Source organism: Pseudomonas sp. P135, from assembly GCF_020312125.1.
Classification (GTDB): domain Bacteria; phylum Pseudomonadota; class Gammaproteobacteria; order Pseudomonadales; family Pseudomonadaceae; genus Aquipseudomonas; species Aquipseudomonas fragariae.
On record NZ_JAGPYR010000008.1, the window covers coordinates 169,380 to 226,629 of the forward strand.

The 57,250-nt window shown below is 60.1% G+C and carries 47 protein-coding genes, 1 tRNA gene and 1 pseudogene (1 of these 49 running past the window's edge); 30 read left to right on the forward strand and 19 right to left on the reverse strand.

What is annotated here, in order from left to right; genetic code table 11:
• Positions 1-14: 14 nt before the first annotated feature.
• Positions 15-929, reverse strand: coding sequence for a LysR substrate-binding domain-containing protein (locus KBY08_RS14840; protein ID WP_003347707.1), 915 nt, complete (start codon positions 927-929; stop codon positions 15-17).
• A gap of 310 nt (positions 930-1,239) precedes the next feature.
• Between KBY08_RS14840 and KBY08_RS14845 the strand changes: the two genes are divergently transcribed.
• From KBY08_RS14845 to pgm, 5 genes are all read left to right on the forward strand, one after another.
• On the forward strand, positions 1,240-2,262 hold the full coding sequence (locus KBY08_RS14845) for a zinc-dependent alcohol dehydrogenase family protein (RefSeq protein WP_111522291.1): 1,023 nt from the start codon (positions 1,240-1,242) through the stop codon (positions 2,260-2,262).
• A 592-nt stretch (positions 2,263-2,854) separates the two neighbouring features.
• Complete coding sequence (locus KBY08_RS14850; RefSeq protein WP_024641466.1) at positions 2,855-4,357, forward strand: hypothetical protein; 1,503 nt, start codon at positions 2,855-2,857, stop codon at positions 4,355-4,357.
• A gap of 91 nt (positions 4,358-4,448) precedes the next feature.
• Positions 4,449-5,855: a PLP-dependent aminotransferase family protein gene (locus tag KBY08_RS14855; RefSeq protein ID WP_111522289.1), complete on the forward strand. Its 1,407-nt coding sequence runs from the start codon at positions 4,449-4,451 to the stop codon at positions 5,853-5,855.
• Positions 5,856-5,960: 105 nt separating this feature from the next.
• Entirely contained in the window at positions 5,961-8,288 is a 2,328-nt protein-coding gene (locus tag KBY08_RS14860) for an ATP-dependent DNA helicase (RefSeq protein WP_111522288.1), read from the forward strand.
• Between the two features lie 163 nt (positions 8,289-8,451).
• Positions 8,452-10,098 (forward strand): phosphoglucomutase (alpha-D-glucose-1,6-bisphosphate-dependent), encoded by a 1,647-nt coding sequence (gene pgm, locus KBY08_RS14865; protein ID WP_011268077.1) that lies wholly within the window; start codon positions 8,452-8,454, stop codon positions 10,096-10,098.
• A 74-nt stretch (positions 10,099-10,172) separates the two neighbouring features.
• Here the strand turns inward: pgm and KBY08_RS14870 are convergent, their stop codons facing one another.
• Positions 10,173-10,448: a peptidylprolyl isomerase gene (locus KBY08_RS14870; protein ID WP_002553334.1), complete on the reverse strand. Its 276-nt coding sequence runs from the start codon at positions 10,446-10,448 to the stop codon at positions 10,173-10,175.
• Between the two features lie 123 nt (positions 10,449-10,571).
• Between KBY08_RS14870 and KBY08_RS14875 the strand changes: the two genes are divergently transcribed.
• Entirely contained in the window at positions 10,572-11,741 is a 1,170-nt protein-coding gene (locus KBY08_RS14875; RefSeq protein WP_003400837.1) for a PilT/PilU family type 4a pilus ATPase, read from the forward strand.
• A 50-nt stretch (positions 11,742-11,791) separates the two neighbouring features.
• Here KBY08_RS14875 and KBY08_RS14880 read toward each other — a convergent pair whose 3' ends face one another.
• From KBY08_RS14880 to KBY08_RS14910, 7 genes are all read right to left on the reverse strand, one after another.
• Positions 11,792-13,369, reverse strand: a complete 1,578-nt coding sequence (locus KBY08_RS14880; protein ID WP_058822110.1) for an ABC transporter ATP-binding protein — start codon at positions 13,367-13,369, stop codon at positions 11,792-11,794.
• A 1-nt stretch (position 13,370) separates the two neighbouring features.
• Complete coding sequence (locus tag KBY08_RS14885; protein ID WP_003400841.1) at positions 13,371-14,393, reverse strand: ABC transporter permease; 1,023 nt, start codon at positions 14,391-14,393, stop codon at positions 13,371-13,373.
• Positions 14,393-15,457, reverse strand: coding sequence for a microcin C ABC transporter permease YejB (locus KBY08_RS14890; RefSeq protein ID WP_003400842.1), 1,065 nt, complete (start codon positions 15,455-15,457; stop codon positions 14,393-14,395). The genes KBY08_RS14885 and KBY08_RS14890 overlap by 1 nt, the downstream gene beginning before the upstream one ends.
• On the reverse strand, positions 15,458-17,326 hold the full coding sequence (locus KBY08_RS14895; protein ID WP_111522287.1) for an extracellular solute-binding protein: 1,869 nt from the start codon (positions 17,324-17,326) through the stop codon (positions 15,458-15,460).
• A 234-nt stretch (positions 17,327-17,560) separates the two neighbouring features.
• Complete coding sequence (locus KBY08_RS14900; protein WP_002553340.1) at positions 17,561-17,842, reverse strand: peptidylprolyl isomerase; 282 nt, start codon at positions 17,840-17,842, stop codon at positions 17,561-17,563.
• An 81-nt stretch (positions 17,843-17,923) separates the two neighbouring features.
• The gene (locus KBY08_RS14905; RefSeq protein WP_111522286.1) at positions 17,924-19,006 is read right to left on the reverse strand and encodes a 3-deoxy-7-phosphoheptulonate synthase; all 1,083 of its coding nucleotides are present in this window, start codon (positions 19,004-19,006) and stop codon (positions 17,924-17,926) included.
• Positions 19,007-19,766: 760 nt separating this feature from the next.
• A complete protein-coding gene (locus KBY08_RS14910; RefSeq protein ID WP_003400846.1) occupies positions 19,767-20,000 on the reverse strand; it encodes a DNA-binding protein in 234 nt (77 codons plus the stop codon).
• Positions 20,001-20,129: 129 nt separating this feature from the next.
• Between KBY08_RS14910 and KBY08_RS14915 the strand changes: the two genes are divergently transcribed.
• The 5 genes from KBY08_RS14915 (at position 20,130) to KBY08_RS14935 (ending at position 23,819) form a co-directional block, all read left to right on the forward strand.
• Positions 20,130-20,444, forward strand: a complete 315-nt coding sequence (locus KBY08_RS14915) for a helix-turn-helix domain-containing protein (RefSeq protein ID WP_003400847.1) — start codon at positions 20,130-20,132, stop codon at positions 20,442-20,444.
• Positions 20,445-20,613: 169 nt separating this feature from the next.
• Positions 20,614-21,258: a UvrY/SirA/GacA family response regulator transcription factor gene (gene uvrY, locus KBY08_RS14920; protein WP_002553344.1), complete on the forward strand. Its 645-nt coding sequence runs from the start codon at positions 20,614-20,616 to the stop codon at positions 21,256-21,258.
• Between the two features lie 2 nt (positions 21,259-21,260).
• Complete coding sequence (uvrC, locus tag KBY08_RS14925) at positions 21,261-23,084, forward strand: excinuclease ABC subunit UvrC (RefSeq protein WP_003400849.1); 1,824 nt, start codon at positions 21,261-21,263, stop codon at positions 23,082-23,084.
• Positions 23,085-23,116: 32 nt separating this feature from the next.
• On the forward strand, positions 23,117-23,677 hold the full coding sequence (gene pgsA / locus KBY08_RS14930; RefSeq protein WP_003400851.1) for a CDP-diacylglycerol--glycerol-3-phosphate 3-phosphatidyltransferase: 561 nt from the start codon (positions 23,117-23,119) through the stop codon (positions 23,675-23,677).
• Between the two features lie 66 nt (positions 23,678-23,743).
• A tRNA-Gly gene (locus KBY08_RS14935) sits at positions 23,744-23,819 on the forward strand.
• A gap of 92 nt (positions 23,820-23,911) precedes the next feature.
• On the opposite strand, the gene KBY08_RS14940 is transcribed toward KBY08_RS14935, so the two are convergent.
• The gene (locus KBY08_RS14940) at positions 23,912-24,370 is read right to left on the reverse strand and encodes a thiol-disulfide oxidoreductase DCC family protein (protein ID WP_058398267.1); all 459 of its coding nucleotides are present in this window, start codon (positions 24,368-24,370) and stop codon (positions 23,912-23,914) included.
• 496 nt (positions 24,371-24,866) lie between these two features.
• Between KBY08_RS14940 and KBY08_RS14945 the strand changes: the two genes are divergently transcribed.
• From KBY08_RS14945 to KBY08_RS14975, 7 genes are all read left to right on the forward strand, one after another.
• A complete protein-coding gene (locus tag KBY08_RS14945; RefSeq protein WP_011268068.1) occupies positions 24,867-25,535 on the forward strand; it encodes a DUF3313 domain-containing protein in 669 nt (222 codons plus the stop codon).
• A 571-nt stretch (positions 25,536-26,106) separates the two neighbouring features.
• Entirely contained in the window at positions 26,107-28,554 is a 2,448-nt protein-coding gene (locus KBY08_RS14950; RefSeq protein WP_111522284.1) for a TonB-dependent receptor plug domain-containing protein, read from the forward strand.
• A gap of 42 nt (positions 28,555-28,596) precedes the next feature.
• Complete coding sequence (locus KBY08_RS14955; protein WP_011268066.1) at positions 28,597-29,586, forward strand: amino acid ABC transporter permease; 990 nt, start codon at positions 28,597-28,599, stop codon at positions 29,584-29,586.
• Positions 29,579-30,364, forward strand: a complete 786-nt coding sequence (locus KBY08_RS14960; protein WP_011268065.1) for an amino acid ABC transporter ATP-binding protein — start codon at positions 29,579-29,581, stop codon at positions 30,362-30,364. Before KBY08_RS14955 ends, KBY08_RS14960 begins: the two co-directional genes overlap by 8 nt.
• Before the next feature lie 28 nt (positions 30,365-30,392).
• On the forward strand, positions 30,393-31,322 hold the full coding sequence (locus KBY08_RS14965; protein WP_011268064.1) for an ABC transporter substrate-binding protein: 930 nt from the start codon (positions 30,393-30,395) through the stop codon (positions 31,320-31,322).
• Between the two features lie 22 nt (positions 31,323-31,344).
• Positions 31,345-32,928 carry a flavin monoamine oxidase family protein gene (locus tag KBY08_RS14970; RefSeq protein WP_024638592.1) on the forward strand — a complete coding sequence of 528 codons (1,584 nt, stop codon included), beginning with the start codon at positions 31,345-31,347 and terminating at the stop codon, positions 32,926-32,928.
• 69 nt (positions 32,929-32,997) lie between these two features.
• Complete coding sequence (locus KBY08_RS14975) at positions 32,998-33,432, forward strand: RidA family protein (RefSeq protein ID WP_024638593.1); 435 nt, start codon at positions 32,998-33,000, stop codon at positions 33,430-33,432.
• Positions 33,433-33,465: 33 nt separating this feature from the next.
• Here KBY08_RS14975 and KBY08_RS14980 read toward each other — a convergent pair whose 3' ends face one another.
• From KBY08_RS14980 to xylA, 4 genes are all read right to left on the reverse strand, one after another.
• On the reverse strand, positions 33,466-34,602 hold the full coding sequence (locus tag KBY08_RS14980; protein ID WP_003400873.1) for a sugar ABC transporter permease: 1,137 nt from the start codon (positions 34,600-34,602) through the stop codon (positions 33,466-33,468).
• A complete protein-coding gene (gene xylG / locus KBY08_RS14985; protein ID WP_058822102.1) occupies positions 34,603-36,159 on the reverse strand; it encodes a D-xylose ABC transporter ATP-binding protein in 1,557 nt (518 codons plus the stop codon).
• A gap of 102 nt (positions 36,160-36,261) precedes the next feature.
• Positions 36,262-37,263, reverse strand: a complete 1,002-nt coding sequence (gene xylF, locus KBY08_RS14990; protein WP_024643204.1) for a D-xylose ABC transporter substrate-binding protein — start codon at positions 37,261-37,263, stop codon at positions 36,262-36,264.
• Positions 37,264-37,398: 135 nt separating this feature from the next.
• Positions 37,399-38,715, reverse strand: coding sequence for a xylose isomerase (gene xylA / locus KBY08_RS14995; RefSeq protein ID WP_003400879.1), 1,317 nt, complete (start codon positions 38,713-38,715; stop codon positions 37,399-37,401).
• 169 nt (positions 38,716-38,884) lie between these two features.
• Here xylA and KBY08_RS15000 point away from each other — a divergent pair, with 169 nt between their 5' ends.
• Complete coding sequence (locus tag KBY08_RS15000) at positions 38,885-40,084, forward strand: XylR family transcriptional regulator (protein WP_024638598.1); 1,200 nt, start codon at positions 38,885-38,887, stop codon at positions 40,082-40,084.
• Positions 40,085-40,089: 5 nt separating this feature from the next.
• On the opposite strand, the gene KBY08_RS15005 is transcribed toward KBY08_RS15000, so the two are convergent.
• Entirely contained in the window at positions 40,090-40,857 is a 768-nt protein-coding gene (locus KBY08_RS15005) for a C1 family peptidase (RefSeq protein WP_003400883.1), read from the reverse strand.
• Positions 40,858-41,260: 403 nt separating this feature from the next.
• On the opposite strand from KBY08_RS15005, the gene KBY08_RS15010 reads away from it, so the two are divergent.
• Entirely contained in the window at positions 41,261-41,713 is a 453-nt protein-coding gene (locus KBY08_RS15010; RefSeq protein ID WP_111522283.1) for a DUF3237 family protein, read from the forward strand.
• 433 nt (positions 41,714-42,146) lie between these two features.
• Here the strand turns inward: KBY08_RS15010 and KBY08_RS15015 are convergent, their stop codons facing one another.
• A complete protein-coding gene (locus KBY08_RS15015) occupies positions 42,147-42,578 on the reverse strand; it encodes a VirK family protein (protein ID WP_011268056.1) in 432 nt (143 codons plus the stop codon).
• 260 nt (positions 42,579-42,838) lie between these two features.
• Here KBY08_RS15015 and KBY08_RS26805 point away from each other — a divergent pair.
• From KBY08_RS26805 to KBY08_RS15040, 6 genes and pseudogenes are all read left to right on the forward strand, one after another.
• A pseudogene (locus tag KBY08_RS26805) lies at positions 42,839-43,267 on the forward strand (MCP four helix bundle domain-containing protein); the annotation flags it as partial.
• A complete protein-coding gene (locus KBY08_RS15020; RefSeq protein ID WP_374935900.1) occupies positions 43,259-44,416 on the forward strand; it encodes a methyl-accepting chemotaxis protein in 1,158 nt (385 codons plus the stop codon). The pseudogene KBY08_RS26805 and the gene KBY08_RS15020, both read left to right, overlap by 9 nt.
• Positions 44,417-44,660: 244 nt before the next feature.
• A complete protein-coding gene (locus tag KBY08_RS15025) occupies positions 44,661-45,665 on the forward strand; it encodes a sugar ABC transporter substrate-binding protein (protein WP_011268054.1) in 1,005 nt (334 codons plus the stop codon).
• Between the two features lie 15 nt (positions 45,666-45,680).
• Complete coding sequence (locus KBY08_RS15030; protein ID WP_111522282.1) at positions 45,681-47,258, forward strand: sugar ABC transporter ATP-binding protein; 1,578 nt, start codon at positions 45,681-45,683, stop codon at positions 47,256-47,258.
• A complete protein-coding gene (locus KBY08_RS15035; protein WP_011268052.1) occupies positions 47,245-48,249 on the forward strand; it encodes an ABC transporter permease in 1,005 nt (334 codons plus the stop codon). Before KBY08_RS15030 ends, KBY08_RS15035 begins: the two co-directional genes overlap by 14 nt.
• Positions 48,246-49,232: an ABC transporter permease gene (locus KBY08_RS15040; protein ID WP_011268051.1), complete on the forward strand. Its 987-nt coding sequence runs from the start codon at positions 48,246-48,248 to the stop codon at positions 49,230-49,232. The genes KBY08_RS15035 and KBY08_RS15040 overlap by 4 nt, the downstream gene beginning before the upstream one ends.
• A 7-nt stretch (positions 49,233-49,239) precedes the next feature.
• On the opposite strand, the gene KBY08_RS15045 is transcribed toward KBY08_RS15040, so the two are convergent.
• Positions 49,240-50,478, reverse strand: coding sequence for an acyl-CoA dehydrogenase family protein (locus KBY08_RS15045; RefSeq protein WP_103377754.1), 1,239 nt, complete (start codon positions 50,476-50,478; stop codon positions 49,240-49,242).
• Between the two features lie 426 nt (positions 50,479-50,904).
• On the opposite strand from KBY08_RS15045, the gene KBY08_RS15050 reads away from it, so the two are divergent.
• From KBY08_RS15050 to KBY08_RS15060, 3 genes are read left to right on the forward strand one after another with little or no spacing between them, the layout of a single operon-like run.
• Positions 50,905-52,119, forward strand: a complete 1,215-nt coding sequence (locus tag KBY08_RS15050; protein ID WP_177410935.1) for an SfnB family sulfur acquisition oxidoreductase — start codon at positions 50,905-50,907, stop codon at positions 52,117-52,119.
• Positions 52,120-52,134: 15 nt separating this feature from the next.
• Complete coding sequence (locus tag KBY08_RS15055; protein WP_003400904.1) at positions 52,135-52,575, forward strand: hypothetical protein; 441 nt, start codon at positions 52,135-52,137, stop codon at positions 52,573-52,575.
• A gap of 4 nt (positions 52,576-52,579) precedes the next feature.
• Complete coding sequence (locus KBY08_RS15060; protein ID WP_104684274.1) at positions 52,580-53,980, forward strand: LLM class flavin-dependent oxidoreductase; 1,401 nt, start codon at positions 52,580-52,582, stop codon at positions 53,978-53,980.
• A gap of 134 nt (positions 53,981-54,114) precedes the next feature.
• On the opposite strand, the gene KBY08_RS15065 is transcribed toward KBY08_RS15060, so the two are convergent.
• Together KBY08_RS15065 and baeS are read right to left on the reverse strand one after the other, a co-directional pair.
• On the reverse strand, positions 54,115-54,798 hold the full coding sequence (locus tag KBY08_RS15065) for a response regulator (protein WP_024651082.1): 684 nt from the start codon (positions 54,796-54,798) through the stop codon (positions 54,115-54,117).
• Entirely contained in the window at positions 54,795-56,186 is a 1,392-nt protein-coding gene (gene baeS / locus KBY08_RS15070; RefSeq protein ID WP_003400907.1) for a sensor histidine kinase efflux regulator BaeS, read from the reverse strand. Before baeS ends, KBY08_RS15065 begins: the two co-directional genes overlap by 4 nt.
• Positions 56,187-56,330: 144 nt before the next feature.
• Between baeS and KBY08_RS15075 the strand changes: the two genes are divergently transcribed.
• A protein-coding gene (locus tag KBY08_RS15075) for an efflux RND transporter periplasmic adaptor subunit (protein ID WP_103377755.1) crosses the window boundary here: on the forward strand, positions 56,331-57,250 show its 5' portion. 283 nt of this gene lie beyond the right edge of the window; only the first 920 of its 1,203 coding nucleotides appear in the window; its start codon is at positions 56,331-56,333; the stop codon falls past the right edge of the window.

The window sequence follows — 57,250 nt, forward strand, 5'->3', positions numbered from 1 at the left end:
CTGCCCAACGCCCCCTAAAGACTATCCGGATCCCCAAAAAACATCTGAATCCGCGACCTCAACCAACGCTCCCCGGGGTCATTATCCTGCGCGCCGCGCCAGGCCATGTGCAGTTCGAACGTTCGGGTTTCAATCGGCAGGTCTTCAGAGCGAACGCCTCCCGCGGCAGTCAGGACCTGCGCCGCATAGTCGGGCACGGTGGCGATGATGTCGGTGCCGGTGAGCAGTGTGGCCAGGCCGTTGAACTGGGGCACGGCGAGGACGACGTGGCGTTTGCGGTCGAGTTTCTCGAGGTGTTCGTCGATGAAGCCGCTCAGGTCGCCGGCGAAGGAGACCAGTGCGTGGGGGCGGGCGCAGAAGTCGTCGAGGCTCAACGGGCCGGGTATCGAGTCGGCGCGCAGCAGTTGCGGCTTGCTCCTGCGCAAGACCTTGCGCTTGGCGTTGGCGGGCAGGTCCTGGGTGTAGCTGACGCCGACGGAAATCTCCCCGGAGGCGAGCAGGGGCGGCATGAGGATGTAATTGACTCGTCTGACCACCAGCACAATGCCCGGCGCTTCGGAGCGTAAGCGCTTAAGCAGGGTAGGCAACAGTGCGAACTCGACGTCATCGGACAGGCCGATGCGGAAGACCGAGGTGCTGGTCGCCGGGTCGAACTCCGAGGCACGGCTGACCGCTGTCGAGATGGAGTCGAGTGCCGGGGAGAGCAGAGCGAAGATTTCCGTCGCTCGGGCGGTGGGCTCCATGCTGCGCCCGGTGCGCACGAACAGTGGATCATCGAACAGGCCGCGTAGCCGCGATAGCGCAGCGCTGATTGCCGGCTGACCGAGAAACAGCTTTTCCGCCGCACGCGTGACGCTGCGCTCATGCATCAGGGTCTCGAAAACGATGAGCAGATTGAGGTCGACGCGACGCAGGTCGTTGCGATTCATGCGGAATATCTCGGGCCATTTGTCGGTTGAGGACGTGAGCAGGGTGCGATAGTACGAGCAAATGCGGGTCGGGGGCAGCGAAAATTACTGTGGGGGTTACTGAATGTCCACACGGCTTGCAATGTTTCGTCGACATGCGAACAATGGCGGCCATTACGCGCATCGACGCCCAGACGCTGTCTGGCTGCGCCGTGCAGCGCACAGGACACAATCGATGACAGGCATGTCGACTATTAATAGCCACCGATGGTGTTGCCGGCAATGCCCGGATAAAGTTTGTGGCATCAAGGTTCACCAGGCGAGGTTCTAAATGTCCCGCACGATCCGTTTTCACCAGTTTGGCCCGGCCGAGGTGCTCAAAGTCGAAGAGCATCCTGTCGCGTCGCCTGTCACCGGCGAGGTACAGGTGCGTGTTCAGGCCATCGGTGTCAGCTGGTACGACGTTCTTTGGCGGCAAAATCTCGCGTCTACCCAAGCCCGGCTGCCTGCCGGTCTGGGTTATGAGATGGCTGGCGTGGTTACCGCGCTGGGTGACGGTGTGGATGATCTGCAAGTGGGCGACAAGGTCGCCAGTTTTCCTGCGGCCGACGCCAATCAGCACCCGGTCTATGGCGAATCCATCGTCATGCCGCGTCGGGCGCTGACCCGCTATCCGGATGCGCTGACGCCGGTCCAGGCCAGCGTGCATTACACGCCGTATCTGGTGGCTTACTTTGCATACGTTGATCTGGCGCGTATCAAGTCCGGGCAGACCGTACTGGTCACCGACGCCAGCCACTGCTCCGGCCCTGCATTCGTACAGTTGGGCAAGGCGCTGGGGGCTCGGGTCATCGCCGCGACCAAGACCGAAGACGCCCGCGAGTACCTGCTGTCCCTGGGGGCCGACAAGGTGGTGGTCACCGAAGAACAGGACTTGTTGATGGCGATCAACAAGTACACCGACAACCGTGGTGTCGATGCCGTCTTCGATGGTCTTGGCGGTCCGCAGATGTCGATCATGGGCGATGTGCTTGCGCCGCGTGGCAGTCTGGTGCTGTATGGCCTGCAAGGCGGTAATCAGACACCGTTCCCGGCCTGTGCCGCATTTCAGAAGAACATCCAGTTCTACGTGCATTGCCTGGGCAATTTCACCGGCAAGCCCGAGCTGGGCATTACCCAGGATCAAGAAGCGCTGCAGCGTGCCTTGCAGGACATCAACCAGATGACTCGCGACAAGGTGCTTATGCCATTGCAGACGCGCAGCTTTCCGTTCGACCAGGTAGTGCAGGCGCACCGTTACATGGATGTCTGCCCGATTGGCGGGCGTGCGGTGCTGGAAGTCGAGGCGGTCTGATTCATCACCTCCTTGTCAGCGCGGGTTATTGAAAAGCCTTCCGAACGGAAGGCTTTTTGCATTCCATATTGCAAAAGAGCCGCCAGGCATTAAACGACGTCGAATGATGCACCTGTCAGTTTGCCGAGACGTGCAGAACTGTGAATGAACAGTGACAATAAAAACCCGCAACAGGGTCGACGTGATTGTTTATTTGAGTGTATGAGTTCTGTCAGTGAAAGCGATATTATAAATATCATGTCCTACGCGTCAGAATGAAATATTAACAGCGGCGGGTGCCCGGCAGCCTGTGGTGACGCCTGAGCGGCCTGGCTGCTGGGGTTGCAGGCTGTTAAGTTCAAAGGGAATCGCTTGTCGCCGGCGTTCGGTGACACCTTTAAACAGCGTGTTTAATCAGTTGAAAGTTCGCCCTGAACTGCACTGTTTTTCAATGCAAACTGTCTATTGTAATTGTTTTAAAGATACTGATAATGCGTCGGTAATTACCACTCAGGGAATGAGTCATGCTCGACTATAAATTGGGTTGTCAGCTTGATGTTCAATGTGCTGTCTGCACCGTGTCATGTCTTGAGCGACAGGCAGGTGACACACAATGAGTTCTATCCACGAACAGGCAATGAATTATGTCTACCAGCAAGTGTTGCAACGCTTGTTGGGATACTTCTCGCGAGCAGAGCGCACTGCGCTGCAGTTGTTGATCCAGCGCCTGATTGTGGCGGCTGGCGGCATTGAGCGAATTTCCGGCTTCAAGGTGCTGGTGGCGTTCGGTGGTGGCAAGGACAGTGCCTACACACTGGCCTTTTTGCGCGCTGCCCAGTTGAGTATTGCCTGCCGCTCGCCCGGTACATTCAGCCTGCGGGTTGCCAATCGGCGTCACGCGGGCATGACTCCTGCGGTGATGGATAACATCAACCGCACCTATTCTGCGTTGTTTCTCTACGACGACCCGCGTGTCGAGATGTTGGTGATCGACAATCAGTACACCCAGGCCTTCGAGCCGGACCTGCCTTTTTCCAGCGCGGGGCGTGAGCAGAATCGTCTGGACATGCTGCTGGGTGGGCACCTGTCTGCTGGCGACGCCCGCACCACGTTTTGCAATACCTGTTACCTCGGGCTGGCGGAGTTTCTGGGGCGCGCCCTGAGCTGGGGCAGTGGGGTTGATGCGGTGGTCAGTGGCGATTCGCTCAGAGAGCAGCGTCAGTACGCGACCTGGATCATGCGTCTGGCCCAGCGTACCGGGCAATACTCGGGCAGTTGGGGCAAGCAGACGCTGGCCAGCGTGCTCAATGTCATCGATACGATTGGCCAGGCCTACTACCACGAGCTGTACGGTGAGGGCGATGACAGCACGCCCGCAAGCCGAGCCATGGCGCTGCCTGAAAAAAGCAGCTCGCCGGCGTTCATCACCATTGCCGATCTGGTCAGTTGCAAGGCGGACGAACACTGGAACCTGCTGACCGAATTCCTCGATTTCCGCTTCGATGATCTGTCGTTCAGCTTCAGTGAATCCGATTGCGCCAACCCTTTGTTGATGGCCCACATGCGCGGCCTGACGGCGCAGTACCTGCAAGCGCGTACTTATGCCGACGGGATCGCCGAATACCTTGAACTGGCGACGTCACTGATGCGCAGAAAGCAGATGCCGCCACGATTGATCGACCAGACGCTGAGCGCTTATGCCGGTCGGGCGCGCATCGAGGCGCGCCGCGAGCTGGCATCGAGCTTCGCTCAGGAGGGCTTCGGCCTGAACGAGACTCAACTGGTGTGCATGCTGTTTTCGCCGTTCGTGGATCATGGCCATGGGCTGGAGTCGTTTCTGCGCAGTTGCCACCCTGGGATGCTGGTAGCGCTGCCGGATCTGCACAAGGCGCTGTCGGGTTCGACGGCGCCGGATCAGGTCATGCAGTGGCTGGTGGATATCAGCGGTTTGAGCCTCAAGTCGTTGCACAACCTCTACGGCAAGCAGCGGGTGAACTTCGACGACCCGCAGTCAATCATCGCCAGAATCCGCGCTGCCGACCCCGACAAGCGCCGGATCATGACCGTTGATCCGGCGACGGGGCAGGCAGTGGCCGAGATGCTCTCGGGACGCTGATCCGGTCGCCAAACATGACTGCTGTCGGTAAACGGCGTTGGTCATGCAGCGATGTTCTGAAGCCTGTTCTGGTTGAGCGGCGGGTACCTGCATGAAAAACAACACGGATTTCGCCTATCAGGCGGTCTACCGCTACCTGGTGCGTCTGGTTGACCAGCAGCAGGGCGAGCCGGCGCTGAAAATGCCGTCACTGCGACAGCTGGCGCAGCGCCTGAACGTATCGATATCGACGGTGCAAAGCGCCTATTCATTGCTGGAAAAGGAAGGGCGCGTCTATTCGCTGCCCAAATCGGGTTATTACTCGGTACCGCGCAGCTTGAATGCGCACGGTCACGTAGTGCCTGACGCAGACGGCGATCTTTTGCAGGCCCTGTACGCCAACGCCCGGCGTCCCGGCATGGCGTTGCTGGGTTGCGATGAGCCGGCGCTTTTGCTCGCCCAGGACAGTCCGCTGCCGGCGATGGAGCGCGAGCTGGGCAGGCATTACCCGCACCCGCGGGACCCGGTTTTTCAGCCATTCGGCGAGCCGGAACTTCGCACGGCGCTGGCCGCCCGGTACACCCGCGATGCAGCGCATTGCTGGCACGCTGACAATGTCTATGTTGCCGCTGACTTTCATGGCGCATTCAAGGCGGTGCTTGGCACGCTGCGGCTGCGCGGCGGCACGGTACTGGTGGAATCGCCCTGTGCCTGGGCGTTGCTGCGCCTGCTGCAATCGTTCGACATCCGGGTTATCGAGCTGCCGCTGGATGAGACCGGCAGCCTTGATGCGGTCCGGCTTGACGGCGTATTGCGCGGCCATGACATCGGCCTTGCCGTGTTGCCCGCGTTGCTGAACCCGGTGCGAGGCAGTGTGCGTCCGCAAGACAACAGCCAGGCTGTCGCCGAAGTGCTCAATCGTCATCAGGTCTGGGTGTTGGAAAACGACAGTCACGCCGGGCTGCAATTTGCTGCCGGGCAGGCCCCCTTGCGCGACTGGATCGACCCGCAGCGGCTGGTGATCATCGGCGGATTCGAGAAGAGCCTCGGGCCTGAAGCGCCCTATGCTTACCTGCTGTGCAAAAGCCTGGATGCGCATTGGCAGCAGTATTTCTGCCTGCGAGCATTCGAACTGCCGCCGCTTCGGCAAAGGGCCATCGCCAGGTTATGCAGCAGCGGGCGTCTGGACAGGCATCTGCTGGCGTTGCGAGAGACGCTGAGCAGACGCATGCAGGCGATAACGCAGCAACTGGATGAACAGACCGGCGGGACACTGCGCTATCAGCTGCCCGAGGGCGGCTGCGGCGTGTGGGCCGAGAGCGCTTACCGGGTGGACATGCGTCAGGTCTTCGTTGCGTTGCTGGCCCAGTCGATCGTCGTCAGTCCTGGCGAGCTGTTCACTTTGCAGAGCCGCTACTCGCAACATCTGTGGGTCAGCTATGCGACTGACTGGACCCGTGAACCTGGCAGGCTGCTGGGCGCGCTGGCAGAGGCATTAAGTCACGCTCGTCTGCCATAGGCGTTGACCTGGCAGGCCGTCGATCCATTTGTGTTTGCCAGACGTGGTGCAAGGTTGTTAACTGGACGCCTGTCCAGTATTCACAACCAACGGCTCCCCAGCGCAGTGACCCCGAACGCCCCCGTAAACCCTGATCCCGAGCCTGTCCTCGCCAGCGACCTGCCTGCACGTTATGTCGTGGCCGTGCGCGCGTTGTGCGAGTTTACCGCCAAGGTGGGCGACCTCGACCTGCGCTTCACGCCGTCACCCACGGCGCAGGAAGGTATTGCCGGGCACCGCACGGTCGCCGCGCGGCGCGGTGCCGATTACCAGGCCGAGCTGTCGTTGAGTGGTGATTATCGCGAGCTGACGGTAAGGGGCAGGGCGGACGGCTATGACGCCAGTCGCAATCAACTGGAAGAGGTGAAAACCTATCGCGGTGAACTCGACGCGATGCCCGCCAACCACCGTCAGTTGCACTGGGCGCAGGTGAAGGTCTACGGCTGGCTGCTTTGCCAGCGCCTGCAGCTTGAGAACGTGACGCTGGCGCTGGTGTATTTCAACATTGTCAGCGAGCAGGAAACCCTGATTCGCGAGCCGTTCAGTGCGGCCACGCTGCAAGCGTTCTTCGAACGACAGTGCACGATATTCCTCGGCTGGGCGCAGCAGGAGCTGGCGCATACGCAGGCGCTGCACACGACGCTGAGCAGCCTGAAATTCCCTCACGCGTCCTTCCGTACCGGGCAGCGGGTGCTGGCCGAGTCGGTGTACAAGGCCGTCAGTACCGGCTGTTGCCTGATGGCTCAGGCACCGACCGGTATCGGCAAAACGGTGGGCACGCTGTTTCCCTTGCTCAAGGCCGCACCCGGCCAGAAGCTCGACAAGATTTTCTTTCTCACCGCCAAGACGCCGGGGCGTCGACTGGCACTGGATGCGCTGGAAGTCATCAATTACAGCGCGCCGGAGCTGAAGCTGCGGGTCCTTGAGCTGGTGGCGCGTGACAAGGCCTGCGAGCATCCGGACAAGGCCTGTAACGGTGATTCCTGTCCGCTGGCCAGCGGCTTTTATGATCGTCTGCCAGCCGCTCGCTCAGCGGCGTTGACCTCGCCGTGGCTGAATCAGGCGGGCGTGCGCGATGTCGCCTTGCAGCATCAGGTTTGCCCGTATTATTTGAGCCAGGAACTGGCGCGCTGGGCTGACGTGGTCATCGCGGACTACAACTATTACTTTGACCTGAGCGCGCTGCTGTTCGGCCTCGCTCAGCTCAATCAGTGGCGCGTTGCGGTGCTGGTCGATGAAGCCCACAACATGGTCGAGCGGGCACGCCAGATGTACAGCGCCAGTCTTGATCAGAGCCAGCTGAAAGCCTTGATTCAGACAGCGCCGGAACCGGTGAAAAAAGCCTTGCAGCGCCTGGATCGCCAATGGAATGCGCTGCACAAGGCACAGCCCGGTGCCTATCAGGCTTATTCGGCAGCACCGGAAAAGTTCATCGGCAGCCTGAACCAGTGCATCTCGACCATCGGTGATCATTTCAACGAGCACCCGCAGGCCGTGGATGGCACGTTGCAGGGTTTCTACCTGGAAGCCATCGGCTTTGCGCGCATCGCCGAGCTGTTCGATGAGCATTTCATTTTCGACATCACCCGGCGCGAGGCGGGCGGCAAGCGCATTCTGTCGCGCCTCAGCCTGCGTAACGTCGTCCCCGCGCGCTTCATCCGCCCGCGCCTGACCGCTGCGCGCAGCACCGTCCTGTTTTCCGCAACGCTCAACCCGCGCCACTATTACGCGGACCTGCTGGGGTTGCCGGGCAACACGGCATGGATCGACGTGGAGTCGCCGTTTCATCACGATCAGCTCGACGTGCGGATCGTCAGTCGCATTTCCACCCGTTTCACCCATCGTCAGGCTTCATTGGCGCCGATTGTCGAATTGATGGCCGAGCAGTTCGACGCGCGGCCGGGCAATTACCTGGCGTTCTTCAGCAGTTTCGATTACCTGCAGCAGGTCGCCGAGCTGATGGCGCGCACCCACCCGCACATCAGCCTCTGGCAGCAGGCACGGGGGATGGGCGAGAGCGAGCGCCACGCGTTTCTCGACCGGTTCACCCTGAGCAGTCAGGGCATCGGTTTTGCCGTGCTGGGCGGCGCGTTTGGTGAAGGTATCGACTTGCCGGGCGCACGCCTGATCGGCGCGTTCATCGCCACCCTGGGGCTGCCTCAGCTCAATCCGGTCAACGAACAGTTCAAGCAGCGCATGGCGGCGCTGTTCGGTGCCGGTTACGACTACACCTACCTTTACCCCGGCGTGCAGAAGGTGGTGCAGGCTGCGGGGCGGGTTATCCGCAGCCAGAGTGACAGTGGTGTGGTGATGCTCATCGATGACCGTTTTGCCGAGCACAAGGTGAAGCAGTTGTTTCCAGCGTGGTGGCGGCCCGAAACGTCGATGGCCTGAGCTCGATTGCCGTTTTGGCGATTGAGCTGAAACAGAAGCAGATGCCGGGGATCAATACTCAAGCGGCGCTGTCGAACTGCCAGTAAACTGCGGCATCGATCATCTTGGCAGCTGCAGCAAGTCTTTATTTTTTCTCCGTATTTCATTTCTTCGTGGAGGTTGTATGAGTCTCAGTCCTTTCGCCGGCAAGCTGGCACCTGCGCAGTTACTGGTCGATATTCCGAGACTGGTCACGGCTTACTACACCGGCCAGCCCGATGCATCGGTGCCCACTCAACGTGTTGCGTTCGGCACTTCCGGGCACCGTGGCACGTCGTTTGACCTGGGTTTCAACGAATGGCACGTGCTGGCTATCAGTCAGGCGATCTGCCTGTACCGCAAGGCCAACGGCATCGACGGCCCCTTGTTTCTGGGTGCCGATACCCACGCGCTGTCCACCCCGGCTGCTGCCACCGCGCTTGAAGTGCTGGCCGCCAATGGCGTGCAGGTGATGATTTCGCAAGGTGACGAATACACCCCGACGCCTGCGGTTTCCCACGCGATCATCTGCTACAACCGTGGCCGTACTTCGGGCCTGGCGGACGGCATTGTCATTACGCCGTCGCACAACCCGCCGCAAAGCGGTGGCTTCAAGTACAACCCGCCCAATGGCGGCCCGGCCGACAGTGATGTCACCAAGTGGATCGAGAACAAGGCCAACGAACTGCTGGCCGAGAACGTCACTGGCGTTTCACGCATCAGCCATGAAAAAGCGCTGCGTGCCGATACCACGCACCGCCATGATTACGTCAACACCTACGTGGCCGACCTGAAGAACGTGATCGACATGGACGCCATCCGCAACTCGGGCCTGCGTCTTGGTGTCGACCCGCTGGGCGGCGCCGGAGTGAATTACTGGTCGGCGATTGGCGAGCATTACGGCCTGAATCTGGATGTGGTCAATAAATTTGTCGACCCTACGTTCCGCTTCATGACCGTCGACTGGGATGGCCAGATTCGCATGGACCCGTCCTCCAGCCACGCGATGCAAAGCCTGATCGGTCTCAAGGACCGTTATCAGGTTGCATTTGCCTGCGATCCGGATCACGACCGCCACGGCATCGTGACCCCGTCAGGTGGACTGATGACGCCCAACAGCTACCTCGCCGTGTCCATCGATTACCTGTTTCAGAACCGTCCCGAGTGGCGTGCCGATGCAGCGGTCGGCAAGACCGTGGTCAGCAGCGGCATGATCGATCGGGTGGCCAAGCGCCTGGGCCGTCGCCTGTACGAAGTGCCGGTCGGCTTCAAATACTTCGCTCAGGGGCTGTTCGAGGGCTCGCTGGGTTTTGGCGGTGAAGAAAGCGCCGGCGCCTCGTTCCTGCGCCGCGACGGTACGGTCTGGACCACTGACAAGGACGGTCTGATTCCGGCCTTGCTGGCTGCGGAAATGACCGCGCGTACCGGTCGCGACCCGAGCCAGATCTACAAGACCATGACTGAAGAACTGGGCGAGCCGTTTTCGACCCGCGTCGATGCCAAGGCCAACCCGCAACAGAAGGCACTGCTGAGCAAGCTGTCGCCGGAGCAGGTGACTTCCACTGAACTGGCGGGCGAGCCTATTCAGCAGGTGCTGAGCAATGCACCGGGCAACGATCAGGCGTTCGGTGGCGTCAAGGTCATGACCGAAAATGGCTGGTTTGCGGCGCGCCCTTCAGGCACCGAGGACATCTACAAGATCTACGCCGAGAGCTTTGTCAGCGAAGATCACCTCAAGCGTCTGGTGGCAGAAGCTCAAGTGCTGGTAGACGGCGCCATTTCGCCGAACTGATCAGCGCGCTGGCCGATGCCCGAAAAACCTCGAACCGCGCTCGGTTCGGGGTTTTTCAGCTTTTGCCCTGTGCGTCAGTCGCGATAGAACACCTGCACCAAGTGATAGCCGAATTTGCTCTTGATTGGCCCATGCACGACGCGCAGCGGCTTTTTGAAGATCACCTGATCGATGGCGCCGACCATTTGCCCAGGCCTGACTTCGCCCAGATCGCCGCCACGTTTGCCGGACGGGCAGCTAGAATGCTTTTTAGCCAGCACGTCAAACGCCTCACCCTTGGCAATACGCAGCTTGAGCTGTTCGGCCTCTTCGGCGGTCTTCACCAGAATATGGCGGGCTTGGGCTTTCATCTCGCAATATCACCTGCTGCAAAAGGCTGCCATTATGCCTGCTCTTGCTGAGCGACGCCCGCGCGTCACACGTGCCGTCCTGACGGTCGTGGTCTCTTTACTTCATTTTGTACGGTATTGATTATGGATTTCCCGGCGCTGTTGAAGATTCTGGCCAGTCAGGACGGATCGGACCTGTACCTCTCCACCGGAGCGCCACCGTGCGCCAAGTTCAACGGTGTGCTCAAGCCACTGGGCAGCGAAACCTTCAAGCCGGGGGAGGTCGCAGTCATTGCCCAGGGGCTGATGGACGAAGAACAGAAGCTCGAGTTTCAACGCGAACTGGAGATGAACCTCGCCGTTTCGATGGCGGGCATCGGCCGGTTCCGGATCAATATCTTTATGCAGCGCAACGAAGTGTCCATCGTCGCGCGGAATATCAAGCTGGACATCCCGCGTTTCGAAGACCTGTTCCTGCCGCCCGTGCTGCTCGACGTGATCATGGAAAAGCGCGGTCTGGTGCTGTTTGTCGGGGCCACCGGTTCGGGCAAGTCGACCTCATTGGCGGCGCTGATCGACTACCGTAACCGCAACGCCAGCGGCCATATCATCACCATTGAGGACCCGGTCGAGTTCATCCATCGCCACAAGAAATCGATCGTCAACCAGCGCGAAGTCGGGGTCGATACCCGCAGCTTCCATGCGGCATTGAAAAACACGCTGCGCCAGGCGCCGGATGTGATTCTGATCGGCGAGATTCGTGATCGCGAGACCATGGAGCACGCGCTGGCGTTTGCCGACACCGGCCACCTGGCGATCTCGACCCTGCACGCCAACAACGCCAATCAGGCGCTGGACCGGATCATCAATTTCTTCCCGGAAGAGCGTCGCGCGCAGTTACTGCATGACCTGGGCAACAACCTCAAGGCATTCGTCTCCCAGCGGCTGGTCAGAACCCCGGATGGCAAGCGCCGCGCGGCGGTGGAAGTGATGATGGGCACGCCGACCATTCGCGACCTGATCCAGCGCAATGAACTGACCGAACTCAAGGGCATCATGGAGAAGTCCGGCAGCCTCGGTATGCAGACGTTCGACTCGGCGCTGTTCAATCTGGCCGTCGAAGGGGCGATCAGCGAAGAAGAAGCCCTCAAGAACGCCGACTCGCAGAACAACGTGCGCCTGCGCCTCAAACTGCACAGTGAAGGCGGCGCCGGGAGCCTCACCACACCGCCGCCGGCCCCGACCGGCAGCAGCACGGCAAGCACCGCCGAGTGGGGGCTGGTCGATGATGACGCGCCGGGTCCGCAGGCGTAAATCAGAGACGCTCCTACGCCCCCCGGGCAGAAGCTTCGTTGTGGGCCAGATCATTCCGGATGCGCGGCCGCCAGCAATTCCTGCGTGTAGGGATGTTGCGGTGCCTCGAAGACATCATGGCTCGCGCCACGCTCGACGACTTTGCCATCCTTGACCACGATCACGTCGTGGGCGAGGGCTTTGACGACTGCCAGGTCATGGCTGATGAACAGATACGTCAGGCCATGCTTTTCCTGAAGTTCGCGCAGCAGCGCCACGACCTGTTTCTGTACGGTACGGTCCAGCGCCGATGTCGGCTCATCGAGCAGAATCAGTGCGGGTTTCAGCACCAGCGCCCGGGCAATGGCGATGCGCTGACGCTGGCCACCGGAAAATTCATGGGGGTAGCGATGCCGACTCTGCGGGTCGATGCCGACTTCTTCCAGCGCCCGAATGACCTCTGCATCGCATTTCGCCGGGTTGTACTGGCTGTGCACCTCCAGCCCCTCACTGATGATCTGCGCCACCGACATGCGCGGGCTGAGGCTGCCGTAAGGGTCCTGAAAGACCACTTGCATCTCTTTACGCCACGGGCGCATCTGTTTCTGACTCAGGCCATCCAGCGCCTGCCCGCGAAAGCGGATACTGCCGCGTGACTCCAGCAGACGCAGGATCGCCTGACCCAGGGTCGACTTGCCGGAACCCGACTCACCGACTATACCCAGGGTCTTGCCGCGCTCGATGCTCAGGCTGATGTCATCCACCGCCTTGAGGTATTCCCTGTGCCGCCGCAGGATGCCGCCGGTCAGGGAAAACCAGACCTTCAGGTTGTCGACTTGCAGCACCGTTTCCCGGGTGTCGCGTGGCAGTGGCTCGCCGGCAGGTTCGGCGTCCAGCAGCAGGCGGCTGTAGGGATGCTGAGGTGATTGGAACAGCGATTTGCAATCGGACTGCTCGACGATTTCACCGGCGCGCATCACGCAGACGCGCTGCGCGACGCTGTGCACCAGGTTCAAGTCATGGCTGATCAACAACAGCGACATGTTCAGGCGCTGCTGCAGCTCCTTGAGCAGCAGGAGGATCTTGCGCTGTACCGTGACGTCCAGCGCAGTGGTGGGTTCGTCGGCAATCAGCAGCTCCGGCTCGCAGGCCAGTGCCATGGCAATCATCACCCGCTGACGCTGGCCTCCGGAGAGTTCGTGCGGATAGGCTTTCAGGCGTTTTTCCGGCTGCTGAATACCGACCAGCTCCAGCAGCTCGACAATGCGTTTCTGCGCTTCACGCCCACTGACGCCGCGATGCAGCAACAATGTCTCGCCGATTTGCTTGGCTACGCTGTGCAGCGGGTTCAGCGAGGTCATTGGTTCCTGGAAAATCATCGCAATCCGGTTGCCACGCAGCTCGCGAAGGGTGCGGTCGTCGGCCCCCACCAGTTGTTGGCCCCGGTAGGTAATGCTGCCCGTGGTCAGGGTGCCGCTGCGGGGCAGCAATTGCAGGATCGAATGCGCGGTGACCGACTTGCCGGAGCCGGACTCGCCGACCAGTGCCAGGCACTCGCCGCGGCGCACATCCAGGCTCAGGTTGCTGACCACTTTCTGCCCATTGAAGGCGACGCTCAGGTCGCGGATTTCGATCAGGTTTTCCGACATGTCAGGACCTCGGGTCGAAGGCATCACGCAGCGCCTCGCCTATGAATACCAGCAGCGTCAGGATCAACGCGAGGGCAAAGAACGCCGTCAGCCCCAGCCAGGGCGCTTGCAGGTTCTGCTTGCCCTGGGCGATCAGTTCGCCCAGCGACGCGCTGCCGGCAGGCATGCCGAAGCCCAGAAAATCCAGCGCGGTGAGGGTCGAGATGGCGCCGGTAAGGATGAACGGCAGATAGCTCAACGTCGCAGTCATTGCGTTGGGCAGGATGTGGCGCATGATCACTTTTCGGTCGCCCAGACCGAGCGCGCGGGCGGCCTTGACGTATTCGAGGTTGCGGCCGCGCAGAAACTCGGCGCGTACCACATCGACCAGGGTCAGCCAGGAAAACAGCGCCATGATGCCCAGCAGCCACCAGAAATCGGGTTCGACGAAGCCTGAGAGGATGATCAGCAGGTACAGCACCGGCAGGCCTGACCAGACCTCCAGCAGTCGCTGACCGAACAGGTCGACCCAGCCGCCGTAATAGCCCTGCAACGCCCCGGCGCTGATGCCGATCAATGCGCTGATAAAGGTCAGCGCCAGCGCAAACAGAATCGACACCCGGGCGCCGAAGATCACCCGCGCCATGACGTCGCGCGCCTGGTCATCGGTGCCGAGCCAGTTTTCTGCAGAGGGCGGGCTGGGGGCAGGGGTGGTCAGGTCATAGTTGGGCGTGTCGTCACTGAACGGAATCGGCGGGAACAGCATCCAGCCGTCACCTTTGCTGATCAGCGTACGCACGTAGTCGCTGCGGTAATCGGGCTGGAAGGGCAGCTCGCCGCCGAATTGCTGCTCGGTATAACGCTTGAACACCGGGAAATACAGCGAGTGCTGATAGCTGACCAGCAGCGGCTTGTCATTGGCGATCAGTTCGCCACCCAGGGTCAGGGCAAACAGTCCGCAGAACAGCCACAGCGACCACCAGCCGCGGCGATTGCTGCGAAAGCGTTCCAGGCGACGACGGGCCAGCGGCGAAAGGCTGCGCATCATGCATTCCTCGCGCTGAAGTCGATTCTGGGGTCGACCAGCGTGTAGCAGATATCGCCGATCAGTTTTATCAGCAGGCCGAACACGGTGAAGATGAACAACGAGCCGAACACCACCGGATAGTCCCGCGACACAGCGGCTTCATAGCTCATGCGGCCCAGGCCATCCAGCGAGAAGATCACCTCGATCAGCAGCGACCCGGCAAAGAACACGCTGATGAACGCCTGCGGAATGCCCGACACCACCAGCAACATGGCATTGCGAAACACATGGCCATACAGCACCCGCCGCTCGCTCATGCCCTTGGCGCGGGCCGTGGTCACGTACTGGCGGGTGATTTCGTTGAGAAAGGAATGTTTGGTCAGCAGGGTCAGCGTGGCAAAGCCACCAATCACCAGCGCCAAGACCGGCAGCGCGAGGTGCCAGAAATAGTCAGCGATCTTGCCGATCGTGGTCAGTTGCTCGAAGTTGTCCGAGACCAGTCCGCGCACCGGAAACCAGTTCAGCGACGTGCCGCCACAGAACACCACCACCAGCAGCATGGCGAACAGGAAGGCTGGCATGGCGTAACCGATGATGATGGCGGTGCTGCTCCAGATATCGAACTGGCTGCCGTGTTTGACCGCTTTGCGAATCCCCAGCGGGATCGACACCAGGTAGGTCAGCAACGTCGCCCAGAGCCCCAGCGATATCGACACCGGCATTTTCTGCAGAATCAGGTCGGTCACCGTAGCGCCGCGAAAGAAGCTGCTGCCGAAATCCAGTCGGGCGTAGTTCTTCAGCATCAGCCAGAGACGTTCGTGCAGCGGTTTGTCGAAACCGTATTGACGTTCGATCTGCTTGATCAGTGCCGGGTCAAGCCCGCGGGACGCTTTGGAATGACCGGCCCCGGCGGACTCGCTGGCGCCTGCGCCCACGGTGGCGCCGCCGATCCCTTGCAGCCGAGCGATGGCCTGCTCCACAGGCCCACCCGGCGCGGCCTGCACGATGAAAAAGTTGACCAGCAGAATGCACAGCAGGGTAGGGATGATCAGCAGCAGGCGACGCAGAATATAGCCAAGCATTCACTGCATCTCCGAAACAATGGCTGAAGCGCCGCGTTTTTCAGCGAATTGCTCGTTGGTCAGCGGTGTCGGGCTGATTTCCCACCATGTTTCGATGGCTTCGTTATTGCTGGCCTGAATTTTCGGGATGCCGAAACGGTTCCACCAGACGGTTGAAGAGCCGGGCGGATAATAGTTGGGAATCCAGTAGTAGTTCCACTGCAGTACCCGGTCCAGGCAATGGGCGTAGTCGGTCATGGTTTGCTTGCTGTCGGCCTTGAGCAGGCCGGCAATCAGCGTGTCGACAGCGGGGTCTTGCAGCGCCATGTAATTGCTTGAACCAGGGTCCATCGCCACTTTGGAGCCGAAACTGCTGTACAGCTCGGCACCGGGCGATGTCGAGACCGGGTAGCCGGTGACGATCATGTCGTAATCGCGGGCCATGACGCGGTTGAGGTATTGCGCGGCATCGATGCGGCGAATGTCGAAGTGGATACCGATCTGCGCCAGGGTGCGTTTGTAGGGCAGCAGCATCCGCTCGAAACCTGTTTGTGCATTGAGAAAAGTGAAGCTGAAGGGTTCGCCCTGGGCATTCACCAGCTCATCGCCCTTTGGCGTCCAGCCTGCTTCCTCCATGAGGGCCAGCGCTTGCAGCTGCTTGTCGCGAATGAAGCCTGTGCCATCGGTTTTGGGCGTCTCGAACACGCTGTCGAACACCTGGTCGGGGACTTTGCCGCGCAATGGTTCGAGGATTTTAAGCTCAGCCGGCGTGGGCAGTTCGCTGGCGGCCAGCTCCGAGTTGGAGAAGAAGCTGTTCTGGCGGATGTACATGTTGCGCATCATCTGCCGGTTGGTCCATTCAAAGTCCCAGAGCAGCGACAGCGCCTGGCGCACGCGGCGGTCCTGGAACATGGGGCGGCTCAGGTTAAAGACGAAACCCTGCGAGCTTTGCACCGCGCCTCTGGCCAACTGGGCTTTCTGCAGGCGTCCGTCGCTGAGGGCCGGGCCGTCATAGCGGATTGAATAGCCGGTGGCCGAAAACTCGCGGTTGTAATCGTAGGCGCCGCCTTTGAGTACCGTACGTGCAACATCGGTGTCGCCGAAGTATTCGATGCTGAACCTGTCGAAGTTATACAGGCCTTTGCTGACCGGCAGGTCCTTGCCCCACCAGTCCGCATCGCGCTCAAAGGTAACGGTGCGGCCAGGGTCCACATGGCTGATCCGGTAGGGCCCGCTGCCCGGCGGAATTTCAAAGCCGGCGCCGCTGGCGAAGTCACGGGTTTTCCACCAGTGCTCGGGGAATACCGGAAGCGAAGCCAGATCCAGGGGTAGTGTGCGGTTATCGCTCTGCTTGAAGTCGAAGCGGACCTGCGAAGGCGATTCGACCTCCACGCCCTTGACCGCTTCAAACTGGGTCCGGTATTGCAGGTTGCCCTGCGTCATCAGCAGCTCGTAGGTGTACTTCACGTCACTGGCAGTAATCGGCGTACCGTCTGCGAAACGTGCCTTCGGGTTCAGGTAAAAGCGCAGGGAGAGGCCATCCGCGCCACGCTCCATTTTCTCGGCGACAAGCCCGTAGACGGTGTAGGGCTCATCCATCGAGCGCGTGGCCAGTGGGGAATAGAGCATGCCGTTGATCTGCGAAACGCCCATGCCCTTGTCAGTGAAGGGCATCAGGTGATCGAACTGGCCGATCTCGATGGCCGAGCGGCGCATGCTGCCGCCTTTGGGCGCGTCCGGGTTCACGTAATCGAAGTGCTTGAAGTCAGCGGGATAGCGCGCAACTTCGCCGTAAACGGTCAGGGCGTGTTGCGGGGCTGCGGACAGCGATTGGGCAGCGCCAACGAAGGTCAGCGTCAAGGCGAGCAATGATGAAAAAACAAAACGCATGACTCGAATCCTGACTGACGTTCGCAAGCGAACGTCAGGGTTAAAGGCGACTGGCTGTGCAGCGGTGACAAAAAACATGGCAGAGCTCATGGCTCTGCATCGCGCTATCTTCTACAGACAAATGGCCGCTTCGCCAAGCCACTGCGCGCATGCCGGGCCACTGTGTCGTTGAAACGGCCACATACAAAAACGGCCCATCCGAAGATGAGCCGTCTGGCACCCGGCGCGGCAGGATCAGTCCTGACGGCTGGTCACTTCCAGCAGGTGATAGCCGAACTGAGTCTTTACCGGACCCTGAACGGTGTTCACCGGAGCACTGAACACGACGGTGTCGAATTCCTTGACCATCTGGCCTGGACCGAACGAACCCAGGTCACCGCCTTGACGGCTCGACGGGCAGCTGGAATTGGCCTTGGCGATTTCTGCGAAATCAGCGCCGCCTTCGATCTGCGCCTTGAGTTCGTTGCATTTTTCTTCGCTCGAAACAAGGATGTGGCGGGCAGTGGCTTTAGCCATGGGGAATAATCTCCTGTGAAAAAAAAGAAACAGCCTACCGGATTCAGTGCGGTATTTCCCGACAAAGTTCCGTCGCTCTGTTTATCTGTAACGCAGACGGTCAACCGCACGACGCAGCAGGCGTTCGGTGCCTTCCCAGCCAAGGCAGCCATCGGTGACCGAAACGCCGTACTGCAGCGTCCCGCCCAATGCCTGGCAGCCATCGAACAGGTGGCTCTCGATCATCATGCCGATCAGCGAGGTGTTGCCTGACAAGCGCTGTTCCAGCACATCCTCGAACACCCCTGGCTGACGCAGCGGGTCCTTGCCACTGTTGGCGTGGCTGCAATCGACCATGATTCGCGACGCGACATTATTCTTGCTCAGGCTCGCCTGCACTTTGGCCACACTCTGGCGATCGTAATTGGGCCCGCCGTGGCCGCCGCGTAGCACGATGTGCGTATCCGGATTGCCTTGCGTCTCGATAATCGCCGGGTGGCCATGACCGTCCATGCCAAAGTGGCGATGCGGATGCGCAGCCGAGCGCATCGCGTCGCTGGCCACCGTCACGCCGCCGTCAGTGCCGTTCTTGAAACCGACGGCCATGGGCAGGCCGCTGGCCATTTCCCGATGGATCTGCGATTCGGTGGTCCGAGCGCCAATCGCGACCCAGCTGAGCAGATCGTCGAAGTAGCCCGCTGCCATGGGTTGCAGTATCTCGGTGGCGATCGGCAGACCCAGGCCCAGCATCTCCAGCATCAATTGCCGCGACAGCGTCAGGCCCTCGGCCATGTCGTCACTGCCGTCAAGGCGCGGATCGTAAGCCAGACCTTTCCAGCCCACCGTCGTGCGCGGTTTTTCGACGTAGGCGCGCATCACCAGCAGCATCTGATCACTGACTTGCGCAGCAAGACCGGCCAGTCGCTCAGCGTATTCAAGGGCGGATTGAGGGTCGTGGATCGAGCAGGGGCCGACGATGACCAGCAGTCGCGAGTCTTGACCTTCAAGGATGGCACGTACGGCGCGGCGATGGCCGGCAACCTGTTCGGTGAGCGCTGCGTCGAGGGGCAGACGCATCTTCAATTCCAGAGTACCTGGCAGGCGTTTCGAGGCGGGGCTGTTGTCCGCCAGTTTGACGGCATGGCTGGACAGATCGGACGGGGTTACGGCAACGGGCGAATTCATGTTCTGGCTTCCTGGGCTGGCGGGACGCTCCCGCGCAGACCCTACTGGGGTGTTCGACAAAGGGCTTCTAGAACCGGGGGTATGTGCTTGCCACCTGGCAGTGACCGAACGGAGGCGGCAGGCTGTCCCGAACGGAGGTGGCTAAATCGCCAGGCAAAATCGATGTCGTTACGGTAATAAGTGGCGTAGTTCATGTCGTGATCCTCGATGCGATGCAGGTTGATTGTTTACGGCTGTTCTGGAACAGACCGTTGAAATACGTGGCCCTGAAAAAAAAACCCCGGTCGGGAAGCCGACCGGGGGTTAGAGAATTCTCTGGTTGGCGTCCCCTTAACGTGGGCGCCGGATGGGTATCAGGCGCGCCAGTGGCTAAACCAATACCCATAATAAGAATTAACGGATGCGCTCACCGAAGCCATCTGCACAGCCACGGCGCGTGCACGGCAAGTAATGCTGGTAGCAACGTCGAGTAGCGGTGAAGTGGACTGCAGCATGGTGGGTCTCCGTAGATTGAGCGCAAGCTTACTTCAGGAAAGCAGGCGTCTTCAATTGGAAAATTCAATCAGCGGGATTATCGATTTTCGCGAACGCAGGCAAGTGGAATCCCGGTAGCGACAGCGAACCGCTCAACGGTTGATGGCATGCGGTATCCGGGCGGGCTATTTTACCCGCAACCCTGTATACCTGAGTGCAGACAACGGCTTTGGCGTTTTGTCCGGGATGCGTTGTCGCCAGGTAGTTTTCACCAGGTAATAATCGGCTATTCTTCACGTGCTTCTTCATGCAGGGCTTCCGAGTTCGGGATCGTCCCGATTTTCATGCCCAGCAGTACAGCTACCTTATGCGCTTCACCACGCCTTCCTTTCTTGCGTCCTGCCAGTACCTGGTAAGTGGTCGCCGGATCAATGCAATTTTCACGAGCGAACTCCTGAACAGATTTGCCCTGTTGGTCCAGCCAGGCCTTGGCTTGTGCGGCGCTACGTATTCCGGGCATAGTTCAAAACCGTTCAAATCTATTCACTTCCGCAGGATTCTAACATTCGTTAGGATGGCTTCGACAGGATCATAGGTTCAAATGAGTGGAATCGGTTGCCGGCTGAGAAAGGAAAGAGAGCGCCTGAGGATGTCTCAGCGTACATTTGGCGAAATAGGAGGGGTCGAGGCCAACGCACAGGGAAAGTACGAAAATGGCGATCGCGCGCCCAAGGCCGATTACCTGGCTGCGGTTGCGGCCAAAGGTGTTGACGTGCTCTATGTGTTAACGGGGACGCGAACGCCGGTGCCGATCGACAATCTCAGTCTTATCGAAGAAAAGATCCTGGGCAATTACCGGGTGCTGGGCAAGGAAGATCAGGACGCTATCAGACGCCTAACCACCACAATTGCCGAGCTTTCGGCGCCATCACCGGGCACTGCAAAGCTTCCTTCAGGTAACTGATACAAGACCGGGACGCGCGCGGCTCCGCCGTCCTGTCGAGATTTTTGCAGCCCTCCCGGATGCGCCTGCCATCATATTGATGTGAGACGGTGTTCGCAGTGCTAGGTCTGCCTCGTTGTTTTTGTTATGGTGATTGGCATTCGTTATGACCGTTGCGCGAGGTGTCTGCTTGATTAAGGTGCTAGTTGTCGATGACCATGATCTTGTCCGGACAGGCATCACACGCATGCTGGCCGACATTGATGGTCTGCAGGTTGTCGGACAGGCCGATTCCGGCGAGGAATCCCTGAAAAAAGCGCGCGAGCTCAAGCCCGACGTCGTGCTGATGGACGTCAAGATGCCGGGTATCGGAGGTCTGGAAGCGACGCGCAAGATGCTGCGCAGCCACCCGGATATCAAGGTCGTCGCTGTCACCGTCTGTGAAGAAGATCCTTTCCCGACCCGTTTGCTGCAGGCCGGCGCTGCCGGTTACATGACCAAGGGCGCCGGGCTCGCTGAAATGGTCCAGGCCATTCGCCTGGTGTTTGCCGGTCAGCGTTACATCAGCCCGCAGATTGCCCAGCAACTGGCATTGAAGTCATTTCAGCCGCAGGTCAACAATTCGCCGTTCGATCTGCTGTCCGAGCGCGAGATCCAGATTGCCCTGATGATTGTTGGCTGTCAGAAAGTCCAGACCATCTCGGACAAACTGTGCCTGTCACCGAAAACCGTTAATACCTACCGATACCGTATCTTTGAAAAGCTCTCGATCAGCAGTGATGTTGAACTGGCTTTGCTCGCTGTACGTCACGGCATGGTTGATGCCAGCGCCTGAACATGACCCAGACATTTGATCCAAGTGCATTTCTCGCGACCTGTAGCGGTCGCCCCGGCGTCTACCGTATGTTCGACGCCGAAGCCACACTGCTTTACGTCGGCAAGGCCAAGAACCTCAAGAAGCGTCTTGCCAGCTACTTCCGCAAGACCGGACACGCGCCCAAGACCGGAGCGCTGGTGTCGCGCATCGCCCAGATCGAAACCACCATCACGGGCAACGAAACCGAAGCGTTGTTGCTGGAGCAGACCCTCATCAAGGAGTGGCGGCCCCCGTACAACATTCTCCTGCGTGACGATAAGTCCTATCCCTATGTGTTTCTGTCCGACAACGCCTTTCCGCGGCTGAGCATTCATCGTGGCACCAAGAAGGCCAAGGGTCGTTATTTCGGGCCTTACCCGAGTGCCGGCGCGATTCGCGAGAGCCTCAGTCTGCTGCAGAAGACTTTCCAGGTGCGGCAGTGCGAGGACAGCTACTTCAAGAACCGCACGCGTCCTTGCCTGCAATATCAAATCAAACGCTGCAAAGGGCCGTGTGTCGGGCTGGTCGAGCCTGAGGTGTATGCCGAAGACGTGCGTCACTCGGTAATGTTCCTCGAAGGGCGCAGCAATGCCCTGAGCGACGAGCTGAACGCGTCGATGGAAAAAGCCGCGATGGCGCTCGATTTCGAACGCGCAGCCGAGTTGCGTGATCAGGTGGCCTTGTTGCGCCGCGTCCAGGATCAGCAAAGCATGGATGGCGGCACCGGCGATGTCGATGTGGTCGCCGCGTTCGTCAACCCTGGCGGTGCCTGCGTGCACCTGATCAGCGTGCGGGGCGGGCGGGTGCTGGGCAGCAAGAACTTCTTCCCGCAGGTGGGCATAGAAGAGGAGGTCGGCGAAGTGATGTCGGCATTCCTGGCTCAGTATTTTCTCGGCGGCATCGACCGTGAGCTGCCCGGTGAAGTCATCGTCAATGTCATCAACGACGATTTCCCTGCGTTCGTCGACGCCGTCGAAGAGCTGCGCGGGGTCGAGATGGTCATCAGTCATCGCGTGCGCGGCACGCGGGCGCGCTGGCAGCAAATGGCGGTCACCAATGCCGAGCAAGCACTGACCGCGCGGCTGGCCAACCGTCAGCACGTTGCGTCGCGGTTCGAAGCGCTGGCCAAGGTGCTGGGTCTCGAAGACCCGCCAATGCGCCTGGAATGCTACGACATCAGCCACTCCAGCGGTGAGGCGACCGTAGCGTCGTGCGTGGTGTTCGGCCCCGAAGGCCCGATCAAGTCCGATTACCGGCGTTTCAATATTGAAGGCGTGACGGCGGGCGACGACTATGCCGCCATGCACCAGGCGTTGACCCGGCGTTACAGCCGCATCAAGGCCGGGGAGGGCAAGTTGCCTGACGTGCTGCTGGTGGACGGCGGCAAGGGGCAGATGTCCATGGCGCGCGACGTGCTCAATGAATTACAGGTTCCTGAGCTCATCCTGCTCGGTGTTGCCAAGGGCACCACGCGCAAGGCCGGTTTCGAAACCCTGTACCTGAACGACTCAGCGCATGAATTCACGCTGCCCGGCGACTCTCCGGCCCTGCACCTTATTCAGCAGATTCGCGACGAGGCACACCGTTTCGCAATCACCGGCCACCGTGCCCGTCGCGGCAAGACCCGGCGCACATCGACCCTTGAGGGCGTGGCGGGTGTCGGGCCGACCCGGCGTCGTGATCTGCTCAAACATTTCGGTGGATTGCAGGAATTGTCCCGTGCCAGCATCGATGAAATAGCAAAAGCACCCGGAATCAGCAAAAAGCTGGCAGAGTCGATTTATGCAAACCTGCACAGCGAGTAGAATGCTCGTTCACCTCGTAGCCAGTTGTGCCGATGAATATCCCTAATCTGATCACCGTACTACGCGTTTTACTGATTCCGATCTTCATTTTGTTGTTCTACATGCCTTATCACTGGAGCTACATGGCGGCCAGTGCAGTCTTTGCGTTCGCTGCGGCGACCGACTGGCTCGACGGGTATCTGGCCCGCCGTCTTGAACAAAGCACGCCCTTTGGCGCCTTTCTCGATCCGGTAGCCGACAAACTGATGGTGGCCGTGGCATTGGTGCTGCTGGTTCAGGCGCACGCCAATCTATGGCTGACGCTGCCCGCAGCGGTGATCATCGGCCGTGAAATCGTAATCTCTGCGCTCCGCGAATGGATGGCGGAAATCGGCGCGCGTGCGCAGGTTGCCGTTTCCAACATGGGTAAATGGAAGACGGCGGCGCAGATGCTCGCGCTGGTCATTCTGCTCGGCAACCCGCCGGCCATCACCCTGTGGGTGATTCTCGGCTATGCGCTGCTGCTTATCGCTGCGGGGCTGACCCTGTGGTCCATGGTGCAATACCTGAGGGCCGCGTGGCCGCACCTCAGAACCACTGCAGAAAAAAAATAAGTTTTTGAATCAAAGGCTTGACGCCGCTATCTGAACCGCTAGAATAGCGCCCGTCATCAAGACAATGCGGGAATAGCTCAGTTGGTAGAGCACGACCTTGCCAAGGTCGGGGTCGCGAGTTCGAGTCTCGTTTCCCGCTCCAAACATTGATTCACTAAACCCACCAGGCTTAGTGAATCAGCAAAAAAAGACGCCTAGGCGTCTTTTTTCGTTTCTGCGGTATGCATTCCCGGTTTACTTCTCTGTAGTGGACGTCCGCTTGGCCGAAGCAGGTTTTGCGTCCGGGACCGCACAGCTGTTGCTACTGCAACGGCGGCTGCCGTCAGGGTGGGGCAGCCAGGCAAGGTAAGGGCGCGAGCGGCAGAAAAGCCGGTAGCCCAGGTTAAACACTGGCCTCATGAATCGCCATGACAGCGGCGCGACCCATGCACCCAGCCCGGCCGCTCGCCAACTCCAGAGTGTCGCGTCCAGACCCTTGATCCACGTGTCATCGCTGAATCTGGCGTGCAGTAACGACTCCATATCCTCAAGTGTGAATCCCAGTGAAGTGGCGTCAAAGGCGTCATCACGGATATCCACGAACAAAAGCCGCTCAGGCTTTGCATGGGCGCGCAGGGTTCTGACTTCTCGAGCGCAGAGCGGGCAGTCACCATCAAAGTAAAGCGTCAGCGGCCATTCAACTTTCTTGTACATCGCTAGTAGTCTTGTATAGGTTTTTTACACCTTATGCTCAAAAGACCTTGCTGACAATGGGCGGTGGCGGTCATCCGGGCCTTGGGTTTCGAGTACTACCGATCCAAGGGGGGTTTAGCTCCCACTTACCTGACACGCTCCCTGTCTTTCCAGGTCAATGATCTCGAAGCCATCAAAAGTATACCGATGTGTACATTTTAGATTGACGAGCGCTCTGCAAACGTCTAAAAGTATACACCTTGGTACAGTTTTGGCGTTGCCGGTTTCGCTACGAGCGACGGCAAAGCCCAAACGGAATGAGTCATCTTTCAGTGCCAACAGATAGCGAACGATTGAATGCCGTGCAATGCGGTATCGCCGTTTGTGGATAGCCCGCAACAGGTAACTGAGAGATTTTCACTACAAACAATGCTGTTCAAGCGCGTTGCCTGCAGGCGTGCCTGATGGACGGTGAGCGTTTGAATATCAATAACCTGATCACGCTGGAGAATTGCCCATGCACTACGTTAAACAGATGAAGGTGTCCGTGCTTTTGTTGTTGGGATTTCTGGCCGCGGGGTGTGCCAGCCACGAACCGTCCCCTTACTCGGGCATAGAGTCCTCGCTCGAAATGCGGCCTAACGAGCAGGACAGTACCGGGCGTATACCGTTTAAATACACCACCGCAGTCAACTGGAATAAATACGATCAAATCATGCTTGAGCCCGTGGTGATTTACACGGGAGTGGATGCCCAGTTTTCCGGGCTGGAGCGCAAGGACCGCATAACCCTGGCCAACGACATGACGGTCAAGTTCTCCGAGGCCTTGGGGCGACACTTTCGATTCACCGCCACGCCGGGGCGCGGTACGTTGAGGATTCGCCTCACGCTGACCGGGGCCGAGACCACTGTCGCCGGGCTGTCGACGTTCTCCAGATTCGATATCGGCATGGGCTCTTATAACCTGTTTCAGGCGGCCCGAGATCGTAAGGGGACTTTTACCGGCTCCGTGAGTTATGCCGTCGAGATCTACGACGCGTCCACTTCGCAACTGCTGGCGTCCTATGTCACCCGGCAGTATCCGAAGGTCTATGACATCGGCTCAACCTTCGGAAGTCTGTCGGCGGCGCAGGCCGGCATTTCGAGAGGGGCGGACGAGCTGGTCGAGCTTCTGCTCTCGAAGTAGGCAATGTGGCGTGAAGCCCGGCTTGATAACCGGGCTTTTCGATCTGGAAAATTTCTCATGCAGAAAATGTTATTTTTAAATAATTAGATTTAATTTAGATCAGAAATAATAATATTAGCTTATGACCAAATAGAATTATATTTTCGAAATTGATTCCGTTATGTTTGGTTTCAACAGCCTACCCCTTACCTCGGATGGTACCAATCGTGATCAAGATTCTGTGTGTCATGCCGCCAGCCTGCGCAGTGTGACAGGGGCGCTGAAACGCTGACCCCGGTGCAGAATCGTTGGAAGGGAGTTCAACGTATGTTGCCTGTTCAATCCTGCCGTTGCCTTTACTTCTCTCGCCCTGTCATTGACAGGCGCATCGCCTTGCCACTGCTCCGCACCGACTACTCGCCTCACAGCTAGTTCGTTCAGACCGCTAAGTGCCAAACCCGGCCGCAGGCTTTCCTGCATGTCGTTGATCACTTTTAAAACCGTGCATGCCGCGCCGTCCTCAAGACAGCGGGAGTGTCCGATTTCGCGATTTGGATGTGTGGCTGCGATGACAGCCATGTCTGGAGTGGGTATGAAACAAGCCTTACAACGTGCCCGGGTATCGACTGCTGCAATGGGCTACTGCCCATTGGCCTTGGCGATAGGGGGCATGTTGCTGTCAGGGACCATAAGAGCCCAGGAAAACAACACCGACGACCCGCGTACCTTGTCCACTGTGGTGGTCACCGGTAATCGCGGTGCCGAGCAACGCACGGTCACCAGCAGCCCGGTGCCGATCGATGTGGTCAGCGCCAGACAGTTACAGAGCACCGGCAAGCCCGGACTGATGGAAGCCCTGAGCGCTGTGATTCCATCGCTGACCCTGCCGGAAAAAACCGGCTGGGACGCCAGCGGCATTGCCCGTGCGCCCAACTTGCGGGGTCTGAGCGCCGCCGAAGTGCTGGTGCTGGTCAATGGCAAACGCCGTCACACCAGCGCCACCCTGAACATCAACGGCATCAATACCGGGGCTGCCCCTGCGGACCTGGACCTGATCCCCATCAGCGCCATCGACCATGTTGAAGTCCTGCGCGATGGCGCAGCGGCCCAATACGGTTCCGATGCGATTGCAGGGGTCATCAACGTCATCCTCAAGGCTGACACCAGTGGTACCTCGGTGACCAATGCCGGGCTCGGCTATGACGGCAAGAAGCAGACTGTGCAGCAAAGCCTCAACAAGGGGTTCGAGATCGGCGACGGGGGCATTGTGCAACTGGCGCTGGACGCCCGCAGCCAGAATGATGACAACAAGGCCAGCGCCAATGGTTACAGTTACGAGCAGGCCTATGACCTGGCGGGCAAGTCCACGTATGGCGGCTACGGCACGCCAAAGACTAATCTGCTGACCCTGGGGTACAACGCCGAACTGCCCGTCGATGGCAGTCTGAGCCTGTATTCCTTCACCACGTATTCACGTCGTAAGGCCGAGCAGGGGCAGAATTTTCGTCTGCCGACCATCACCAATACCATTACCACCGGGCCTAACGGATATCCGGCGGGATACACGCCGACCTGGTACATCGATGAAGACGATGTTCAGGCAGCATTGGGCGGCAAGGGCGCCGTCGGCGAATGGGATTGGGACCTGTCCAGCACTTATGGGCGCAACGAAGCCGAGCAGGGCACTACGCACAATCAGAACCCGTCCCTGGGTGAAGCCACACCCAACCGCTTTACTTCCGGCACGTGGATATCCACCGAACTGACCACCAATCTGGACTTTAAGCGCGGCTTCGACATCGGTCTGCAAAAGCCTCTGGATGTGTCCTATGGCCTCGAGCATCGGCGTGAGACGTACGAGGTGCAGGCCGGTGACTATGAATCCTATGCCAATGGCGGCTACTGCATTGCGCCGGGCAACTGCGCGTCTTCCGGAGCGCAAGTCACCAACGGTATTTCCCCTGACGAAGAAAACAGCGCCTCGCGTAACAGTGTCGCCAGTTATGTCGACGTGGGCTTCAACCCTGTACCGGACTGGTACGTTGGCAGCGCATTTCGCTACGAGCATTACAATCAGGGCGTGGGCGCGACCCGCAGCGGCAAGCTGACCACGCGTTACGATTTCACTCCCCAATTCGCCGTACGTGCCACTGTCAGCAATGGCTTCCGTGCGCCGTCTCTGGCCAACAGCCTGTTCAGTGCACGCTCGACCACGTATGGCGTGGTGGACGGGGTCTATCAGTCCATCAACTACGGCGTGTTGCCGACCGGGTCGGGGGCCGCGAAGGCGCTGGGCGCGGAGGACCTCAAACCGGAGCGCTCGACCAACTTCAGCCTGGGTTTCACGCTCACACCGACCGAGCGCCTCACGCTGACCGCCGACGCCTACGTGATCAATTTGCGTGAGCGCATCACGCTGACCGGCACCTTGCTGGGCGATGAGGTCACGCAGGTGCTGCTCAACAATGGCATCGACTCGACGTCGGGTGGCCAGTACTTCATCAACGGTGCCGACACCCGTACCAAGGGGTTGGACCTGGTCAGCAATTACAGTCAGGACCTGGGGCCGTACGGGGCATTGAAGTGGACGGCGGCGTTCAACTGGAACCAGACGAAGATCCTCAGCTACAAGGAATCCACCTCGATTCTCGGTACGTCCTATGAACTGATGGACCGCGAAGCGCGCAATCTGATCACCGGTGTGCAGCCGCGCACCAAGCTGATTCTGGGCGGTGACTGGAGTATCGAGCGCTTCAACCTGAATCTGGCGCTGACCCGCTACGGCGCTTACAAGGAGGTCAATTCCTCAGCCAATCGTGATCTGGACCGGGTGTACGGCACCAAATGGATCACCGATCTGGACCTTGGCTACAACCTCAGCAAAAACCTCAACGTCGCCGTCGGGGCCAAGAACCTGTTCGACGTCTATCCCAAAAAGCAGGGGATTCCCAGCAGCACCATGGTCAGCAGCTACGGCACCTATTCGCCCTACGGTTTTACTGGCGGCTATTACTACACCCGGCTGACTTACGCCTTTTAAGGCCAGCACCTGACAACTCAATATTGCGTGCGAGGAACCACCATGCCCATTGTCGCCAAACCCTATGACTTCATTGATGAGCCCAGTCATTATCCGCTTCCTCAGAGCCGCGTAGCACCGCCGCCGATAAAGGCGTTGCAGGTCGTTCCCGCCCGGCATCCCGGTCGCTGGATCGGGTCGATATTCGCGGCGCTTGTGCTGCTGGCCATTGTGCACTCGCTGGCGACCAACCCGCGCTGGGAGTGGGGCGTTTTCGGCCAGTGGTTCTTCTCGCCATCGGTGCTGCGCGGCCTTGCGCAGACGCTTCTGTTGACGTTGCTCAGCACGCTGTTCAGCATCATTCTCGGCACGGCGCTGGCGTTGGCGCGCCTGTCCGGCTCGCCGCTGCTGGCGGCACTGGCCTGGGGCTACATCTGGTTTTTCCGCTCGATGCCTGCGCTGTTGGTGTTGATCATCCTCTACAACTTCGCCTACCTGTACGACCACATCGTACTCGGGGTGCCGTTCACCCAGCTGGTCTTCGCCGAGTGGTCGACGGTGGACGTGCTCAGTCAGTTCACCGTTGCGGTACTGGGCTTGAGCCTGATGCAGTCGGCCTATACCGCAGAAATCATTCGTGGCGGGCTGATCGGTGTCGATGCCGGTCAGCATGAAGCTGCTGCGGCACTTGGCCTGCCTGCGTCGCGGCGAATTTTCCGGATCATTCTGCCCCAGGCGTTGCGCTCGATTCTGCCTTCGGGTTTTAACGAGATCATCGGTCTGGTCAAGGGAACATCCATTGTTTACGTGCTGGCCTTGCCGGAGCTGTTCTACACCGTGCAGGTCATCTACAACCGCACCCAGGCAGTGATTCCGTTGCTGATCGTGGCCACCGTCTGGTACCTGATCATCACTACGGTGCTGACCAGTGCCCAGTATTACGTCGAACGCCACTTTGCCCGTGGCTCGGCACGTGTACTGCCGCCGACACCCTTGCAGCGCCTGCGCGGCTGGCTCCATGCCAGCGCTTCCGGGGAGAAGCACCATGAGTGAGGCCTCCACGCCAGTGCGCGCAGGGCGCATTCAGATTCAGGGCGTGGGCAAGCGCTTTGGCAGCCAGCAGGTGCTCAAGGACATCGACCTGAGCATCGAGCCGGGCAAGGTCACGGTGATACTCGGTCCTTCCGGTTCCGGCAAGTCCACGCTGCTGCGCACTATCAACCACCTGGAAAAGATCGACAGCGGGTACATCACCATCGACGGTGATTACGTTGGCTATCGTCGCAAGGGCGACCTGCTCTATGAACTCAAGGAGCGCGAGATTCTCAAGCGGCGGATCGAGGTCGGCTTCGTGTTCCAGAATTTCAACCTGTTCGCGCACCTCACTGCCTGGGAAAACATCGCCGAGGCGCCTTTGGCCCACAAACGCTGGAGCAAGTCCGAGGCCCGGGCCAGGGCAAGTGAACTGCTCGCCAGGGTTGGTCTGGCAGACAAGACAGATGCGTACCCGCGCCAGCTTTCCGGTGGTCAGCAACAGCGTGTCGCCATCGCCCGCGCGCTTGCGCTGGACCCCAAGGTCCTGTTGTTCGATGAGCCCACCTCAGCCCTTGACCCCGAGCTGGTCGGCGAGGTGCTGGACGTCATCAAGGGCCTGACGCAGTTGGGCGTCACGCTGGTGGTGGTCACTCATGAAATCGGCTTCGCCCGTGAGGTGGCAGACCATGTCGTGTTTCTCTGCGAGGGCCGACTGATCGAGCAGGGGCCGCCGGAACAGGTGTTCCATCAACCTCGACATCCTCGCACGGCTGCCTTTCTCGGCAAGGTGCTATGACTTTCCCGCTATCAAGGAGTGACCACTGATGTTCATCAATAGCGCCCGTGTGGCCTTGCTGACGCTAGCTGTCAGCGTCGCCCACAATACGTTGGCGTCGACCGCGCAACCGGTCGATCTGAGTCCCGACCGGCCACGCATTCATGTGCCGCGTAACGAGGCGGCCATCGCACAGATCCCGGCGGGCTTCAAGTTCGCCCAGCCTGGCAAGTTCACCGTGGCCGTCTCCGGTGTTGCGGGGCCACCGTTGGCGCTGCTGGCCAACGACGACAAAACCACTATCGGCAGCGAGGCCGATACCGCGCAACTGGTAGCGGATAGCCTGGGCTTGCAATTGAACGTGGTGCAGACCAGTTGGGAGGACTGGCCGCTGGGCGTCAGTTCGGGAAAATACGACGCGGTGATCAGCAATGTCACAGTCACTGAAGCACGCAAGAAACGCTTCGATTTCGCCACTTACCGTCAGGACGTCCTGGGCTTCTACGTGAAAGCCAACAGCAAAATCAGCGAGATAAAACAGGCGTCGGACATTGCCGGGCTGAAAATTATCGTCGGCTCCGGCACCAATCAGGAAAAGGTTCTGCTGGCGTGGAACGAAGCGAATGAAAAGGCCGGTATCAAGCCTGCGCTGTTGCAGTACTTCGATGATCAGGCGGCCGCACAACTTGCCATTCAGTCGGGTCGCAGTGATGCGCTGTTCGGGCCCAATTCGATATATGCCTATTCGGCCGCGATTACTGGCGGCATCAAGCGGGTAGGCACGGTTAATGGCGGCTGGCCGCTGCAGGCGGATATCGCCGTGACCACGCGCAAGGACAACGGCCTGGTCAGGCCGATTCACACCGCCCTGGAAGGAGCGATTGCCGGCGGCCAGTACGAGCAGGTGCTCAAACGCTGGGGGCTGGATGTGGAGCGCGTCGACAGGTCGTTGATCAACCCGCCCGGCTTGCCGGACTGAAGCGTTGAAGGGAGCAAACGATATGGGACTGACACGACGTGAAGCGCTTTCCAGTATCGCTGCCGTGGGCGGCGAGACCGCCGTCAAGGATGCGCTTGCGGTACTGGGGCTGGGGCCTTCATCACATCGACGGCCACAGCCTCTGAAACTCGGCGACGGTCTGGGGCAGGGCACGCGCGTGCTGGTGCTGGGGGCAGGCATTGCCGGGCTGGTCACGGCACTGGAACTGAAGCGCGCAGGTTTTGCCGTGCAAGTGCTGGAAGCCCGTGAGCGAGTGGGTGGCCGTAACTGGACGCTGCGCAACGGCGATCGGGTGGAGTACAAGGACGGCCGCTCACAGACCGCAAGCTTCGATTCAGGGGTGTATTTCAATGCCGGTCCGGCGCGCATTCCCAGCCAGCATCGGACGTTGCTCGACTACTGCAGTGAACTGGGTGTGCCGCTTGAAGTACTGGTCAACAGCAGCCATGGAGCACAGGTACGCCCGGACCTGCAACGCCCCGCGTTCACTGTCGGCCAGGCGATCAATGACGCTCGCGGCCATCTTTCCGGTTTGCTGGCCAGGGCGGTGCAGCGCGACGCGCTGGACGATGTGTTGAGTGGCGAGGAGCGTCAGCGGCTGTTGGCGTTCTTGCAGGTGTATGGCGACCTTTCGCAGGAGCTGGCGTACGAGGGCAGCCTGCGCTCCGGCCATCGGACGTCACTTTCTCATCCGGGAGCCTTGCCGACCAGTGCGCAACCGGTGGCGCTGGATCGCTTGCTGCACCCCGAATTGTGGGGCGCACTGCTGCACACCGAGTTTCCCGAGTTTTCCGCGACCATGTTTCAACCGGTCGGTGGCATGGACCGGATCACCGACGCCTTTTACCAGCGCCTCACCGACCAGGTGCAACTGGGCGCGAAGGTACGGCAGATTCGTCAACTGGAAGACGGCGTGGCAGTTACCTATCACGACAGATACAGCGGTCGCGAGCATGTGGTGCGCGCCGACTATCTGGTGTCAACCCTGCCACTGCCCTTGCTGGCCAGACTGGACACCGATTTCAGTGACCCGGTCAAGGCGGCCTTGCTCAGCACCCGCAACGATCAGGCGACCAAGGTGGCCTGGCAATCTCCGCGTTTTTGGGAAACCGACTACCGCATCTACGGCGGGTTGTCCTGGATCGACCATCCGGCGCGGCTGTTGTGGTATCCCAGTAACGATTTGAACACCCGTGAAGGTCTGCTGGTGGCGGGTTATGTCACCGGGGAGGGGGCCGCTGCGTTCGGTGCGCAACCGTTCGACACACAATACGCTGCTTCCAGAGAAGCGGTAGAGCTGCTGCATCCGGGGTATTCGCGGCAGTTGCGCAACCCGCTGGCCGTGTCCTGGGAGCAGATCCCTTACAGCGAAGGCCCTTGGTTGCAACGCGAACATTTTCCGGCCGCTGCCAGTGCGTTGCTGGACGAGCCCCATGGTCGTGTGTACTTCGCCGGTGACGGGCTGGTGCAAAGCGGAGTCGGCATCTGGCAGGAGTCGGCGGCCAACTCGGCGCGACATGTGGTGGCGCAACTGGCCGAGCGAGTGAGGCAAGTGCGGCAGATTTCGACCCTTGCCGCGTCATGACGTGCAACTGCACGACCCCGTCGTTTTACGTAACCCTTATTCCTGAATATCCATTGAAGGAGAGACACCATGAGCGACAGCATTCAACGCACCAGCGTCGGCGATTTTCCGATCTCGCAAACCGTGACAGTGCCAGCCTCGACCAGCCTGGTATTCGTCAGCGGCACCTTGCCTGACCTCGCCGACCCGAAGGCTCCGGCGGGTACGCCGGCAGCCTATGGCAACACCGAAGTACAGACCGTTTCGGTATTCAACAAACTGCGCAGAATCCTTCAGCAACAGGACCTCGATCTGGGCGATATCGTACAGTTGCGGGTATTTCTGGTCGGTGCCGAGGAAACCGCCGGCAAGCTGGATTTTGCCGGGCTGCAGGCCGGTTACACGCAATTTTTCGGCACGCCGGAACAACCTCTCAAACCCGCGCGCACGGCGTTGCAGGTGGTGGCGCTGCCATTGCCCGGCGCGTTGATCGAGGTCGAAGCGATAGCGGCCAGACCGGCTTGATCGCGCGCTGTCAGCTCGCGTGTCGGGCAGCGATCAGCGCCGCCCGGCGCGGGTACTCACGTCCACCCACACCGCCAATACCAGAATGCCGCCCTTGACGATCATCTGCCAGTAACTGTCGACGTCGAGCATCGACATGCCGTTGTCGAGACTGGTAATCACCAGTGCGCCGAGCAGGGCGCCGTAGACAGTGCCTGAACCACCGCGCATCGATGTGCCGCCGATGAAGCATGCGGCGATGGCGTCGAGTTCGCCCATGTTGCCTGCCGAGGGTGAGCCGGCGGCCAGGCGTGCTGTATTGACCAGCCCGGCGAACGCGCACATCACGCCCATGATGCCGAAGATCCATAGCTTCACGGCCTGTACGTTGATGCCGGACAGGCGCGTGGCCTCCATGTTGCTGCCGACGGCGTAGACGCGGCGTCCGAATACCGTCTGGCTGGTGACGTAGCTGAATACGCCGAGCAGGACCAGCAACAGCAACACTGGAACAGGGATTCCGTCGTAGCTGTTGAGCACATAGACAAAGCCGCCCAGCACGGCGCCGATCAACACCACACGCAACACATCACGAATCAGCGAATGCGCTGCCAGGCCGTGCAGTGCTCTGTTGCGCCGTTGTTTCCAGGTCAGGAACAGCGTCAGCGCCAGCAGCAGAATCCCGAGTCCGGTGCCCACCGCGTGCGGCAGGTAACCTTGGCCGATATAGACCAGCGACGGTGACACCGGGGCGATGGTCGTGCCGCCGGTGATCCCCAGCAGGACGCCACGAAACGCCAGCATGCCACCCAGCCCGACGATGAACGAGGGGATCCGCAGGTAGGCAGTCATGTAGCCATTGGCGAGGCCGATCATCAGGCCGCACAGGGCCACCACACTCAGGTTCGCCAGCAGCGGAACGTGGTAAACCACATCCAGAATCGCCGCCAGGCCACCGAGCAGGCCAAGCAATGAGCCCACCGACAGGTCAATCTCGCCGCTGATGATCACCAGCACCATGCCGCAGGCCAGAATCCCGGTAATGGACATCTGGCGCAGCAGGTTGGACAAGTTGCGCGGGGTGAGGAAGCCGCCCTCGGTCTGCCAGCTGAAGAACAGCCAGATAACGGCGATGGCAATCACCAGCGCGAGCATTTTGTAGCGGGTGAAGAACTGTTTGACCTGGTTCATCTACGCGGTCTTCCGGGCATTATTGTGAGGGGTATCGGAGTGGCTGAGTGCAGCGGCGAGGACCTGCTCCTGAGTCAGGTCATGGTTGATGAAGTCGCCGCGCAACTGGCCGTCGCCAATCACCAGCACACGGTCGGACACGCCCAGCACTTCGGCCAGCTCCGAAGACACCATGATGATCGACACGCCCTCGGCTGCCAGCGCGCCCATCAGCTTGTAGATCTCGTACTTGGCACCGACATCGACGCCGCGGGTAGGCTCGTCGAGAATCAGAACGCGCGGGCGGGTGAGCAGCATCTTCGCCAGCACGGCTTTCTGCTGATTGCCGCCTGACAGGCTGGTGATCGGTAAAAACGGGCTGGCGGTCTTGAGGTGCATGCGCGAGATTTCCCGGTCGATACTGCCCAGTTCGGCTTCAGCGTCGATGCGGGTCATGTTCGAGTAGCTGTCGAGGACCGCGAGGGTGATGTTCTGGCCGACGCCCAGGTCCGGAATGATGCCCTGGCGCTTGCGGTCTTCAGGGACCATGCACAGGCCGGCGCGGATCGATTTGAGCGGCGTGCGCGTGTCGATCGCCTGGCCATTCAGCCACACTTCACCGCTGTACCGACCGGGATAGGCGCCGAACAGGGCGGAGACCAGTTCGGTACGGCCCGCGCCCACCAGCCCGGCGATGCCGAGGATTTCCCCGCGCCTGAGGAGGAATGACACGTCGTCGACGCGCTTGCGCCTGGGGTTATCGACGTCGTAGCAGGTGATATGCCGCGCTTCGAAAATCACCTCGCCGACATCATGCGGCTCGGTGGGGTAGAGGTTGCTCATTTCGCGTCCGACCATCTGGGTGATGATCTTCGGAATGTCCATGTCCGCCATTGCAGTGGTGGCGATATGTTTGCCGTCGCGGATGACGGAAACGGTGTCGCACACGGCGGCCACCTCATCGAGTTTGTGCGAGATGTACACGCACGCGACCCCCTTGGCCTTCAGGTCGTGAATGATGTCCAGCAACACCTCGATTTCGGAGCGGGTCAGGGCCGAGGAGGGCTCGTCGAGAATCAACAGGCGCGCCTTCTTGTTCAGCGCCTTGGCGATTTCCACCAGTTGCTGGTAGCCGCCGCCATACTGCGAAACCGGCAGCGCCACGTTCATGTCAGGCACTTTGAGTTCACGCATCAGCGACTCGGCGCGGTGCATCATGGCCGGGTAATTCATGCGCCCGCCGGGGAGCGTCAGCTCGTGGCCCATAAAAATGTTTTCGGCCACCGACAGGTCCGGGACCAGCGTCAGCTCCTGATGGATGATGACGATCCCGGCCGCTTCAGTTTCACTGATCGACTGTGCCTTGAGCGGTTGGCCGTCCCACAGGATTTCGCCCTCCCAGGTGCCGTAGGGATAGACCGCCGACAGGACTTTCATCAAGGTGGATTTGCCCGCGCCGTTCTCGCCGCACAGGCCCACGCACTCGCCGGGCTTCACTGTGATATCGATGCCGTTGAGCGCTTTTACACCGCCAAAGGATTTGACGATGCCGTTCATTTGCAACAGGTAGTCAGACATGGCGCAGGGCTCTACGAAGGTGTGAAGGCTTGCCCTGAGCGGCGACCCGGCTAAACCGCAGGGTCGTGCTCTGGCTTTCAGCGACGTATCAACGATCGAGGCTCATTGCCCGTCAATCTGCGCCTTGGTATAGAACCCGTCTTTCTCCAGCAGGTCGATGTTGTCCTTGGTCAACGCTGTAGGCGTCAGCAGGATGGTGTCGACTTGTTTGCTGCCGTTGTCGTATTTCGAGCTGAAATCGGGTTTCTCATTGCGTGCCAGTTGCACAGAGAGCTTGGCGGCTTCCGTGGCAATCAGTTTCAGCGGCTTGTAGACAGTCATGGTCTGCGTGCCATCGATGACCCGCTTGACCGCCGCGAGGTCCGCGTCCTGACCCGAGATAGGGACTTTGCCGGCCAGTTTCTGTGCGGCGAGGGCCTGAATCGCGCCGCCGGCAGTGGCGTCGTTGGAGGCGACGATGCCATCGATCTTGTTGTTATTGCGGGTCAGGGCGTTTTCAACAATGCTCAGGGCCTCGGTAGGGTTCCACTCCTTTACCCACTGCTGGCCGACGATCTTGATATCACCTCTGTCGATAGCCGGTTGCAGCGCCTTCATCTGGCCTTCGCGCAGAATCTTGGCGTTGTTGTCGGTGGGCGCGCCGCCCAGCAGGAAGTAATTGCCCTTGGGCGCTGCTTTCAGCACGCCGTTGGCCTGCATCTCTCCGACTTTTTCGTTATCGAAGGAAATGTACGCGTCGATATCGGCATTGAGGATCAGCCGGTCATACGACACCACCTTGATCCCGGCCTTCTTGGCCTCGGCAACGGCGTTGGTCAGCACGGTGGCGTTGAACGGCACGATGACGATCACATCGACGCCGCGAGAGATAAGGTTTTCTATCTGCGATATCTGTTTCTGTTCATTGGCATCCGCTGATTGCACGAAGACCTTGGCGTCGAGCTTTTCCGCCGCCGCAACGAAGTAATCACGGTCGCGTGACCAGCGTTCCAGACGCAGGTCATCAATGGAAAAACCTATTTTCGGGTGCGCAGAGTCAGCCATCACCGGCAGGGACAGCAAGGCCAGCGCGCTGGCGAGCAGCGTACGTTTGAGGGTGTTCATAGGGTGCGTCCTTTTATTGTTGTTTGAGACACTGCTTGACTGTGGGTGATACCGATAAAACTGTAGAGCGTTGCCGGACGTCGCGTATGAAGATTTGTCGCCTGAATGTCACGGGGCGACGTCCAGCTACGCCAGTCAGGCGTAGATAAAGCGGTTGACCACGCCTTCAAGCAGTTCCTGACGGCCACTGACGGCCTGCGGGTTCAGCTCGTTGGCGAAGGCGTGTTCGGCGAGCGAGGCAAGGCTGAATTCGCCTGCCAGTACCGATTGTCCGAAAGGCTGCTGCCAGCCGGCGTAGCGCTGATCCTTGAAGTGCTGGAGTTTATCGTTCTGCAGCATGGCGGCGGCACGCTCCAGCGCCAGGGCGAGGACGTCCATCGCGGCGACGTGGCCGTGGAACAGATCGATATCGTCGAGGCTCTGGCGACGCACTTTCGAGTCGAAATTGAAACCGCCATTGGTGAAGCCACCAGCCTTGAGGATCTCGTAGGTGGCGAGGGTCATCTCTTCGACGCTGTTGGGGAACTGGTCCGTGTCCCAGCCGTTCTGTGGGTCGCCACGGTTGGCGTCGATGCTGCCGAAGATTCCCAGCGAGACCGCCGTGGCGATTTCGTGGTGGAAGCTGTGCCCGGCCAGCGTGGCGTGGTTGGCCTCGATATTGACCTTGATCTCGTTTTCCAGGCCGTACTGCTGCAGAAAACCGAACACCGTGGCGCTGTCGTAATCGTACTGATGCTTGGTCGGCTCCTGTGGCTTGGGCTCGATCAGCAAGTCACCCTTGAAACCGATCTTGTGCTTGTGTTCGACCACCATGCGCATGAAGCGACCGAGCTGTTCGCGTTCACGCTTGAGGTCCGTATTGAGCAGGGTTTCGTAGCCTTCGCGACCGCCCCACAACACGTAGTTGGACCCTTTGAGACGCTGGGTGGCATTCATCGCGCTGAACACCTGGGTCGCGGCGTAGGCAAAGACTTCCGGGTCCGGGTTGCTGGCAGCGCCTGCGGCGAAGCGTGGGTTGCTGAAGCAGTTGGCCGTGCCCCACAGCAGTTTTATGCCGCTCTGTTGCTGATGGCGTTCCAGGTGATCGACCATGTGCGCGAAGTTGTGGCGATACTCCTTCAGTGAGGCGCCCTCCGGTGCCACATCGGTGTCGTGGAAGCTGTAGTAGTCGATGCCGAGCTTGGAGAAGAACTCGAACGCTGCTTCGGCCTTGCCGATGGCCAGTTCCATCGGGTCACCGGACCCTTGCCAGGGGCGCTTGAAGGTGCCGACACCGAACATGTCGGCGCCCGGCCATACGAAGGTGTGCCAGTAGCAGGCCGCCATGCGCAAGTGCTCGCGCATGGGTTTGCCGAGGACCAGCTTGTCGGCGTCATAGTGGCGAAAGGCGAGAGGCGAGTCGCTGTCAGGGCCTTCGTAGCGAACCCTGTCGACGTCGGGGAAGTACGGCATGAGCATTTTCCTTATTGTTCTTGGCGGTGTCTGGATACTAGCAACGGCCCTGCGTGCGCTGATTATGAAAATCGTCAACGCACAGTGCGATTTTGAGTGTTGAGATTCGCCGGTCAGCGGCCTAGTCTGTGGCCAACGGCGTCGTGCTTATCGAATCGGCATGAAAACAATGAAAACCGTACCTCCCGTTCACCGTATCGCGCTGTTGTTCAACGGCAGCAAGATTTATGATCGCGGCATCATCAGCGGTATCGGCAACTACCTCAGCAGCACCCGGGTGTCCTGGGACCTGTTCCTGGAGGAGGATTTCCTCTGTCGCCTGAAAGGCATCGAGCGCTGGCAGGGCGACGGGATCATTGCCGATTTCGATGACCCGCTGATCGGCGAGGCACTGGCCGGGATCAAACTGCCGGTGGTAGCGGTGGGTGGGTCCTATCAGGACGAGCGCGCCTACCCGAAGGGTATTCCTTATGTGGCGACTGACAATCACGCCTTGATCAAGGCGGCCTACGAGCACTTGATCGAGGCCGGGCTGACGCGCTTTGCCTGCTTCAGCCTGCCTGAAGCGCAAGCCAATCGCTGGGCGCAGGAGCGCGAGCAGGCCTTTCGCCGCCTGCTGCAGCGCGACGGCCTGCACGCCGAGGTCTATCGTGGCCTGGGCACCAGCGCGCCGCTTTGGGACAGCGCCGTAGAACAGCAGATCGCCTGGCTGCAAAGCCTGCCCAAACCGATCGGCATCATCGCCGTGACCGATGCCCGCGCTCGTCAGCTATTGCAGGCTTGCCTGACCGCCGGAATTGCCGTCCCCGAACAGGTGGCACTGATCGGCATCGACAATGATCCGTTGACCAGGACCCTCACTCGCGTGCCACTGAGTTCGGTCGTTCAGGGCACCGACACCATGGGCCGCACCGCCGCACGTCTGCTGCACCAGATGCTGCACGGTATGCCGTCCTCGGGTACCCACATTCTGATACCGCCGGATACTGTCAACGTGCAGGCTTCGAGTCTGCATCAGCCTTTGGGTGACCCCTATGTCATGCAAGCGCTGCTGTTTATCCGGCAGTACGCGTGCCAAGGCATCAAGACTGCACAGGTCGCCGCCTACGTGGGCGTTTCGCGCTCGTCACTGGAGTCACACTTTCGCCGCGTAAGGGGCTGTAGCGTGCATGACGAGATCCTGCGTTTCAAACTGGCCGCCGCTGCGAACGGACTGGAAAACACCGGGCTGGCCATTGCCGAGATCGCCCGTGATTGTGGTTTTCGGTCTGCGCAATACCTGCACACCGTGTTTCGTCGCGAGTTCGGCTGCACGCCGCGAGAGTACCAGCAGGGTGCCAATGCGGCCGTGCAATGCTCAAGTGCCTGACAAGGTCAGGCAGCCACGACCCTGATCGTCCAGAAGTCGGTAGACAGATTTTCATCCAGCAGATAACTGTAGGGCAGGGTGAAGTAGCCTTCCATGCCCCAGCCAGCGCCCCATGAGTTGCGCAAGATGAAATGCTGATGGGCATCGTTGTAGCCCACTGCCAATACACAGTGCCCTCCCAGCATTTTTTCGTGAGGACCCGGCATTGGGGCATGCCCGGTCTTGGCAACTTTCTTGCTTTCAAAGCTCTCGTAGACGGAAAAACCAATGACAAACGGATAACCTGCCGCCAGGCAGCCTTTCATCTGGTTGAGGTTTTGCGCAACTTTCTGATAAGACACCGCCTTGTACTTTCTTGCATCCTTGTAGCAGGCTGCCGGAGGTTTGACAGCGAACTTCTCAATATCATAAGGCCACTCTTTCTCGGGGCAATCACCTTGCTTCACTACACTTTTAATGCCGTGCCGGATCATCGCGCCGCTGTCCGAATCGACGGTATGTTCAATAACCCGTTCGTTGTAATAGATAAACAACCGCGAGGGTTCGAATGCCGGCGTCAGCTTTTGCTTCATGCGATCAAACTGAATCGCTCCGGCAATACCGTTTGCGGTGCAACTGCCCAGTTGGCCCTGATCGTATACAGGCGGGCAATGGGGGCGCAGGTCAACCCTGTGTGGAAGCGCCGCCAGTGCGGTGGGCGGGGCGGCATACAGATGATCGCGATGATCAGGCAGATCGCGAATCCATCCATACTGTTTGACGGTATAGGTCATTTCGTATCTCCTTGTAAGGCACGGTCAGGAAAATTGATATCGCTCATGTAAGCAGGTTTTTTATAGGCGTGGATTAAAATTCATTTAGTACATAGTGTGCTATGAGTTGGCCGGGCAGGCTTGGTTGGCCAGGGGTGTTAGTTGAGTAAAAACCATTTTAATCAGTTCATTACATGGCCTTATGCAATGGACTTACACCTCTTTTTGCGCATGGCACGGACCAGGGTTTTTATTGGAAGTGGCGAAACGATACCACTTGGGCGGAACCTGTCCTGCACCCTGATAAGCGTACCAACGGGTACATTTAAATTGACAGCGTGCGGTGCACGGGCTAAAACATACTCCTTGGTACAGTTATGGGCGAAACGTCACTCGTCGCATGCAAGATGAGGGGGTAGGGGGGATGGAGACGATGAAACTGCATGAAGTACTGACTGCTCACCTGCGTATCGATAAGCCGCAAGCGCTTTGCAACCCGCAGCGGGGGCAGCGCAGCAGCGGTGAGATACTGGGAGGAGAATTTAACGGCGATGGATTGCAGGGGCAGGTTCTTCCGGGAGGCAGTCTTTTTCTCGTGCCCCAGGATGACAGCCTTGCACGATTCAGCCTGTACTACACCTTGCTGACTGACGATGGAATAAAGATAGATGTCGTTGGAGAGGGGCTCGTGGCCTTCGATGAAGCGGACCGCGCACCATTGGACGAATCGCGCTGTCGGTGCACGTGCAGCAAGCAGTTCAGCGTTGCTTCCGGTACGCATGATGACCTGCAGAGAAACCTGTACGTCGGCAGAGTAAATATACACGCCGGGGATGACAGCATGCGTGTCAGTATTTTTCAGGTTAACGAGATATAAAGAGCCTTCACAGAAGCGGGCAGATGTGAAAGCACGTGTTGGCTTTGTCTATCGAGGCGCAACCCTTGTCGTCGACACCTGTCGGGCCCGGCGCAACGAAATTTAAATTATTTTTTCTATTGATGTATAGAAGCAGGGCTTGATTCGTTTGCACCCGGAAGAGGGGGGGGCTTGTCAGGCCTGAGGGTGTGGGAGCTGGTTGCTCAGGGTACTCGGCAGCACAAGCAAAGCATCGTGAAAAGGCTTCATCCGGGGCCGTTGAAGCATGTTCATTACATCCCGATCATTTGTCGAAGTCGCCAGTTCACAGGGGTTTGAAGTGCTCGAAATGTTGTCTCCCGACAAGCAGCTCGAGCGTTACTGTCAAAGGCGTGAGGAGGGTCTGTCGCTCACGCCGAGTATCTATCTGGTTTATTCGGTTAAGGCGTGAACCTTACTGGCTGACAAAAAAGCTCAGTCCTTTGCTGATCGCACACTCATAACTCACCGGCGTACCCACTTGTTGATAGCCAGGAACATTCAGCGTGGTCATGCTGAATGTGGCTGTGCCGTTCGAGCGTACCTGATAGCGAATGAATTGCTCGATGGGCTTGTTATCGCGATCGAGGCTGAAGTGAGTGTCCGAAAACGCCAGGGTGCCGTCGGGGGTGATGCGGTAGGCATCGATGCGTTTGCCGCCTTTGGTTTTGGACGGCTCGGCACCGGCGATCGAGGATTTGCATTGTCCCAGGTCGATCACCACGGCGACCGATTCTCCGGTATTCAATGCCTGGGTAATGGCGGAGTAGGTGGGTAGCGCGTCGCCTGCGTGAGCGAGGCCTGGCATTGAAAGAGCAAGCAGTGCAGCGGCGTAGGAATGTTTCATGGCAGCTCCAGGAAGTCAGTCTGAAGGGGGAAAAGACCCGTCCATCTCGCGATTATCGAGCGTCGCGAAACCTACCATAAGCTTCGATTCAGGTGGGCCCACGATAGCAGTGGCACCTCTCTGTTCAGAGCATCTTCATCCTTTGCCCTGTTCTGCCGATAGACATGACGGAGTTAATTTATTCACCGGTCACGGGAAGGGGATTGAAGATGCTGAGACAGCTGAAAATAGCCGCGCGGACCTCCGCCTGCTTTGCGTTGATGGTGGTGCTGGTGTTCGGGCTTGGTATTTTCAGCATTCAGCAATTGCACGGTATTCGTGAGCAATCGCTTGAAATAGAAAACGATGCGCTTCCCGGGATTGCGCTGGGTGACGATATTGCCCTGGCGGTCGAGAAAACCCGCACGACGGTGGCCAAAATGCTTGCCGCTCATGATATGGCGCAGGTGACTCTGGCTCACACCGAGTTCCTTGACAGGAAGGCCGGGTTCCAAAAGGCCGTAGAGGCCTACGACCCGCTGATCACCGAGGATGACGAGCGCGCGCTCGTCGAGGGGCTGAAGAGTACTTATCAGGGCTACATCGAGCGTGCCGAGAAGGTCTATACGCTGATCAACGAGAATCAGGCGGAGGCCGGAAGGGCGCTGGTCTGGGGCGAGATGAAGGCCATGGCGGAAGGTATGGAAACGGCGCTTGGCAAGCTGGAAAAGATCAATGATGACTCCGAAGCCGAATCCAGCGCAGCAGCGACGTCGGTGTATGAAAACGCCCTGATCGTCACTCAGGGGGTCATGTTTCTGACGGTGTTGCTGACGGTATTGCTTGCCTGGCGTCTGACCAAAAGTCTGGCAGTGCCGATCAGTCAGGCGCTGCACAGCTCGGAAACCATTGCCGCGGGCGACCTGCGTCCCAGCGCAATCAACCGTGAGGGCACTGATGAAGCGGCCCTGTTGCTGCAATCGATGGAGCGCATGCGCGGCAATCTGAGCCAGACCCTGAGTCAGGTGGGCGATGCCGCTCACCAGTTGGCGTCGGCCACGGAAGAAATGAGCGCCTTGATGGTCAACAGCAACGCCGATCTGGTGGTGCAGAACAGCGAAATAGAAATGGCCGCCACCGCGGTCACCGAGATGAGTCAGGCGGTCGATGAAGTCGCGCGTAATGCGGTGACCACTTCGGTGGAATCCAGAGCCTCTTCGGTGTCGGCCCGCGAAGGTCAGGAAGAGCTCAATCAAACCGTCAAATCGATCCTTGAGCTGACCCGAAATGTGGGCACGGCGTCGGTCGAGGCGCAGGCGCTGGCAACCCGCACGCTGGATATCACCAAGGTGCTGGATGTCATTCGCGCGGTGTCCGAGCAAACCAACCTGCTGGCGCTCAACGCTGCCATTGAAGCGGCACGCGCGGGCGATGCCGGACGGGGTTTTGCCGTGGTCGCCGACGAGGTGCGCGCGCTGGCCCACCGCACCAGCGAATCGACGCGCGAGATCGAAACCATGGTCGGGCACATCCAGCAGGGCACCAAAAGTACCCTGCTTGCGCTTGAAGTCAGTACCGAACAGGCGCAACGCACCAAACAACAGGCCGAGTCGGCCAATGCCGTGCTGGCCAGCATCGCCAGCTCGGTGATGGTTATCGATGAGCGCAATACGGTGATCGCCAGCGCCTCCGAGGAGCAGGCACTGGTTGCGCGGGAAGTGGACCGCAACCTGGTGCGCATCCGTGACTTGTCGGCACAATCGGCGGTGCGCACCAGCCAGACCGGCAGCGCCAGCCAGTCGCTGGCCGAGCTGGCGAGTGACCTGACGATCACCCTGGGGCAATTCAAGCTCGGATAACACGCGCCGATAGCAGGCCTGTTCCCGCATCGATTCGCTGTTGTCCGTGCAACAGCGAATCGACAATGTGTTTGGCGCTGACGCCGGCAAAGCCAGGCCACTCCGCGCAAACGCCATCTGGCGCAACAGCTTGAAAGCGCCTGGCGCAGGGCTTCACGCCATCGCCAGGCGGCGCACAAGGCTTTGGGCATGACCTGTGCACTGCCGATCAGGATTGTTTTCCTGAGCCAGCGGAGCCACCCGAATGCCTGATGCCGTCCCGACCCCCAAGACCAAACGCCTGCATGCAATAGGGCGCACCCTGGTGCTGAGCCTGTTGGCCACCAGCCTCGTCGCAACCGCGTATGCCGAGGACAGCGACGTGCCTTCGCTGGCGGGCAAACGCATTGCGATCAGCATGACCGGCACCAGTCACTACTTCGATATCAAGGCCTTCCAGGCGCAGGTGGATGAGGTCAAGCGCCTGGGCGGCACGCCCATCACGCTCGATGCCGGTCGTAACGACAAGAACCTGGTCAATCAATTGCAGACCGTGGTCACGCAAAAGCCCGATGCAGTGATCCAGACCCTTGGCACTCTCAGCGTTATCGACCCCTGGCTCAAGCGCATCAGCAAGGCGGGGATTCCGCTGTTCACCATTGATGCGCCATCGCAATACAGCCTCAACAACACAACCTCCGACAACGTTGCCACCGGCAAGGCGCTGGCCGGGCAACTGATCAAGGACGCAGGTGGCCAGGGTAACGTGCTGGTGTTCAATGGCTTTTATGGCGTACCGGTCTGTGCCATTCGTTATGACCAGCTCAAGTTGGCGCTCAAGGATCATCCGCAGCTGAAAATCATCGAGCCGGAGTTGCGCGATGTCATTCCCAACACGGTCCAGGACGCCTATTCGCAAGTCTCGGCGTTGCTCAACAAGTACCCCAAAGGCAGTGTTTCGGCGATCTGGGCCGCGTGGGACATTCCCCAGCTTGGCGCCAGCAAGGCGCTGATCGACGCCGGCAGAACCGAAATCAAGACCTACGGGGTCGACGGCACGCCGGAAGTGCTCGAGCTGATGCGCCGCGAAGACTCGCCGGTGGGGGCCGTGGTTGCCCAGCAGCCTGCATTGATCGGCAAGACCGCGGTGCAGAACGTCGCCCGTTACCTGGCCGGGCAGCACGATCTGCCAAAGGAGACCCAAGTGCCCACCTTGCTGACCACGGCCGCCAATCTGCCGGATGTGCAAAAGCTCAGAGGCGATAACTGACGCGGGAGATCGATCATGGGATCAGCGATTACAGACGTTGCGGCGGTGGCGGTGCCACCGGCCTTGCACCTGAGAGGTATCAGCAAGCGCTTTGGGGCCACTCAGGCGCTGGACGGCGTCAACCTGCGGGTCGAGGCCGGAACGATTCACGGGCTGGTGGGGGAAAACGGGGCGGGCAAGTCGACCCTGATCAAGGTTCTCGCCGGTATTCATCGTGCCGATGCCGGCCGTTTGAGTATTCATGGCCAGCCGTTCGACAATTTCACGCCGCGTCAGGTCGAGGCCGCAGGCGTGCACTTCATTCATCAGGAGCGACTGCTGCCGGGCAGCTTCAGTGTCGGCGAAGCCTTGTTTTTCGGGCAGGAAATCAAGCGTGGCCCCTTCCTCGATCGCCGCGCCCAGGAGCGCGAGGCAGCAAGGCTTCTGGACGATTACTTTGCCATGCGCCTGCCCGCCGGGGCGCTAGTACGCGATCTGGACAGCGCCCAGCGGCAGATACTGCAGGTCACTCGTGCGTTGCTGGCCAGACCGAAGGTGCTGGTGTTCGACGAGCCGAGTGTGTCACTGGTCAAGCAGGAGGTGGACCGCTTGCTGGACATCGTCCGCCGCCTGCGCGATGAAGGGCTGACCATTGTCTACATTTCACACTATTTGCAGGAGATCGAATCGCTGTGTGATCAGGTCACCGTGCTGCGTAACGGACGCGATGTGGCGGTGCTCGATCCGGCTCTCACCAGCACCGCGCAGATCGCCCGGCTGATGGTCAATCGCGAGGTAGGCGAGCAATATTTCCGTGCCCGGACATTACCCGGCGCGCCCGTGCTTCAACTGCGCGGACTGGGGGCAGGGCGCTTCTACGACGGCGTTGACCTGAGCGTGCGGCGTGGCGAAGTACTGGGCCTGACCGGGCTGGTCGGCTCGGGTGCCAAGGAGCTGCTCAAGAGCCTGTTCGGGCTGCTCAAGCCGGATCGCGGCGAATTGCTCTTGAACGGTCAGCGGTTGCAGCTGAAATCACCGCGTGACGCAGTACACCATGGCATCGCGCTGGTCCCCGAGGAGCGCCGCACACACGGCGTGGCACCGGCGCTTTCGGTGCTGGAGAACATCACCCTGGCCAGCCTGGGGCGCTTCAGCCGCTGGGGATTGCTCGACGCTGCGGCGCAGGCCGGGGAAAGCCAACAGCTGATCGATGAACTGGCAATCAAGACCTCAGGCCATGATGCGCCGGTGCACGCGCTCAGCGGTGGCAACCAGCAGAAGGTTGCGCTGGGCAAATGGCTGAGCCGCCATTCGACGTTATACCTGCTGGACGAGCCCAGCGTGGGTGTCGACATCGGCGCCAAGGTGGAAATCTACCGGTTGATTACCAAGCTTGCCGAGGGCGGCGCGGCGGTGCTGGTGCTGTCGTCGGACTTGCCGGAACTGATCGGCATCACTCAGCGCATTGTGGTCCTGCACAGAGGACGCGTTGCAGGCGAATTCGACTCATTGAGCACAGACAGCGACCAGTTGCTGGCCTGCGCCACGGGCGCCACTGAAAGCGACCATGACAGCCAATCATTCCCTCCGGAGGCCCATTATGTCCGCGCTTGATCTATCCGTTGCGCAGGCTGACGATCCAGCGCAACGCTGGCTCGTGCAACTGGCGCAGCGCGGTTCGTTGCTGGTGTTTCTGGCGATTCTGCTCGGCTTTGCCGTCAGTGCGCCGAACTTTCTCAGCCTTGGCAACATCAGCAATGTGTTCGCCCAGTCAGCAACGCTCGGCATACTCGCGCTGGGCCTGACCTGTGTGGTCATCGGTGGTGGTTCCAATGTGGTCAGTGGCGGCCTGGACCTGTCGCTGGCGGCCAATCTCGGTCTGTGTGCGGCCGTTTACAGCAGCCTGAACAACGCCGGGTTCGATGCCTGGCAAGCGATTGGCCTGACGCTCGGCTGCGGCCTGCTGGTCGGCGCGTTCAACGGTCTGGCGGTGGTGTTTTTACGTTTGCCGCCGTTACTGGCGACGCTGGCGAGCATGAACCTGATTGCCGGTCTGGAGCTGGTGCTGACCCAGAACACTGTGCTGGCGACCGACTCGGCATTGCTGGACAGCCTTGCGTCCGGCGTCTGGCTGGGTGTTCCGGCGCTGGCCTGGGTGCTGCTGGGTGTCGCGACGGTGTTGTGGCTGTTGATTCAGCACAGCGCGTTCGGCCTGCGTCTTTACGCCATTGGCGAATACCCGCAAGCAGCCGAGGCTGCCGGGTTGAATCTGCGGCGCTATGTGTTTGCCAGTTACCTGATTGCCGGTGGCTGCGCTGCGCTGGCTGCATTCTGCTCCGCAGCGTTTTTCAGCGGCAGCACGACCGGTTCCGGTGACATGCTGCTGTCAGTGGTGGCTATCGCCTTTCTCGGCGTGGTGTTCTCGCGGCGTCTGACTGCCAATATTCCCGGCACCCTGTTGGCGACGCTGCTGCTGGGCTTTCTGATCAACGGCTTTCAATTGCTGAACATTTCCAGCTTCTGGGTCAACGGCGTGCAAGGCGTGTTGATTCTGCTGGTGGTGGCATTTTCCGGGGCATTCGGCCGCCGGGAGGGTGAACAATGAATACGCTGACCCTGACGACCTCTTCGACGCTGATCAAGGTGCTGCCGCGCCTGTTGCCAGCGGTCCTGCCGCTGTTGGTGCTGATCATCCTGCTGTTTTTCGCGATCAATGCACCGGGCTTTCTGAGTTGGGGCAATCTGTCGAGTCTGGTGCTGAACAACTTTGTGTTGCTGGCCATCGTGGCGATCGGCATGAACTGGGCTGTTGCGGCTGGCGGTATCGATCTATCGGTGGGCACGGCGCTGGACTTTGCCAGCCTGGGTTTCGTGGTCACCCTGAATGGCGGTCATGGTCTGGGCGCGGCCGTTGCGGTGGCTATGCTGGCAGGGGGCATCGCCGGGGCGTTCAACGCGATGCTGATCGCCGGGCTGCGTATTTCGCCGTTCCTGGCGACACTGGGGACGCTGTTTATCGGTACCAGCGTGCAGCAGTTGTTATCCGACGGTGGCCAGCCGATCTATATCGCTCAGGGCGCGTTGCCGGGTATCAGCGCTGTGCTGATCCTCGGCGTGCCATTGCCGCTGCTGGTGGTCGGCGTGCTGGCAGCGCTTTACGGGCTGATCCTGGCGCGCGGACGTCTGGGGCGGGAAATCCTCGCGCTGGGCACGCAGCCGCAACTGGCGTATTACTCGGGCTTGCCCACGCGACGCATTGCCATGCAGGTGTTTTTCGCCAGCGCGCTGGCCTGTGCGGTGGCGGGTATCCTGCTCAGCTCCACGGTTAACGCCTACGTACCGATGTCGGGCAACGCTTACCTGATCAATGCCATCGGCGCCGTGTTCATCGGTACGACGCTCAGTCGTCAAGGGCGTCCGAATATTCCGGGCACACTTTTGGGCGTGCTGTTCATCAACGTGATCGCCAATGGCCTGTTGCTGATCGGCTGGAACTTCTATTGGCAGCAGGTTGCGACCGGGGCGCTGATCTTTCTGGTGCTGGCGTTCAGTTTTACCAGTCGCCACCTGCTGCGTAACGCGGCGTAAGTGTGCCTCAAGCGTTGCCTTTACCGCTGCCGATCTGCCAGACAAACGGCGGCTCGGTGCCGTTGATGCGCCAGTCACCGACAATGCGCGCCTTGTAGATCAGCGGATTGTGCGAGGCGGCTGTGCGCGCATTGCGCCAGTGGCGGTCCAGCGCCTTGTTGACGCTGACACCTGAAGCGCCTAGCGCGTTGAACAGATCGCTGGTAGCGCGCAGCACCAGTTCCGAGACGATCACCTGGGCCTTGGCGGTCTCGATTTCGGCGGCGATATTGGCGTCTTTTTCCCGTTGTGGGTCATTGCCGAAGCGCGCCACGTAGGCACGTTGCAACGGCTCCGCGGAGCGCAGCGTTGCGGCCTCGGCGGCGTAGACCTGGGCAGCGATCTGACCGACCACTTGCTGCACCTGCGAATCCTGGCTGACGCTCCCGGCGTTGCCATGGCTGAAGACGCGTTTGCGATCGCGCACTTCCTGAGCGATGTCGCGTTCGACAGCTCGACCGATACCGGCCAGCACCGCCAGCAGCACCAGTTGATAAAACGCGGTCTGGTATTTGAAGCGTTGCTCGAACGGTATGACGTGTGTGGCCGGCAGCGGCACGTTGTCGTAGACCGAGGTGCCGCTGCCGGTGGTGCGCTGGCCGAACCCGTCCCAGTCATCACTGTGACGCACGCCGGCATGCCTGGCGTCGACCACCGCGATCACATCGGCGCCAGTATCGGAGCGCTGAGCATAGACGTCGATCCAGTCGGCAAAGATGCTGCCGGTGCTGTAGTACTTGGTGCCGTTGAGCACGAAACCATCGCCTTGCGGGCTGACCTTGGTCATCACATCGCCGATTTTCACCGCGCCGACTTCGGTCCAGCCGTTACCCACCAGATCCCCGGCGACAAAGCGCGCAAACCACTGGTCACGGTCAGCGCCGGGCGGTGCATTCAGACGGTCCTCGACAAAGGCGAAGTGCGCACGCAGGGCTTGCGGAATGTTCGAATCGGCTTCGGCCAGCTCGATCAGCAGTTGAAACAGCTGGATGATCGAAGCACCTGCACCGCCATATTCGATAGGCACACGCACAGCGCCGAAACCGGCTTTCTGCAGCCAGGCAATCGGTTCATGGGGCAGGGCGCGGGCTTTTTCGCGTTCGACGCTGCCAGCGCCGATCTCACGGAAGATCGGGCGAAATCGGTTGGCCAGGGTTTCGTAATCGGTCCCCAGCGAGAGCGGGTTCGAGCCGGTTGTTTGAGTCATGCAGTACTCCTGAGCGCGAAGACATCGGCACACGGGCCGGTGGAAGGTTCGCCGGACTCTCTGCATGCTTTGTGCCTGAATGTAACTAACTGATTTTAGTGATTTATTTATGGGGCGATGGTTTTCTTGTTGATCAGCCAACAGTGGCATGACTGCTGTTTGGCAAATCCCACCGCGTCGTCAGCCACGTCGGCAGCTCGTCAGCCCTGAAATACCTGTGTCTGCGCTGGATGCGCTGCGAGTGCGCCGCTGTTCGGCCAGCAACAGCGTTCGAACATTTTGCGCTGCAGGGTGCGGCTATTCATGTGGATTGCTTCGCAACTTATTGCTTTTAAAGGTAAATATTTTTAGGCACGGGCTGTGCAGTGTTCAGGGTCAAGCGTGTTGAGTGTTTTCAACCTGTCGCCAACGAGCAGGAGCCTGTCCATGAGTTTCCCTTCCTCCCTTGCAACTGCCGCACCTCCCGCAGCGCACGTCATTGGCTCGGACGCCGAAGCCATTGAAGTGGCCAGGGCACTGGCCGGTCGCTTCGCTGAAGAAGCTTCAGTGCGTGATCGCGAACGGCGTCTGCCAGTCGCCGAGCTGGATGAGTTCTCCGCCAGCGGCCTGTGGGCCATTACCGTACCCAAGGCCTACGGCGGTGCGGGCGTTTCCTATGTCACCGTCGCGGAAGTGATCAAGCTCATTTCTGCCGCCGACCCGTCACTCGGGCAAATCCCGCAGAACCATCTGGGCGTGCTCGATATTCTCTTGCAGACCGGCACCGAGGCGCAGAAGCGCTACTACTTCGGCAAGGCGCTGGCTGGCTACCGCTTCGGCAATGCGTTCTCCGAGTTGAAAAGCAAGAACGCCGGCGCCTTTCAGACCCGGATTCGCTTCGAGGGCGAGTACGCGGTACTGGACGGCGAAAAGTTCTACTGCACCGGCGCCCTGTTAGCGCACATCGTGCCGGTTTCCGGCGTCAACGAGCAGAATCAGGCGTTCATCGCCTTTGTCGAGCGCGACACCCCGGGCCTGACCATCATCGATAACTGGGACGGTTTCGGGCAGCGCACCACGGCCAGTGGCGGGGCGGTGTTAAAGGCCGTTCGCGTACCCTCGAGTGCGGTGATCCCGGCGCATCGCGCTTTCGACGAACCGACGGCCAATGGGCCGATTTCGCAGATCATTCAGGCGGCGGTGGACACCGGCATTGCTCACGGCGCGTTCGAGGAAACCCTGAAGCACGCACGGCTGGCCCGCCCATGGATCGACAGCAAGCAGGATTTCGGCTGGCAGGACCCGTTCAGTATTGCCGCCATCGGCGATTTGCAGTGGCGCTTGCACGGCACCGACGCGATCCTCGCCAAAGCCGGGCAGGCCATCGACCATGCCCTGGCCGAACCCAGTGAGGCCAGCGTCGCACAGGCCTCGGTGATCGTCGCCCAGGCCAAGGTGCTGTCGGCGCAGATTGCCTTGCTCGCCAGCAGCCAGCTGTTCGAACTGGCCGGCACCCGCTCGGTGCCCGGCAAACTCAATCTGGACCGTTACTGGCGCAACGCGCGGACCCACACGCTGCATGACCCGGCGCGCTGGAAATACCACCTGATCGGCAATCAGGTGCTCAACGGTATCGCACCGCCACGTCACGCCTGGAACTGATCAAGGAGTACGCCCATGACGCATCCCGCAATTACCGCACAACTGGCGGTCGCCACCGAAGACCTCGATCAGGCGCGCCAGGGCCTGCAAGACACCCTCGATTACCTGCGTGAGCATGGTCGGCCGTGGTCGCTCAGTGGCCTGCAGCGCATCATCGATGAGCCCTACGTGATCAGCAAGGTCGGGGATCTGCAGATTCGTCTGGACGTCGCCGCCGCGCTGCTGGAGCGCGCCCGGCGGCTGGACGGTTCGGCCGAGCAACGCCTGATCGCCAGCAGCGAAGCGGTCATTGCCAGCGCCGATGCTTTGCAGGCGGTGGGCAATATTCAATACGAATTGACCGGGCAGCGCCCGTCATTGTCAGCCCCGGCCGGTCGCGAGCCGCTGCGCTGGCACTATCAGGTTATCGGCAATCAACGCCTCAACGGCGTGGTTCCGCCACAGCTTCAGGAGTAAGTGTATGTCCCGCCAAATCCGCCTCAACGCGTTTGACATGAACTGCGTCGGCCATCAATCGCCGGGCCTCTGGGCGCATCCGCGCGACCGCTCCTGGCAGTACAAGGACCTCGAATACTGGACCGATCTGGCGAAAATCCTCGAGCGCGGCAAGTTCGATGGGTTGTTCATTGCCGATGTGCTGGGCATTTATGACGTGTATCGCGGCAACGGCGAGGCGGCGATTCGCCAGGCCACCCAGGTGCCGGTTAATGACCCGTTGCAGCTCATCCCGCCCATGGCGCTGGTGACCGAGCACCTGGGCTTCGGCCTGACGGCGTCGCTGTCGTTCGAACATCCTTATCCGTTTGCCCGTCGCCTGTCGACGCTGGATCACCTGACCAAGGGGCGCGCAGGCTGGAATATCGTCACCTCGTATCTGGAAAGCGGCGCGAAGAACCTGGGCCAGAAAACCCTTACCGAACACGACGCGCGCTACGACTACGCAGAGGAGTATCTGGAGGTTTGTTACAAACTCTGGGAAGGCAGTTGGGAAGACGGCGCGATTCTGCGTGACCGGGAGCGCCGTGTATTCAGTGATCCGAGCAAGATTCACGAGATTCGCCATGTCGGCAAACACTTCCAGGTGCCTGGCATCCACTTGTGCGAGCCGTCGCCGCAACGCACGCCTGTGCTCTATCAGGCCGGCGCTTCAAGCCGCGGCAAGCAGTTCGCCGCCGAGCACGCCGAATGCGTTTTCGTTGCAGCGCCCTCGAAAGTGCTGCTGAAAAAGACCGTGGCCGATATCCGCCGGCGCACCGCAGAGGCTGGCCGCGACCCGTCCAAGGTGCTGATTTTCAATTTGCAGACGGTGATCCTCGGCGAGACGGATGTCAAGGCCAGGGCCAAATTCGAGGAATACAAAAGCTGGGTCAGTTATGAGGGCGCAATGGCCTTGATTTCCGGCTGGACCGGTATCGACTTCAGCCAGTTCAAGCCCGATGAACCCTTGCGCCACGTTCATACCAATGCCATTCAGTCGGCCGTCGAGACCTTTTCCACGGCAGATCCGAATACGGTATGGACGCCGCAGGCCCTGGCCGATTGGGTCGGCATCGGCGGCTTCGGCCCGCTGTTTGTCGGCAGTCCGGAAACCGTGGCCGATCTGCTGCAGGAGTGGGTTGAAGAAACCGACGTCGATGGATTCAACCTGGCTTACGCACTGACCCATGAAACCTTCATTGATGCGGTCGAGCTGTTGGTGCCGGAGCTCCAGAAGCGCGGCGTCTACAAGACCGAATACGCCAGGGGCACGTTGCGCGAGAAGCTGTTTGGCGACGGGCCACGCCTGGAAGCAGGCCATCCGGGTGCCGGATTCCGCGACCTGGCTGCGCTGCATCGCAACCGGCAGACGGAGAGTGCCTGAAATGTGATGACTGTCGTCGCGCAGGCGGCGCGGCGCAGATTCGTGACGCGGCGCGTCACGACAAGCGTTCCCACGCGGGAGCGTGAGGAACGATCGTCCTGTAACTATCGTACCCATGCTGCGCACAGCACCGGTCACAACTCCAGCTTGTAACCCACCCCGTACAGCGACTGGATCGGGTCCTGACCCGGGCAGGCCTGTTCCAGTTTGCGGCGCAGGTTGCGGATGTGGCTGTCCACGGTGCGGTCGGTCACTACGCGGTGATCCGAGTAGAGCCTGTCCAGCAAGTGGTCACGGGAGAAGACCCGGCCCGGTGAGCGGGCAAAGGTCGCCAGCAGACGCAGTTCCACCGGGGTCAGGTCCAGGGTGACCCCGTTGAACGAGGCCTGGTAATGCGCTTCGTCCACCTGCAAACCCTTGGGCGTGTGCGGCTCGCTGGAAGAGCTCCGACGCAGGATGGCTTTGACGCGAGCGACCATCTCCCGTGGGCTGAACGGTTTGCAGATGTAGTCGTCGGCACCGAGGTCCAGGCCCAGCAACCGGTCGATTTCCTCGACGCGTGCGGTGATCATGACAATGGGCACATCGCTGAAGCTGCGCAGCTCCTTGCAGATGTCCATGCCATCGCGGCCAGGCAGCATGATGTCGAGCAGGATCAGTTGTGGCGCGTTCGCTCTGACAGCAGGCACAACGTCCAGCCCGTTACTCAGGCAGTGGGTCGAATAGCCGGCCGCGATCAGGTAGTCGCGCATCAGCGACGCCAGCTTGGGCTCATCTTCGACAATGAGAATCAGTGTGTCGAGGCTGGCAGCGGTCATGGGCGCAGGTGTCCTGGCAGGCACAGGGTCAGCCAGAGGCCGCCTGTGGGCGAGTGGTCGGCGCTCAGGGTGCCGCCGTGGGCGAGGGCGATGCTGTGACAGATCGCCAACCCCAGACCCGCACCGCCGCTGGCGCGGTTACGCGAGGTTTCACCGCGATAGAAGCGTTCGAACAGTCTGGGCAATTGCTGCGGGTCGACGCCGGGTCCGGAATCCATCACATCGACGCGCACCTCATCGCCCTGCAAAGCGGCACGCACATGCACTGTCCCCCCGGCATCGGTGTAGCGCACCGAGTTTTCCAGAAGGTTGCCGATCAATTGCTGCAGGCGCCCTGGGTCTGCATGCACCGGCAGAGCTCCGCCAGCAAGCTCCAACTGCAAATGCAACTGACGGGCTGCGCAACGCTCTTCGAACATGTCAGTGATATTCGTCAGCAGCTCCGCCAGGTCACAGTCGACCTTGCGGTAGGTCAGGGCGCCCACATCCGCCAGGGACAGCTCATACAGATCATCCACCAGCTTGCTGAGCATGCCGACTTCGCCCTGCAGGGACTTCATCGATGCCTGATCCAGTGTGCGCACGCCATCCTCGATGGCTTCCAGTTCGCCACGCAAGACCGACAGCGGGGTGCGCAGCTCATGGGACACATCGGCCATGAATTCGCGGCGCATCTTCTCATTGCGTTCCAGGGTGTACGCCAGCTGGTTGAAGTCGCGCGCCAGTTGACCCACCTCGTCGTTGGAGGACACCGCCACGCGGCTGGCGTATTCACCTGCGGCGAGGCGATGGGTTGCTGCGGCCACCCGCTTGACCGGGTCGAGCAGGGTGCGCGCGATCCACCAGGCAATCAGCACCGCCAGCAGCAGTGACAGCACACCCATCGCCAGGCTGGCGCGCAACTGATACTGCTGAAAGCGCTCGCCACCGGCTTCGCTGACACTTTGAAAGGGCGTGACCGCCATCCAGCCAACGACGTTGCCGTCGACTTCCACCGGGCGCATGAATTCATCGTCATGGACCCCTGGGAATCCCATCACCAGGTTCTTCTGCGCATCCAGCAGCGCGATCCGGAACACCGCGCCGGTCAAGTCGGAAGTAGGCGGCGTCGCCAGCCCGGGGATAGCGAAATCCTGTGCCGGTTCCGGGCGCATCACTTCGAACCAGCGATCCTTGTTGTCACGCATGAATTCCCAACTGCCTTCGCGCGCATAGGCAGCGGCCAGCCGTGGCAGGACCGGCGACATGCGTTGCATGGCCTGTTCGTTGAGGTAGCCCAGAAAGCCGCGGGCAAAACTCCAGTTCGCGGTCAGGCCCATGATCAGGATTACTGACAGCACGCTGGCCAGTACCGCGACAAACAGTTTGGTGGAGATGCTCGATTTCATGAAGGCCCGGGTTTTACGTGAAGACGGCGTCCATTTAGGCCTTCGTGACAGCAAGTTTCAAGTCAACGCGGCAATCTTCAATTTTCCTGCACATTTGCCTCGCACTCTGACGTTAGGCTTTCGCCACAACGTCCTGAGGCAATCATGTCGAGCAAGATTTTCGCCAAATACCTGATGACTTTGACCTTTGTCATCTACGCAGCCCTTATCGGTCTTCTGAGCGGTTGTTCTGACGGTGATTCGCCGCCTGCTGCGGAGAAACCGAGCGTGTCGGTGGTCACCGTCAAACCGCGCAGCCAGTCGCTGACCACCGAGCTGGCGGGACGCACCAAAGCGTTCATGGTTGCCGAGATACGGCCCCAGGTCAGCGGCATCGTGCAGCAGCGACTGTTCGTCGAAGGTGCCGAAATCAAGGCTGGTCAGCCGTTGTACCAACTCGACAGTGCGACCTACCAGGCGGCTCTGGCAGAATCGCAGGCCACGCTCGCCAAGTCCCGTGCCACGCTCAAGTCCGCACAGGCCACCGCCAAACGCGATGTGCAGTTGGCCAGGATCGACGCCATCAGCCAGCAGGATAAAGAAGACGCCGAGGCCAGCCTGCTGACTGCCGCCGCCGAGGTGAAAGTGGCGGAGGCCGATGTGCAGACCGCACGCATCAATCTGGCCTACACACGGATTACCGCGCCCATCAGCGGCCGCATCGAGACCTCGACCGTGACCCCCGGTGCATTGGTGGTGGCCCAGCAGGACACCGCGCTGACCACCGTTCAGCAGCTCGACCCGATTTACGTCGATGTCACCCAGTCCACTACCGAGTTGCTGCGTCTCAAGCGCGACCTGGCCAGCGGCAAGCTGCAAACCAACAGCGACGGGGAAGCCCGCATCACCCTCAAGCTGGATGACGGCAGCACCTACAACCAGGATGGCCGCCTGCAATTCAGCGGCGTCAGCGTCAATGAAGGCACCGGTACCGTGACGCTGCGTGCCAGCTTTGCCAATCCGGAGCGGTTGCTGCTGCCTGGCATGTACGTGGTGGCGGTGCTGGAACAGGCGCAGGATCAGAA

Excerpts from the sequence above, each read along its gene's own strand:
- KBY08_RS14910 (WP_003400846.1), bottom strand. The coding sequence starts at position 20,000 with ATGCCCGGAATACGTAGCGCCGCACAAGCCAAGGCCTGGCTGGACCAA.
- KBY08_RS14870 (WP_002553334.1), bottom strand. The coding sequence starts at position 10,448 with ATGAAAGCCCAAGCCCGCCATATTCTGGTGAAGACCGCCGAAGAGGCC.
- KBY08_RS15005 (WP_003400883.1), bottom strand. The coding sequence starts at position 40,857 with ATGACCTATACCGTCAAACAGTATGGATGGATTCGCGATCTGCCTGAT.
- KBY08_RS15045 (WP_103377754.1), bottom strand. The coding sequence starts at position 50,478 with ATGACTCAAACAACCGGCTCGAACCCGCTCTCGCTGGGGACCGATTAC.
- KBY08_RS14895 (WP_111522287.1), bottom strand. The coding sequence starts at position 17,326 with ATGCGTTTTGTTTTTTCATCATTGCTCGCCTTGACGCTGACCTTCGTT.
- KBY08_RS15025 (WP_011268054.1), top strand. The coding sequence starts at position 44,661 with ATGCCTGATGCCGTCCCGACCCCCAAGACCAAACGCCTGCATGCAATA.
- pgm (WP_011268077.1), top strand. The coding sequence starts at position 8,452 with ATGAGTCTCAGTCCTTTCGCCGGCAAGCTGGCACCTGCGCAGTTACTG.
- KBY08_RS15020 (WP_374935900.1), top strand. The coding sequence starts at position 43,259 with ATGGAAACGGCGCTTGGCAAGCTGGAAAAGATCAATGATGACTCCGAA.
- pgsA (WP_003400851.1), top strand. The coding sequence starts at position 23,117 with ATGAATATCCCTAATCTGATCACCGTACTACGCGTTTTACTGATTCCG.
- KBY08_RS15015 (WP_011268056.1), bottom strand. The coding sequence starts at position 42,578 with ATGAAACATTCCTACGCCGCTGCACTGCTTGCTCTTTCAATGCCAGGC.
- KBY08_RS14885 (WP_003400841.1), bottom strand. The coding sequence starts at position 14,393 with ATGCGCAGCCTTTCGCCGCTGGCCCGTCGTCGCCTGGAACGCTTTCGC.
- KBY08_RS14900 (WP_002553340.1), bottom strand. The coding sequence starts at position 17,842 with ATGGCTAAAGCCACTGCCCGCCACATCCTTGTTTCGAGCGAAGAAAAA.
- KBY08_RS14915 (WP_003400847.1), top strand. The coding sequence starts at position 20,130 with ATGTCTCAGCGTACATTTGGCGAAATAGGAGGGGTCGAGGCCAACGCA.
- KBY08_RS14845 (WP_111522291.1), top strand. The coding sequence starts at position 1,240 with ATGTCCCGCACGATCCGTTTTCACCAGTTTGGCCCGGCCGAGGTGCTC.
- KBY08_RS15035 (WP_011268052.1), top strand. The coding sequence starts at position 47,245 with ATGTCCGCGCTTGATCTATCCGTTGCGCAGGCTGACGATCCAGCGCAA.
- KBY08_RS15065 (WP_024651082.1), bottom strand. The coding sequence starts at position 54,798 with ATGACCGCTGCCAGCCTCGACACACTGATTCTCATTGTCGAAGATGAG.
- KBY08_RS15000 (WP_024638598.1), top strand. The coding sequence starts at position 38,885 with ATGAAAACCGTACCTCCCGTTCACCGTATCGCGCTGTTGTTCAACGGC.
- baeS (WP_003400907.1), bottom strand. The coding sequence starts at position 56,186 with ATGAAATCGAGCATCTCCACCAAACTGTTTGTCGCGGTACTGGCCAGC.
- KBY08_RS15010 (WP_111522283.1), top strand. The coding sequence starts at position 41,261 with ATGGAGACGATGAAACTGCATGAAGTACTGACTGCTCACCTGCGTATC.
- KBY08_RS14850 (WP_024641466.1), top strand. The coding sequence starts at position 2,855 with ATGAGTTCTATCCACGAACAGGCAATGAATTATGTCTACCAGCAAGTG.
- KBY08_RS14880 (WP_058822110.1), bottom strand. The coding sequence starts at position 13,369 with ATGTCGGAAAACCTGATCGAAATCCGCGACCTGAGCGTCGCCTTCAAT.
- KBY08_RS14875 (WP_003400837.1), top strand. The coding sequence starts at position 10,572 with ATGGATTTCCCGGCGCTGTTGAAGATTCTGGCCAGTCAGGACGGATCG.
- KBY08_RS14970 (WP_024638592.1), top strand. The coding sequence starts at position 31,345 with ATGGGACTGACACGACGTGAAGCGCTTTCCAGTATCGCTGCCGTGGGC.
- KBY08_RS15040 (WP_011268051.1), top strand. The coding sequence starts at position 48,246 with ATGAATACGCTGACCCTGACGACCTCTTCGACGCTGATCAAGGTGCTG.
- KBY08_RS14975 (WP_024638593.1), top strand. The coding sequence starts at position 32,998 with ATGAGCGACAGCATTCAACGCACCAGCGTCGGCGATTTTCCGATCTCG.
- KBY08_RS14960 (WP_011268065.1), top strand. The coding sequence starts at position 29,579 with ATGAGTGAGGCCTCCACGCCAGTGCGCGCAGGGCGCATTCAGATTCAG.
- xylF (WP_024643204.1), bottom strand. The coding sequence starts at position 37,263 with ATGAACACCCTCAAACGTACGCTGCTCGCCAGCGCGCTGGCCTTGCTG.
- KBY08_RS15060 (WP_104684274.1), top strand. The coding sequence starts at position 52,580 with ATGTCCCGCCAAATCCGCCTCAACGCGTTTGACATGAACTGCGTCGGC.
- KBY08_RS14955 (WP_011268066.1), top strand. The coding sequence starts at position 28,597 with ATGCCCATTGTCGCCAAACCCTATGACTTCATTGATGAGCCCAGTCAT.
- KBY08_RS14855 (WP_111522289.1), top strand. The coding sequence starts at position 4,449 with ATGAAAAACAACACGGATTTCGCCTATCAGGCGGTCTACCGCTACCTG.
- KBY08_RS14965 (WP_011268064.1), top strand. The coding sequence starts at position 30,393 with ATGTTCATCAATAGCGCCCGTGTGGCCTTGCTGACGCTAGCTGTCAGC.
- xylA (WP_003400879.1), bottom strand. The coding sequence starts at position 38,715 with ATGCCGTACTTCCCCGACGTCGACAGGGTTCGCTACGAAGGCCCTGAC.
- KBY08_RS14980 (WP_003400873.1), bottom strand. The coding sequence starts at position 34,602 with ATGAACCAGGTCAAACAGTTCTTCACCCGCTACAAAATGCTCGCGCTG.
- KBY08_RS14945 (WP_011268068.1), top strand. The coding sequence starts at position 24,867 with ATGCACTACGTTAAACAGATGAAGGTGTCCGTGCTTTTGTTGTTGGGA.
- KBY08_RS15030 (WP_111522282.1), top strand. The coding sequence starts at position 45,681 with ATGGGATCAGCGATTACAGACGTTGCGGCGGTGGCGGTGCCACCGGCC.
- uvrC (WP_003400849.1), top strand. The coding sequence starts at position 21,261 with ATGACCCAGACATTTGATCCAAGTGCATTTCTCGCGACCTGTAGCGGT.
- KBY08_RS14940 (WP_058398267.1), bottom strand. The coding sequence starts at position 24,370 with ATGTACAAGAAAGTTGAATGGCCGCTGACGCTTTACTTTGATGGTGAC.
- KBY08_RS14840 (WP_003347707.1), bottom strand. The coding sequence starts at position 929 with ATGAATCGCAACGACCTGCGTCGCGTCGACCTCAATCTGCTCATCGTT.
- KBY08_RS14905 (WP_111522286.1), bottom strand. The coding sequence starts at position 19,006 with ATGAATTCGCCCGTTGCCGTAACCCCGTCCGATCTGTCCAGCCATGCC.
- xylG (WP_058822102.1), bottom strand. The coding sequence starts at position 36,159 with ATGTCTGACTACCTGTTGCAAATGAACGGCATCGTCAAATCCTTTGGC.
- KBY08_RS14890 (WP_003400842.1), bottom strand. The coding sequence starts at position 15,457 with ATGCTTGGCTATATTCTGCGTCGCCTGCTGCTGATCATCCCTACCCTG.
- KBY08_RS15050 (WP_177410935.1), top strand. The coding sequence starts at position 50,905 with ATGAGTTTCCCTTCCTCCCTTGCAACTGCCGCACCTCCCGCAGCGCAC.
- KBY08_RS14950 (WP_111522284.1), top strand. The coding sequence starts at position 26,107 with ATGAAACAAGCCTTACAACGTGCCCGGGTATCGACTGCTGCAATGGGC.
- KBY08_RS15055 (WP_003400904.1), top strand. The coding sequence starts at position 52,135 with ATGACGCATCCCGCAATTACCGCACAACTGGCGGTCGCCACCGAAGAC.